The organism is Nocardia neocaledoniensis (genome assembly GCF_003182135.1).
In the GTDB taxonomy this organism is placed as follows: Bacteria; Actinomycetota; Actinomycetes; order Mycobacteriales; family Mycobacteriaceae; genus Nocardia; species Nocardia neocaledoniensis.
In genome coordinates, this window is record NZ_QGTL01000009.1 from 57672 (window position 1) to 115342 (window position 57671).

The 57671-nt window shown below is 71.1% G+C and carries 17 protein-coding genes (2 of these 17 cut by a window edge); 8 read left to right on the forward strand and 9 right to left on the reverse strand.

Annotation, left to right across the window (positions count from 1 at the left end; translation table 11 throughout):
- Both DFR69_RS22825 and DFR69_RS22830 read left to right on the forward strand, forming a co-directional pair.
- A protein-coding gene (locus tag DFR69_RS22825) for a non-ribosomal peptide synthase/polyketide synthase (RefSeq protein WP_110039670.1) crosses the window boundary here: on the forward strand, positions 1 to 42616 show its 3' portion. It extends 1460 nt beyond the left edge of the window; only the last 42616 of its 44076 coding nucleotides appear in the window; the start codon falls outside the window, past its left edge; the stop codon is at positions 42614 to 42616.
- Positions 42617 to 42745: 129 nt separating this feature from the next.
- Complete coding sequence (locus DFR69_RS22830; protein ID WP_110039671.1) at positions 42746 to 43324, forward strand: Uma2 family endonuclease; 579 nt, start codon at positions 42746 to 42748, stop codon at positions 43322 to 43324.
- On the opposite strand, the gene DFR69_RS22835 is transcribed toward DFR69_RS22830, so the two are convergent.
- On the reverse strand, positions 43321 to 43974 hold the full coding sequence (locus DFR69_RS22835; protein ID WP_110039672.1) for a TetR/AcrR family transcriptional regulator C-terminal domain-containing protein: 654 nt from the start codon (positions 43972 to 43974) through the stop codon (positions 43321 to 43323). The two genes, DFR69_RS22830 and DFR69_RS22835, sit on opposite strands and share 4 nt — an antisense overlap.
- Positions 43975 to 44065: 91 nt before the next feature.
- Here DFR69_RS22835 and DFR69_RS22840 point away from each other — a divergent pair, with 91 nt between their 5' ends.
- Positions 44066 to 45064: an NAD(P)-dependent alcohol dehydrogenase gene (locus DFR69_RS22840; RefSeq protein ID WP_244198410.1), complete on the forward strand. Its 999-nt coding sequence runs from the start codon at positions 44066 to 44068 to the stop codon at positions 45062 to 45064.
- Positions 45065 to 45070: 6 nt separating this feature from the next.
- On the opposite strand, the gene DFR69_RS22845 is transcribed toward DFR69_RS22840, so the two are convergent.
- Positions 45071 to 46207, reverse strand: coding sequence for a GDSL-type esterase/lipase family protein (locus tag DFR69_RS22845; protein ID WP_110039838.1), 1137 nt, complete (start codon positions 46205 to 46207; stop codon positions 45071 to 45073).
- Between the two features lie 107 nt (positions 46208 to 46314).
- On the opposite strand from DFR69_RS22845, the gene DFR69_RS22850 reads away from it, so the two are divergent.
- Positions 46315 to 46794, forward strand: coding sequence for a MarR family winged helix-turn-helix transcriptional regulator (locus DFR69_RS22850; protein ID WP_110039673.1), 480 nt, complete (start codon positions 46315 to 46317; stop codon positions 46792 to 46794).
- Between the two features lie 4 nt (positions 46795 to 46798).
- Here the strand turns inward: DFR69_RS22850 and DFR69_RS22855 are convergent, their stop codons facing one another.
- Positions 46799 to 47359, reverse strand: a complete 561-nt coding sequence (locus tag DFR69_RS22855; RefSeq protein WP_110039674.1) for a CGNR zinc finger domain-containing protein — start codon at positions 47357 to 47359, stop codon at positions 46799 to 46801.
- A 30-nt stretch (positions 47360 to 47389) separates the two neighbouring features.
- Here DFR69_RS22855 and DFR69_RS22860 point away from each other — a divergent pair, with 30 nt between their 5' ends.
- Entirely contained in the window at positions 47390 to 47791 is a 402-nt protein-coding gene (locus tag DFR69_RS22860; protein ID WP_110039675.1) for a RidA family protein, read from the forward strand.
- A 10-nt stretch (positions 47792 to 47801) separates the two neighbouring features.
- On the opposite strand, the gene DFR69_RS22865 is transcribed toward DFR69_RS22860, so the two are convergent.
- On the reverse strand, positions 47802 to 48746 hold the full coding sequence (locus DFR69_RS22865; protein ID WP_110039676.1) for a helix-turn-helix transcriptional regulator: 945 nt from the start codon (positions 48744 to 48746) through the stop codon (positions 47802 to 47804).
- 62 nt (positions 48747 to 48808) lie between these two features.
- Here DFR69_RS22865 and DFR69_RS22870 point away from each other — a divergent pair, with 62 nt between their 5' ends.
- Positions 48809 to 49963 (forward strand): epoxide hydrolase family protein, encoded by a 1155-nt coding sequence (locus tag DFR69_RS22870; RefSeq protein WP_110039840.1) that lies wholly within the window; start codon positions 48809 to 48811, stop codon positions 49961 to 49963.
- Here DFR69_RS22870 and DFR69_RS22875 read toward each other — a convergent pair whose 3' ends face one another.
- The 4 genes from DFR69_RS22875 to DFR69_RS22890 form a co-directional block, all read right to left on the reverse strand.
- Positions 49964 to 52144, reverse strand: a complete 2181-nt coding sequence (locus DFR69_RS22875) for a 5-oxoprolinase/urea amidolyase family protein (protein ID WP_261774398.1) — start codon at positions 52142 to 52144, stop codon at positions 49964 to 49966.
- Positions 52141 to 52761 (reverse strand): urea amidolyase associated protein UAAP2, encoded by a 621-nt coding sequence (locus DFR69_RS22880; RefSeq protein ID WP_110039677.1) that lies wholly within the window; start codon positions 52759 to 52761, stop codon positions 52141 to 52143. Before DFR69_RS22880 ends, DFR69_RS22875 begins: the two co-directional genes overlap by 4 nt.
- Entirely contained in the window at positions 52758 to 53504 is a 747-nt protein-coding gene (locus DFR69_RS22885; protein ID WP_110039841.1) for a DUF1989 domain-containing protein, read from the reverse strand. Before DFR69_RS22885 ends, DFR69_RS22880 begins: the two co-directional genes overlap by 4 nt.
- Before the next feature lie 179 nt (positions 53505 to 53683).
- Positions 53684 to 55219 (reverse strand): amino acid permease, encoded by a 1536-nt coding sequence (locus DFR69_RS22890; protein WP_110039842.1) that lies wholly within the window; start codon positions 55217 to 55219, stop codon positions 53684 to 53686.
- A 217-nt stretch (positions 55220 to 55436) separates the two neighbouring features.
- Between DFR69_RS22890 and DFR69_RS22895 the strand changes: the two genes are divergently transcribed.
- On the forward strand, positions 55437 to 56111 hold the full coding sequence (locus tag DFR69_RS22895) for a TetR/AcrR family transcriptional regulator (protein ID WP_110039678.1): 675 nt from the start codon (positions 55437 to 55439) through the stop codon (positions 56109 to 56111).
- 19 nt (positions 56112 to 56130) lie between these two features.
- Here the strand turns inward: DFR69_RS22895 and DFR69_RS22900 are convergent, their stop codons facing one another.
- On the reverse strand, positions 56131 to 56952 hold the full coding sequence (locus tag DFR69_RS22900) for an alpha/beta fold hydrolase (protein WP_110039679.1): 822 nt from the start codon (positions 56950 to 56952) through the stop codon (positions 56131 to 56133).
- Between the two features lie 122 nt (positions 56953 to 57074).
- Here DFR69_RS22900 and DFR69_RS22905 point away from each other — a divergent pair, with 122 nt between their 5' ends.
- Positions 57075 to 57671, forward strand: partial view of a GlxA family transcriptional regulator gene (locus tag DFR69_RS22905; protein WP_110039680.1) — the 5' portion only. 417 nt of this gene lie beyond the right edge of the window; 597 of the gene's 1014 nt are visible here — the first part of the coding sequence; its start codon is at positions 57075 to 57077; the stop codon falls past the right edge of the window.

The following is a 57671-nucleotide window of genomic DNA, read 5'->3' on the forward strand; positions in this document are numbered from 1 at the left end:
GGACGCCATCGCGCTCGACTTCGAGGGCGACACCCTCACCTACGCCGAGTTCGGCGCGAAGGTGAACCGGCTGGCCCGGTTCCTGATCGCCGACGGCGTCGGCCCGGAGTCGCTGGTCGCGCTCGGCATGCGCCGCTCGCTGGACCTGGTGATCGGCATGCACGCGGTGCTGAAGGCCGGCGGCGCGTACGTGCCGATCGACCCGGATCATCCGGCCGATCGCACGGCCTACATCCTCGAGTCCGCAGCACCGGTCTGCGTGCTCACCACCACCGGTGACGAGCTCGACCTGCCCGACACCGTCGCCAGGGTCGAGCTGGACACCCTCGACACCAGCGCGTTCGCCGACACCCCGATCACCGACGCCGAGCGCCTGGCGCCGCTGCGCCCGGACAACACGGCCTACGTGATCTACACCTCGGGCTCGACCGGCCGCCCCAAGGGCGTCGCGGTGACCCATCACGCGATCGTCAACCAAGAGCTGTGGATGCTCGACGAGTACCGGTTGACCGCCGACGACGTCTACCTGCAGAAGACGGCCACCACCTTCGACGTGTCGCTGTGGGGCTACTTCCTGCCGCTCATGGTCGGCGCGAAGCTGGTCATCGCCTCGCCGGACGGTCACCGCGATCCGCTCTACGTGGCGGACATGATCCAGCGGCACGGCGTCACCGTGACGGACTTCGTCCCGTCCATGCTGACGGTCTTCGTCGCGCACGCCACGCAGGCCCAATGCGCAACTCTGCGTGCGGTTTTCGTGATCGGTGAGGCACTGCCGCCGGAGACCGCCGCCGGTCTGCGGGCCATCTCCACCGCCGGTCTGCACAACCTGTACGGCCCGACCGAGGCCGCGGTCTCGGTCACCTACTGGGAGGCCACCGAGGCCGACACCGTGACGGTGCCGATCGGTATCCCCGAGTGGAATGTCGAAGTGTACGTGCTGGATTCGCGGCTGCGCCCGGCCGCGATCGGCGCACCGGGTGAGCTGTACCTGGCGGGCCGTCAGCTGGCCCGCTGCTACCGCGGCCGCCCCGACCTGACCTCGGATCGTTTCGTCGCCAACCCGGTCGGCGCGCCCGGCGAACGCATGTACCGCACCGGTGACCTGGTGCGCTGGAACGCCGACGGCGTCCTGGAGTACATCGGCCGCACCGACTTCCAGGTGAAGTTCCGCGGCCAGCGCATCGAGCTCGGCGAGATCGAGACCGACCTGCTCGCCCATCCCAGCCTGAGCCAGGCCGCGGTGCTGGTGGTCGACACCGCCACCGGTCAGCAGCTGGTGGCCTATGTGGTGCCCGCACCCGGCCAGTCCGCCGATCCGGCGACGCTGACCAGGTTCGTCGCCGAGAAGCTGCCCACCTACATGGTGCCCGCGTCGATCATGGTGCTCGACGCGTTCCCGCTCAACACCTCGGGCAAGCTGGACCGCAAGGCCCTGCCCGAGCCCGTGTTCACCGCCGCCGCGGGCGATTTCCGCGCGCCGCGGACCCCGGCCGAGCAGATCGTGGCCGGCATCTTCGCCGACGTGCTCTCCCAGGAGCGGGTCGGCGCCGACGACAACTTCTTCGAACTCGGCGGCAACTCGCTGGTCGCCACCCAGGTGGTGGCCCGCATCGGCGCCGCCTTCGCCATCCAGCTCGGCGTGCGCGCGCTGTTCGAGACCCCGACGGTCGCCGGGCTCGCCGCCCGCGCGGAAGCCGCTGCGCCGTCGGACGTTTCGACCCGGCCGCCGCTGGTGGCCCAGCCGCATCCCGAGCAGGTGCCGCTGTCGCTGGCGCAGCAGCGGATGTGGTTCATCAACCAGTTCGATCCCACCGCGCCCACCTACAACCTGCCGTTCGTGGTGCGGATGAAGGGCCGCGTCGATGTCGACGCGCTGATCGCCGCGCTCGACGATGTGGTCGTGCGCCAGGAGTCGCTGCGCACGGTGTTCCCCGACGCCGACGGCGGCTACCAGCAGGTCCTGGGCGCCGACGAGTTCGATCTCGGCATCACGGTGACCCCGATCGATCAGTCGCTGCTGCGCGACGAGCTGATCACCTTCGCCTCCACCGGTTTCGACGTCACCCTGGAACTGCCGATCCGCGTGCGGATCTACCAGGTCACCGGCGGAACCACGAACGGCACACCGGAATTCGCGGTCGCCTTCGTCGTCCACCACATCGCGGCCGACGGTTTCTCCTTCGGTCCGCTGGCCCGCGACGTCGCCACCGCCTACCTGGCCCGCTCGGCGGGCGAGGCGCCGGGCTGGGCGCCGCTGCCGGTGCAGTACCGCGACTACACGCTGTGGCAGCGCGAATTGCTCGGCGCCGAGAGCGATCCGGAGTCGATGGCCGCGCGCCAGCTCGACTACTGGCAGCGCGCGCTGGACGGACTGCCCGACCAGCTCGACCTGCCCAGCGACCGCCCGCGCCCGCAGCAGCAGAGCTTCCGCGGCGCCCGGGTGGGCTTCGAGATCGACACCGAGACCCACGAGCAGCTGGCGGCGCTGGCCCGCGCCAACGGCGTCACGCTGTTCATGGTCATGCACGCCTCGCTGGCCGTGCTGCTCGCGCGCCTGTCGGGCACCACCGACATCGCCGTCGGTACCCCGATCGCGGGTCGTGGCGAGCAGGCGCTCGACGACCTGATCGGCATGTTCGTCAACACCCTGGTGTTGCGCTCCGACGTCGACCCCACCCAGCCGTTCAGCGAATTCCTCGCGCGCACACGCGAAACGGATCTGAGCGCGTTCGCCAACGCCGATGTGCCGTTCGAGCGGCTCGTCGACGTGCTCAACCCCTCGCGCTCGCAGGCGCGGCACCCGCTGTTCCAGGTGGTGCTGTCGTTCCAGGAGATGTCGCACGGCACCCTGGAGCTTCCCGGCCTGTCGGTCGACGCCGACGAGGTCGAGGTCGACATGGCCAAGTTCGACCTGCAGTGGACGCTCACCGAGGAGCACACCGGCAGCGGCTCGCTGTCGGGCATGACCGGCGTGCTCACCTACGCCGTCGACCTGTTCGACCAGTCGACCGTCGAGGAACTGCTGCTGCGCTGGCGGCGCGTGCTCGACGCGATCCTGGCCGACCCGGCCGTCACGGTCGGCACCATCGACGTCCTCGACGACGCCGAGCGCACCGACCTGGTCAACCGCTACGGCGCCCCCGCCGCGGTCGCGCGCACCCTGCCGCAGCTGATGGCCCAGGCCGCCCGCGACACCGAGGCGACCGCCGTGGTGTTCGAGGGGGCAGCTGTCTCCTACGGCGAATTGGATCGCCGCTCGAACCAGTTGGCGCGCTTGCTGATCCAGCAGGGTCTCGGTGCGGAGGACTTCGTCGCGGTCGCGGTGCCGCGCTCGTTCGAGTCGGTGCTCGCGGTGTGGGCGGTGGCCAAGACCGGCGCCGCGTACGTGCCCGTCGACCCGAACTACCCGGCCGATCGCATCGCGCACATGATCACCGATGCCGGTGTGTCCGTGGGTATCACGGTGGCCGCCGAGGCCGCCGAGCTACCGACCACGGTGAGCTGGCTCGAGATCGACGACATCGACCTGGACCACCTCTCCGACGCCCCGCTGGCCCCGCGCGAGCTGGTGCGCCCGACCGATCCGGCCCAGCCCGCCTACCTGATCTACACCTCCGGTTCCACCGGTGTGCCCAAGGGCGTCGTGGTGACCCATGCCAGCGTCGCCAACTTCTGCGCCGAGCAGATCGACCTGTACTCCCTCGACTCCGACACCCGCGCACTGCATTTCGCCTCGCCGTCGTTCGACGCGTCGGTGCTCGAGATGCTGCTCGCGATCGGCCGCGGCGGCACCCTGGTCGTGGTTCCGCCCGGCGTGTACGGCGGTGAGGAACTGCGCGACATCCTCATCACCGAGGAGGTCACCCACGCCTTCGTCACCCCGGCCGCGCTGGCCACCTTCGACGCCCGCGGCCTCGATCACCTGCGGGTGCTCGCGGCCGGTGGCGAGGCGGTCCCGCCGGAGCTGGTGAGCAAGTGGGCGGTGCCCCTGCCCGACGGCTCGCGCCGCATGCTCGGCAACGTCTACGGCCCCACCGAGACCACCATCGCCTCCAACCTGTCCGAGGGCCTGATCCCCGGCGAGCGGGTCGTCATCGGCGGCCCGATCCGCGGCGTGCACACGCTGATCCTCGACGACCGCCTGCGCCCGGTACCGGTGGGCGTGGCCGGTGAGCTCTACATCGGCGGCATCGGCATGGCGCGCGGCTACCACGCGCGCCCCGCGCTCACCTCCGACCGCTTCGTGGCCAACCCGTACGCGCCCGGCCAGCGGATGTACCGCACCGGTGACGTGGTGCGCTGGACCGCCGACCGCAATGTCGAATACGTCGGCCGCTCCGACTTCCAGGTGAAGGTCCGCGGTTTCCGTATCGAGCTCGGCGAGATCGACTCCGCGCTGGCCTCGCACGAGACCGTCGATTTCGCGGTCAGCATCGGGCACAAGAACAAGGGCGGCAGCACCTCGCTGGTGTCCTACGTGGTGGCCGTGCCCGGCCGCTCGATCGACATCGCCGAACTGACCGACCATGTGGCGCAGCGCCTTCCGGCGTACATGGTGCCCTCGTCGATCATGGTGCTCGCCGCGGTCCCGCTGACCGTCAACGGCAAGCTCGACCGGCGCGCGCTGCCGGCGCCGGTGTTCGAGGTGCGCGAGTTCCGCGCCCCGACCACCCCGATCGAGCAGATCGTGGCCCAGGTCTTCGCCGACGTGCTCGAACTCTCGCGCGTCGGTGTCGAGGACGACTTCTTCGAGCTGGGCGGCAACTCGCTGATCGCCACCCAGGTCGCCTCCCGCATCGGCATCGCCCTGGACACCAGGGTCCCGGTGCGCATGCTGTTCGAGGCCCCGACCGTCGCGGCGCTGGCCGCGCGGGTGGAATCGCAGGCCGGTGACGGCGCCCGCAAGGCGCTGGTGGCCCGCGAGCGGCCCGAGCGGGTGCCGCTGTCGCTGGCCCAGCAGCGCATGTGGTTCCTGAACCGTTTCGACACGGCCTCCGCGGTCAACAACATCCCGGTCGCCATCCGCCTGTCCGGCGAGCTCGACGTGGCCGCGCTGCAGGTCGCCGTCATCGACGTGATCGATCGGCACGAGTCGCTGCGCACCGTGTTCCCCGAGTCGGGCAGCGGCCCGGTGCAGGTGGTGCTCGACGCCGCGCAGATCGTCCCCGACCTGACGCCGTACCGGGTCACCGAGGACAACCTCATCGACCACCTGATCGACCTGGCCTCGATGGCCTTCGACGTGACCAGCGAAGTGCCGCTGCACGCAAGGCTTTTCGAGATCAGCGAGACCGAGTACGTGCTCGGCATGGTGGTGCACCACATCTCCGCCGACGGCTGGTCGATGGCGCCGCTGTCGCGCGATGTCATCGTGGCCTACGCCGCGCGCACCTCGTGGGAGGCGCCGACCTGGGCCGAACTGCCGGTCCAGTACGCCGATTACGCGCTGTGGCAGCGCGAGGTGCTCGGCTCCGAGGACGACCCGCAGTCGCTGATCTCCTCCGAGATCGACTACTGGACACGCGAACTCGCCGATCTGCCCGACGAGCTGGTGCTGCCCGCCGATCACCCGCGCCCGCCGGTGGCGACCTACCGCGGCGGCACCTACAGCTTCGTCATCTCCGGCGAGACCCAGCGCGCCCTGGTGGAACTGGGCCGCCGCTACAACGCGTCGCTGTTCATGGTCATGCACAGCGCGCTGGCCGTGCTGCTCGCCAGGGCCAGCGGCACCAGCGACATCGCCATCGGCACCCCGGTGGCAGGCCGTGGCGACCAGGCGCTCGACGACCTGGTCGGCATGTTCGTCAACACCCTGGTGCTGCGTTCGCAGGTCGAGGGCGCCACGCCGTTCGCGACCCTGCTCGACCAGGCCCGCGAGACCGACCTGCAGGCGTTCGCGCACGCCGACGTGCCGTTCGAGCGGCTCGTCGAGGTGCTCAACCCGCCGCGGTCGCAGGCGCGTCATCCGCTGTTCCAGGTGATGCTGTCGTTCCAGAACAACAAGCAGGCCTCGCTGCAACTGCCGGGTCTGTCGGTGAGCGGCATCGACTACGACTCCCAGCTCGCCAAGTTCGATTTGCAGCTCACCCTCACCGAGGTGCAGGACACCGACGGCGAGGCCGGCGGCATGTCGGCCGAGTTCTCCTACGCGCGTGACCTTTTCGAGGAGTCCACGGTCGCCGCGTTCGCGCGCAGGCTGGACAACATCTTCGCCGCGATCGCCGCCGATCCCGAGGTGGCGGTCGGCGACATCGATCTGCTCGCGCCCGAGGAGCACGCCCAGGTCCTCGTCGACTGGAACGACACCGCGCGTGAGGTGCCCGCGGGCACCCTGGTCTCGCTGTTCGACGCGCAGGTCGAGCGGACCCCCGACGCCGTCGCGCTGGTCTTCGAGCAGGAGGAACTGACCTACCGCGATCTGCAGGAGCGGGCCAACCGCATCGCCCGCAAGCTCATCGCCGACGGCGTCGGCCCCGGCGACCATGTGGCGCTGGCGATCCGGCGTTCCACCGAACTGGTCGTCGCCATGTACGCGGTGCTGCAGACGGGCGCGGCGTACGTGCCGCTCGACCCGGACCAGCCCGCCGACCGCATCGGCCACATCCTCGAGACCGCCGCGCCGAGCCTGGTCCTCACCAGCCGCCGCGACGCGTTCGACGCCGACGGCGTGACCGTCGTCGCGGTCGAGAACATCGAGCTGCCCGCCGATTTCAGCGGCGCGCCGATCGCCGATGCCGACCGGGTCCGTCCGCTGCGGCCCGCCGACACCGCCTACGTGATCTTCACCTCGGGCTCGACCGGCCGCCCCAAGGGCGTGGCCGTCGATCACGCGGCGATCGTCAACCGCCTGCTGTGGATGCAGCACGAGTACCCGATCGACGCCGCCGACGCCGTGCTGCAGAAGACCCCCGCCACCTTCGATGTGTCGGTGTGGGAGTTCTTCTGGCCCTTGCAGACCGGCGCGCGCCTGGTCGTGGCCAAGCCCGACGGCCACCGCGATCCGGTGTACCTGGCGCAGATCATCGCCGAACGCCACATCACCACCGCGCACTTCGTGCCGTCGATGCTGTCGGTGTTCGTGTCCACCCTCGGCAACAACGGCAACGGCGACGCGGTGCGCCTGCGCCAGGTGTTCGCCTCCGGTGAGGCGCTGCCCGCGCCCACCGCGCAGCGCCTGCGCGAGCTCACCGGCGCGCGCCTGCACAACCTGTACGGCCCCACCGAGGCCGCGGTCGACGTCACCTATCACGAGGTCGTCGACACCGACGTGGAGTCGGTGCCGATCGGTCGCCCGGTGTGGAACACCAAGGTGTTCGTGCTGGATTCGCGCCTGCACCCGGTGGCACCCGGTGTCGCGGGTGAGCTGTACCTGGCGGGCGATCAGCTCGCCGTCGGCTACCTGAACCGGGCCGACCTCACCGCCGACCGTTTCGTCGCCAACCCGTACGGCGCCGCCGGTTCGCGGATGTACCGCACCGGCGACCTCGTCACCTGGACGCGCGACGGGGAACTGAACTACCTGGGCCGCACCGACTTCCAGGTGAAGCTGCGCGGTCTGCGCATCGAGCTCGGCGAGATCGAGGCGACGCTGCTGGCCCAGCCGGGCGTCGCGCAGTCGGTCGTCGTGGTGCGCGCCGACGCGCACGCCGGTGACCAGCTCGTCGGTTACCTGGTGCCCGAAGCGGATTCGAGCATCGACGTCACCGCGGTCAAGGCCGGGCTGGCCGACGAGCTGCCCGCCTACATGGTGCCCTCGGCGCTGGTGGTGCTCGACGAGTTCCCGCTCAACGCCTCCGGCAAGCTCGACCGCAAGGCGCTGCCCGCGCCGGTGTTCGAGGCCAAGGTGTTCCGGGCGCCCTCGACCCCGATCGAGGAGATCGTGGCCGAGATCTTCGCCGATCTGCTCGGCGCCGAGCGCGTGGGCGTGGACGACGACTTCTTCGCCCTCGGCGGCAACTCGCTGGTCGCCACCCAGGTCGCGGCCCGCCTGAGCAAGGCACTCGACGCCGAGGTGGGCGTGCGCACCCTGTTCGAGGCGCCCACCGTCGGCGCGCTCGCCGCGCGGGTGGAGTCGCACGCGGGCACCGGCGTGCGCGCCGAGCTCACCGCCCGACCGCGGCCGGAGCATCCGCCGCTGTCGCTGGCCCAGCAGCGGATGTGGTTCCTCAACCGCTTCGACCTGGGCGACAACGGTGACGCGGGCACCTACAACATCCCGGTCGCGGTCCGCCTGCAGGGCCTGCTCGACCTGCCCGCCCTGCGCGGCGCGGTCGCCGACGTGATCGCCAGGCACGAATCGCTGCGCACGGTCTACCCCTCGCACGACGGCACCGCCTACCAGAAGGTGCTGGCCGCTGCCGTTTCCATCCCCGAGCTCGAACTCGTCGAGGCCGACGAGACCGACATGGCGACCTCGCTGTACGAGTTCGCCCGCCGCGGTTTCGACGTCACCGCGCACGCGCCGGTGCGCCTGCGCGTCTACGAGCTGAGCGAGCGCGAGCACGTGCTGGTGATGGTGGTCCACCACATCGCCGCCGACGGCTTCTCGCTGCGCCCGCTGGTGCGCGACCTGATGACCGCCTACGTCGCCCGCACCGGCAACGCCGAGCCGGGCTGGCCGCCGCTGGCCATCCAGTACGTCGACTACGCGCTGTGGCAGCGCGAGACCCTCGGCGACGAGACCGATCCCACCTCGCTGATCTCCGAGCAGCTCGACTACTGGCGCGGTGCGCTGGCCGACCTGCCCGACGAGCTGCGCCTGGGCCACAAGTCGCGCCCGGCGCAGGCCACCTACCAGGCGGGTACGCACCGCTTCGAGGTGCCGGGCGAGCTGGTCGACGCGCTCAACCGGGTCGCCCACGAACACGGCACCACGCTGTTCATGGTGGTGCACAGCGCCTTCGCCGCGTTGCTGTCGCGGTTGTCGGGCACCGAGGACATCGCCGTCGGCATCCCGGTGGCCGGTCGTGGCGAGCAGGCGCTCGACGACCTGGTCGGCATGTTCGTCAACACCCTGGTGCTGCGCGCCCAGGTCGATCCGGCCGCCCGCTTCACCGAGCTGCTCGGCCAGGTCCGCGAGAACGATCTGGCGGCCTTCGCGCACGCCGACGTGCCGTTCGAGCGCCTCGTCGAGGTGCTCAACCCGGCGCGCTCGCAGTCGCGCCACCCGCTGTTCCAGGTGATGCTCTCGTTCCAGAACCTGGGCCGCACCACCCTGGAACTGCCCGGCCTGACCGTCTCCGAGCTGGGCATCGACCAGCACGTGGCCAAATTCGACCTGCAGCTCGCGCTCAGCGAGGTCCCGGCCGAGGGCGACAGCCACCTCGACGCCGAACTCGTCTACGCCACCGACCTTTTCGACGCAGGCTACGCCGCGTCGTTCGGCGCGCGCCTGCTGCGCGTGCTCGAGGGTGTCGTCGCCGATCCGACGGTCGCCGTCGGCGACATCGAACTGCTCGACGCCGCCGAGCGCACCCTGGTGCTCGACCGCTGGAACGACACCGAATTCGCCGTCGACGCCGCGCTGAGCACCCCCAGTGACGACGATCCGGCCACCCTCAACGCTCTCTTCGAGGCGCAGGTCGCGCGCACGCCCGACGCGACCGCGCTCACCTTCGAGGGGACGAGTCTGTCCTACGCCGAGTTCGCGGTCCGCGTGCGCAAGCTGGCGCGCTGGCTCAAGGACGCCGGCGTCGGACCGGAATCCTATGTGGCCCTCGGCATGCGGCGCTCGATCGACCTGCTGGTCGGCATGTACGCCGTGTCCGCCGCCGGTGGCGCGTACGTGCCGCTGGACCCCGATCACCCGGCCGAGCGCATCGAGCACATCCTCGACACCGCGCAGCCGGTGTGCGTGCTGACCGCGGGCGAGAGCCTGCCCGCCGCGGGCGGACGCGAGGTGCGCATCGACCAGCTCGACCTGTCCGGCCAGTCGGCCGAGCCGGTCACCGATGCCGACCGGCATCGCCCGCTGCGTTCGGACAACACCGCCTACGTCATCTTCACCTCCGGTTCGACCGGCCGCCCCAAGGGCGTCGCGGTGAGCCATGCCGCCATCGTCAACCGGCTGGTCTGGATGCACGCCGCCTACGGGCTGGCCGCCGACGATGTGGTGCTGCAGAAGACCCCGGCCACCTTCGACGTGTCGGTGTGGGAGTTCTTCTGGCCGCTGCAGGTCGGCGCGCGCCTGGTGGTCGCCAAGCCGGACGGGCATCGCGACCCGGCTTACCTGGCCCGCCTGATCGCGGCCGAGCAGGTCACCACCGTGCACTTCGTGCCGTCGATGATGGCCGTGTTCGTCACCGAACCCCTTGCCGCCGAGTGTGTCTCGCTGCGCAATGTGTTCGCCTCAGGTGAGGCGCTGCCCGCGCCGACCGCGCAGCGCCTGCGCGAGCTGACCGGCGCCGCGATGCACAACCTGTACGGCCCCACCGAGGCCGCTGTCGACGTGACCTATCACGAGGTCACCGACGCCGACACCGACACGGTGCCGATCGGCGCCCCCGTGTTCAACACCCGGCTCTACGTGCTGGACGCGCGCCTGCGGCCCGTTCCGGTGGGTGTCGCGGGTGAGCTGTATCTGGCGGGCGTGCAGCTGGCCCACGGTTACGTCGGCCGCGCCGACCTCACCATGGACCGCTTCGTGGCCGATCCGTTCGCGCCCGGCGAGCGTATGTACCGCACCGGTGACCTCGTCACCTGGACCGCCGACGGCGAGCTGGAATACCTGGGCCGCACCGACTTCCAGGTGAAGCTGCGCGGTCTGCGCATCGAGCTGGGCGAGATCGAGTCCGCGCTCACCGCGCAGCCGAGCATCGCGCAGTCGGTGGTCGTCGTGCGCGCCGACGAGCGCACCGGCGACCAGCTGGTCGCCTACGTCATCCCGGAGACCGGCGCCACCGTCGACACCGACGCGGTCAAGGCCGCGCTGAGCGCCGAACTGCCGGTGTACATGGTGCCCGCGGCGTTCATGGTGCTCAACGCCTTCCCGCTCAACGCCTCCGGCAAGCTCGACCGCAAGGCGCTGCCCGCGCCGGTGTTCGCCGCGCGCACCTTCCAGGCGCCGGTCACCCCGGTGCAGCAGATCGTGGCCGCCACCTTCGCCGAGGTCCTCGGCGCCGGTCAGGTGGGTCTCGACGACGATTTCTTCGAGCTCGGCGGCAACTCGCTCGTCGCCACCAGGGTCGCCGCGCGCCTGTCCGAGGCGCTCGACACCCAGGTGCCGCTGCGCGCGCTGTTCGAGGCCTCCACCGTGGCCGCGCTGGCCACCCGCGTGGAGACCGCCACCGGCCGCGGCGGGCGCGTCCCGCTCGAGCCGCGCCCGCGTCCCGAGCTGGTCCCGCTCTCGCAGGCCCAGCAGCGGATGTGGTTCCTCAACCGCTTCGACCACAACACCGCCGTCAACAACATCCCGGTCGCCATCCGGCTCACCGGTGAACTCGACACGGCCGCACTGGAATCCGCCGTCGCCGACGTGATGGCGCGGCACGAGTCGCTGCGCACCTTCTACCCCGAGATCGAGGGCGCCGGCTTCCAGCAGGTCATGCCGGTCGACGAGGTCCGCTTCGCGCTGCCCGCCCAGCCGGTCGCCGCGAGCGAGGTCACCGCACGGGTCATCGACCTGGCCACCGTGCACTTCGACGTCACCCGCGAGGTGCCCTTCCGCGCCACCCTGCTCCGCGTAGACGAGCGGACGCACGTCGCCGTGCTGGTCATGCACCACATCAGCGGTGACGGCTTCTCGCTGCGCCCGCTGCTGCGCGACGTGGTGGTGGCCTACACCGAGCGCGTGCGCGGCGAGGTGCCCGCCTGGGCGCCGCTCGAGGTGCAGTACGCCGACTACACGCTGTGGCAGCGCGAGGTGCTCGGCGACGAGGCCGATCCGGAGTCGGTGGCCGCGAGCCAGCTCGGCTACTGGACCGAACAGCTGCGCGATCTGCCCGATCAGCTCGAGCTGCCCGCCGACCGCCCGCGCCCCGAGATCGCCACCAATGCCGGTGACCTGTACCGCTTCTCGGTCGATGCCCAGCTGCACACCGCGCTGACCGAGATCGCCCGCGCGCGCGGCGTCACGCTGTTCATGGTGATGCACGCGGCGCTGGCCACCTGGGCGGCGCGCCTGTCCAACAGCACCGACATCGCCATCGGCACCCCGATCGCGGGCCGTGGCGAGCGTGCGCTCGACGACCTCGTCGGCATGTTCGTCAACACCCTGGTGCTGCGCAGCGAGGTCGATCTCGGCGCGAGCTTCGGGGAACTGCTCGACCAGGTCCGCAAGGTGGACCTGTCGGCCTTCGCCAATGCCGACGTGCCGTTCGAACGCCTCGTCGACGTGCTCAGCCCCACCCGGTCTCAGGCGCACCACCCGCTGTTCCAGGTGGCGCTCACCTTCGAGGCGGCCACCGCCGCCGACACCGGCACCGTCGCGCTGCCCGGTCTCGACCTCGATGTCGTCGACTTCGACCCGGGCACAGCGAAATTCGACATCCAGCTCACCGTGGGCGAGGCCGCCGACGGTTCGCTGGCCATGTCGTGGAACTATGCCACCGATCTGTTCGACGCCGAGACCGTCGCCGCCTTCGGCGACCGGCTGGTGCGCGTGCTGCGCGGCGTCGCCGAGAACCCGGACGTGATCGTCGGCGACATCGACCTGCTCGGCGAGGCCGAACAGCGCGATGTGGCGCAGCGCTGGGTGTCCTCCGGCGCCGACGCCATCGGGCTGCCGGTGATCCACGACGCCAGCACGCCCGCCGGCTACCGGCGCGGCCTGTTCGGCAACAAGCACACCACGCTGGTCGACCTGTTCGACGCGGCGGCCGCGGCCCACCCGGACCGCATCGCCGCCAAGTTCGGCATGGAATCGCTGACCTACGCCGAGCTCGACCGGCGCGCGAATGTGCTGGCGCGCAGGCTGATCGCCGACGGCGCCGGACCGGAATCACTGGTCGCGGTGATCCTGCCGCGCTCGCTCGACCTCGTCGTCGCGCTGCTCGCGGTCGTCAAGACCGGCGCGGGCTACGTGCCCGTCGACCCGACCTACCCGGCCGAGCGCATCGCCTACGTGCTCGAGGACTCCCGGCCGACCAGCGTCGTGCTGGATTCCACGGTGCAGGTGACGGTTCCGGCGCACCTGCCCTCGGTGGTGCTCGACGGCTTCGCCGTGGAGACCGGCAACGTCGAGGACGCCGACGACCTGCCGGTGACCGACGCCGACCGCCTGGCGCCGCTGTCGCCGGACAACGTCGCCTACGTCATCTACACCTCCGGTTCGACCGGCCGCCCCAAGGGCGTCGCGGTCGCGCACCGCAATGTGGTGCGCCTGTTCGCCAACACCGACCGCGACTTCGGCTTCGGCCCGCGCGATGTGTGGACGCTGTTCCACTCCTACGCGTTCGACTTCTCGGTGTGGGAGCTGTGGGGTCCGCTGCTGTTCGGCGGCTCGCTCGTGGTCGTCGACTACTACACCTCGCGCTCGCCGGAGCAGTTCCTGGAACTGCTGCGCGTCGAGCAGGTGACGGTGCTCAACCAGACGCCGTCGGCGTTCTACCAGCTCGCCGAGGCCGACCGGAACGCCGGACCTGGCCTGGCGCCGCTGGCGCTGCGCTACGTGGTCTTCGGCGGCGAGGCGCTCGAGCTGCGCCGCCTGTCGGACTGGGTGGCCCGCCACGGCGACAGCTCGCCGACGCTGGTCAACATGTACGGCATCACCGAGACCACGGTGCACGTGTCGTTCCGCGCGCTGGACGCGAAAACCATTGCCGCCGCGGCCGGTTCGGTCGTGGGCCGGGCGATCGCCGGTCTGGGCGTGTACGTGCTCGACAACCGGCTGCGGCCGGTGCCGGTCGGCGTCGCGGGCGAGATGTACGTCGCCGGACCGCAGTTGGCGCGCGGCTACCTCGGCCGCCCCGACCTGACGGCCACCCGCTTCGTCGCCAACCCGCTGGCAGGCCCGAACCAGGCCGGTTCGCGCCTGTACCGTTCCGGTGACCTCGCGCGCTGGAACCGTTTCGGGGAACTCGAATACCTCGGCCGCGCCGACGATCAGGTGAAGGTCCGCGGCTTCCGCATCGAACTCGGTGAGATCGAAGCGGCCGTGCTGGCCCAGCCCGGCATCGCCCAGGCCGCGGTCATCGTGCGCGAGGACCAGCCGGGCGATCAGCGCATCGTCGCCTACGTCGTGGCCGACGGCGACGCCCAGCCCGACCTCGAGGTCGTGCGCGCCGGCGCCGCCGAGCAGCTGCCCGCCTACATGGTCCCGGCCGCCCTGGTGCGCCTGGAATGGATCCCGCTGACCGTCAACGGCAAGCTGGACCGCAAGGCGCTGCCCGCGCCCGCGGTGCAGGCCAGGGCCTTCCGCGCACCGGTCACCCCGGTGCAGGAGGCCGTCGCCGCCGTCTTCGCCGACGTGCTCGGCCTGGACCGGGTCGGCGTCGACGACGACTTCTTCGATCTCGGCGGCAACTCGCTGATCGCCACCCGCGTGGTCGCCCGCATCGGCGCCGCGCTCGGCGCCACCGTGCCGGTGCGCGCCCTGTTCGAGGCGTCCTCGGTGGAGGCGCTCGCGGCCAGGGTGGAATCGCACACCGGCGGCACCGCGCGCGCGGCGCTGGTCGCCCGCGAGCGCACCGAGGGCGAGCTGGTCCCGCTGTCGTTCGCGCAGCAGCGGATGTGGTTCCTCAACAAGTACGACACCACCTCCGCCGCGTACAACCTGCCCGTCGCGATCCGCCTCACCGGCGACCTCGACACAGAGGCGCTCGCGCTCGCGCTGGCCGACCTGGTGCGCAGGCACGAGTCGCTGCGCACCCGCTACCCCGAGCACGGCGGCACCCCGGTGCAGCAGATCGTGGCCGCCGAGCGCATCTCGCTCGACCTGCGTCCGGTCGCCGTCGCCGCCGACGAGCTGTTCGAGACCGTCACCGAGTTCGTCTCCACCGGTTTCGATGTGGCCGAACAGGTTCCGTTGCGCGCCCGGCTCTTCCGCGTCGACGCGACCGAACACGTGCTCGTCGTCGTGGTGCACCACATCGCGGCCGACGGCTTCTCGATCGCGCCGCTGACTCGCGACGTCATGCGCGCCTACACCGCGCGGGCCCAGGGCACCGCGCCCGGCTGGGCGCCGCTGCCGGTGCAGTACGCCGACTTCGCAGTCTGGCAGCGCGCGGTGCTCGGCACCGAGGACGACGCGGACTCGGTGCTGTCGCGTCAGGTGGGCTACTGGCAGCAGCAGCTGGCCGGCGTCCCCGACGAGCTGACCCTGCCGTTCGACCGCCCCCGCCCGGCCGTCGCCTCGCATCGCGGGGCCACCGTGCACCGCGAACTCGCGCCGGAGCTGATCGCCCGGCTCGACGAGGTGGCGCGCCGTCAGGGTGCCTCGCTGTTCATGGTCATGCACACCGCGCTGTCGGTGCTGCTGTCGCGCCTGTCGGGTTCCGACGACATCGCCATCGGCACGCCCATCGCGGGCCGTGGTGAGCAGGCCCTCGACGACCTGGTCGGCATGTTCGTCAACACCCTGGTGCTGCGCACCGGCGTGCGCCCGGCCGAGTCCTTCACCGACCTGCTCGAGCAGACCCGCAAGGCCGACCTCGACGCCTACGGCAATGCCGACGTGCCGTTCGAGCGGCTGGTCGAGCTGCTCGCGCCCGAGCGCTCGCAGTCACGCAACCCGCTGTTCCAGGTGATGCTGGCCTTCCAGAACCTGGACCGCACCACGCTGGAACTGCCCGGCCTGGCCGTGTCGGCGCTCGATCTCGACGAGAGCGTCGCCCGCTTCGACCTGCAGTTCACCCTGTCCGAGCTGGGCGAACCCGGCAGCGGCGGGATGGCGCTTGCCCTGAACTACGCCACCGAACTGTTCGACGAGGCCACCGTCGACGCCATCGCCACCCGCTGGGAGCGGGTGCTCGAGGCCGTCGCCGCCGACGCCTCGGTGACCGTCGGCGCGATCGACGTCCTCGACGCCGACGAGCGCGCGGATCTGGTGCTGCGGGTCGGCGAGCCGCCGGTGCCCGCCCGCACCCTGCGCTCGCTGCTGGCCGAGGCCGTCGCCCAGAACCCGACCGGCGACGCCGTCGTGTTCCAGGGGACGGCTGTGTCTTACGCCGAGCTCGACGAGCGCTCGAACCGCTTGGCGCGCTTGCTGATCGCCGAGGGCATCGGCGCCGAGGACCTCGTCGCCGTCGGCGTGCCGCGCTCGGCCGACTCGGTGTTCGCCGCCTGGGCCGTCGCCAAGACCGGCGCCGCGTTCGTGCCGGTCGACCCGACCTACCCGGCCGACCGCATCGCGCACATGGTCACCGACTCCGGTTCGCCGCTCGGCCTGACCGTCGCCTCCGTGCGCGACGGACTGCCCGAATCGGCGCGCTGGCTGGTGCTCGAGGAGCTGGATCTGGACGCCTTCGACGGCGGTCCGATCGATGACTCGGAGCTGGTCCGGGCGACCACGCCCGAGCAGCCCGCCTACGTCATCTACACGTCCGGTTCCACCGGTGTGCCCAAGGGCGTCGTGGTCACCCACGCCGGTCTGGCCAACTTCGGCGAGGAGCAGGCGCAGCGCTACGCGCTCGATTCCGATACCCGCGCACTGCATTTCGCCTCGCCCTCGTTCGACGCCTCGATCCTCGAGCTGCTGCTGGCGCTGGCCCGCGGCGGCGCGCTCGTCGTGGTGCCGCCCGGCGTCTACGGCGGTGACGAACTGTCCGAGCTGATCCGCACCGAGCGGGTCACCCACGCGTTCATCACCCCCGCCGCCCTGGCCACCTTCGACCCGAGCGGCCTGGACTCGCTGCGGGTCCTGGTCGCCGGTGGTGAAGCGGTGCCCGCTGATCTGGTGAGCAAGTGGGCGGTTCCTTTGGAGGACGGCACCACTCGTGCCTTCCACAACGGTTACGGCCCGACCGAGACCACGATCATGACCAACATCAGCGCCGCGCTGGTGCCGGGCGAGCTGGTCACCATCGGTGGCCCGACCCGCGGCATGCGCTCGCTGATCCTGGACGCCCAGCTCCAGCCCGTTCCGGTGGGTGTCGCGGGTGAGCTGTATCTGTCGGGCATCCAGCTGGCGCGCGGCTACCACGCTCGCCCCGGGCTCACCGCCGACCGGTTCGTCGCCGACCCGTTCGTGCCGGGGGAGCGCATGTACCGCACCGGCGACGTGGTGCGCTGGACCGCCGAGCGGACCGTCGAATACGTCGGCCGCTCCGACTTCCAGGTGAAGATCCGCGGCTTCCGTATCGAACTGGGCGAGATCGACTCCGCCCTCGCCGCGCACGACACCGTCGACTTCGCCACCACCATCGGCCACAAGAGCGCCGCGGGCGCGGTCTCGCTGGTCGCGTATGTGGTTGCCGCGCCGGGCCGTTCGATCGACGTGGCGGAACTGACCGCGCACGTCGAGGACCGCCTGCCCGCCTACATGGTGCCCTCGTCGATCATGGTGATCGACCACGTGCCGCTGACCCCGGTCGGCAAGCTCGACCGCAAGGCGCTGCCGGAGCCGGTGTTCGCCACCGAGGTCACCTTCCGTGCCGCCCGCACCTCGCTGGAGCAGACCATCGCCGAGGTCTTCGCCGAGGTCCTCGGCGTCGAGCGGGTCGGCGTCGACGACTCGTTCTTCGCCCTCGGCGGCGACTCGATCGTCTCCATCCAGCTCGTCTCCAGGGCCAAGGCCCGCGGCGTGCTGTTCACCCCGCGCCACGTCTTCGAACAGCGCACCGTCGCCGGACTGGCCGCGGTCGCCGAAACCGCCGATGTGGCAGCGGCTTCCGCGGTGACGCTGGCCGAGCTGCCCGGCGGCGGCGTCGGCGAGATGCCGCTGACGCCGGTCGTCCGGTTCATGGCCGAGCGGCCCGGCTCGTTCGACCGGTTCAACCAGACGATGGCGCTGGAGTTGCCGGTCGGCATCGATCGCGCGGGCATCGCCGCGACGGTCGGCGCGGTCATCGACCGCCACGACATGCTGCGCTCGCGCCTGCGTCAGGTCGACGGCCGCTGGGTCGTCGACACGGCGCCCGTCGGCGCCGTCGACGCCGACGCGCTGATCGACCACAAAACCTTCGACGCCTCGGCCACCGACGACGAGCTGGTCGAGATCGCTTCCGCCGCACTGGATGCCAGTCTCGACCTGCTCGATCCGGCTGAGGGTGTCGTCGTCCGGTTCGTGTGGCTGGAGCCGGCAGCGAGTACAGCGGCGGGCGTGGTCTCGCCGTCCGCGACCGAGGACGGCGCCGCGCCGACGATCTCGCTGCCCGCGACCGGCGATGCCACCGGTTCGCCTGCCGGAGCGCTGCCGGGCACCGCCGCGGCGGCTCCGGCGAAGGCCACCCGCGCCGGGCGCCTGATCGTCGTCGCGCACCACCTCGTGGTCGACGGCGTCTCCTGGCGCATCCTGGTGCCCGACTTCGTCGCTGCCTGGGGTCAGCTGTCGGCTGGACAGCAGCCGGAACTGGTCGCCCCGGCCACCTCCATGCGGGCCTGGGCGCACGCGCTGGCCGACGAGGCCCGTGCCCCCGAACGCACCGCCGAGCTCGACTTCTGGCGTGAGGTCGTCGCGACCCCGGATCCGCTGCTCACCGAGCGGCCGATGGACCAGGCCGTCGACGTCTCCGGCGTCATCGAGAAGCTGCCGGTCGAGGTGTCCGCCGAGGTCACCAAGGCTCTGCTCACCACCGTTCCGGCGCTGTTCCACGGCGGCGTCAACGACGGTCTGCTGACCGCGCTGGCGCTGGCCGCGGCCAAGTGGCGCTCGACCCGCGTCGCGGGCGGGCATCGCGCGCGTCCGGACGACGACGCCCTGCTGGTGCGCCTGGAGGGCCACGGCCGCGAGGAAGAGGTCGCGCCCGGCGCCGATCTGTCCCGCACCGTCGGCTGGTTCACCGCGATCTTCCCGGTCCGCCTCGACCTGGCGGGCATCGACATCGACGCCGCGCTCGCCGGTGGTCCCGCCGTCGGCCAGGCGGTCAAGGCCGTCAAGGAGCAGCTGCTCGCGGTGCCCGACAAGGGCATCGGCTACGGCCTGCTGCGGTACATGAACGCCGACACCGCGGCCGAGCTGCCCGCGCAGCTGCCCGGTCAGATCAGCTTCAACTATCTGGGCCGGGTCGCCGACAGCGACGTGCCCGACGCCCTGCGCGGCTTCGGCTGGATCCCCGCGCCCGAGCTGGCCGCCCTCGGCGGCGCCTACGACGCGGACATGCCCGCCATGGCGCCGCTTGACGTCAACGCGATCGTCGTCGGCGACAAGCTCAGCGCCAACATCGGCTACCCGAGCACCCTGCTCGGCGCCGACGAGGTGCGCGAGTTCGCCGACCTGTGGGTCGCCGCGCTGGAAGCCGTCGCCCGGCATGCCAACTCGGCCGACGCGGGCGGGCACACCCCGTCCGACTTCGCTCTGGTGCGCGCGACCCAGCGCGACATCGACGGCTGGGAGCGGCGCTACCCCGAGCTGACCCAGGTGTGGCCGCTGGCCGCGCTGCAGGCCGGCCTGTTCTTCCACGCCCGCCTGGCCGCCAGCTCGGTCGACGTCTACACCGCGCAGGCGGTCCTGACGCTGACCGGTCACGTCGACGCCACCCGTCTGCGCGCCGCCGCCCAGGCCCTGCTCGACCGGCACGAGACCCTGCGCACCGCGTTCGTCACCGACGGCGACGGCAACGCCGTGCAGATCGTCCTCGACCACGCGCAGGTCGCGTGGACCGAGCACGACCGCACCGAGACCGGCGAGTTCGCCGACCTCGTCGAGGCCGACCGCAACGCCCGCTTCGACCTGGCCGCGCCGCCGCTGATCCGGTTCACGCTGATCCGCATCGCCGAGCACGAGTGGCGCTTCGCGGTGTCCAACCACCACATCCTGCTCGACGGCTGGTCGACCCCGCTGGTGATGCGCGACCTGCTCGCGCTCTACGCCCTGCACGGCGACGCGAGCGCGCTGCCCGCCGTCCGCTCGTACCGGCACTTCCTGGAATGGGTTGCCCAGCAGGATCATTCGGTGTCGGTCGCGGCGTGGTCCGACGCGCTGCGCGGCGTCACCGAGCCGACCCTGCTGGCCCGGCCCGACGCGAGCCGCGAGATCACGGCTCTGTCCGACGAGTACCTGTTCGACCTGGACGAGCCGACCACGGCGCGCCTGGTCGCGCTCGCCGCCGACCTCGGCGTCACCCCGAACACGGTGCTGCAGGTCGCCTGGTCGATCGTGCTCGGCCGGATGACCGGCCGCGACGACGTGCTGTTCGGCACCACCGTCTCCGGCCGCCCGGCTCAGCTGTCCGGCGTGGAATCCATGGTGGGCCTGTTCATCAACACGGTCCCGGTGCGCGTGCGCTTCGACGCCGCCGAGTCGGTGCGCGAGGTGCTCACCCGCACCCAGGGCGAGCAGGCCGACCTGCTCGACCACCACTACATCGGCCTGGCCGAGATCCAGTCGGCGGCAGGCATCGGCGGCCTGTTCGACTCGCTGGTGGTCTTCGAGTCCTACCCGGTCGACGCCGAGGGCATCAAGGCCCAGGCCGCCGACATCGACGGCATGGCCGTGACCGGCCTGGACGCCGCCGACGCCACGCACTACCCGCTGTCGCTGATCGCCCAGCTCGACACCCAGCTGCGCATCCGCGCCGGCTACCTGAGCGACCTGTTCGACGCCGCCACCGTGTACCGCATCGCCGAGCGCCTGATCCGGGTGCTCACCGCGATCACCGCCGAACCCGGTGTGGCCGTTGGCGATATCGAACTGCTCGACGCCGCCGAGCGCGCGCTCGTCGTGCGCGAGTGGAACGCGACCGCGCACGAGGTGGACCAGCGGGCCACCCTCGTCTCGATGTTCGAGGCGCAGGTGGCGAAGACCCCGCAGGCCACCGCCCTCACCTTCGAGGGGACGAGTCTGTCCTACGCCGAGTTCGCCCAACAGGTCTACCAGCTCGCGCGCTGGCTGATCGACCGCGGCGTCGGCCCGGAAACCTATGTGGCCCTGGGCATGCGCCGCTCGATCGACCTGGTGGTCGGCATGTACGCGGTGAGCGTGGCAGGCGGCGCCTACGTGCCGCTCGACCCCGATCATCCGGCCGAGCGCACGGAATACATTCTGGCGACGGCCGATCCGGTGTGTGTGCTCACCTCGGGCACCGACCTCGAGATCGACACCGCGCAGGTCCGCATCGACCTGCTCGACCTGGAGGGCTACGCCGACACCCGCGTCGCCGACGCGGACCGCACCACCCCGCTGCGTCCGTCGAACACCGCGTACGTGATCTTTACGTCGGGTTCGACGGGCCGCCCGAAGGGCGTGGCCGTGAGCCACGGCGCGATCGTCAACCGCCTGGTGTGGATGCAGGCGCAGTACGGTCTCACCGCGGACGATGTCGTGTTGCAGAAGACCCCGGCCACCTTCGACGTGTCGGTGTGGGAGTTCTTCTGGCCCTTGCAGATCGGTGCTCGCCTGGTGGTCGCCAAGCCGGACGGGCATCGCGATCCGGCCTACCTCGCGGAGATCATCCGCACCGAGGGCGTCACCGTCACCCACTTCGTGCCGTCGATGCTGGCGGTCTTCGTCGCCGACGCCGCGGCCGCGCACTGCGCGTCGCTGCGGATGGTGTTCGCCTCCGGTGAGGCGCTGCCGCCCAAGCCCGCGCACCGGTTGCGCGAGCTCACCGGCGCGGCGCTGCACAACCTGTACGGCCCCACCGAGGCCGCGGTCGACGTCACCTTCCACGAGGTCGTCGACACCGACACCGACACCGTCCCGATCGGCGCCCCGGTGTTCAACACCGAGGTCTACGTGCTGGATTCGCGGCTGCGGCCCGTTCCGGTGGGTGTCGCGGGTGAGCTGTACCTGGCGGGCACCCAGCTGGCGCGCGGTTACGTCGCCCGGCCCGACCTGACCGCCGACCGCTTCGTCGCCAACCCCTTCGAGGACGACGGCGCCCGCATGTACCGGACCGGTGACCTCGTCGCCTGGACCGAGCACGGCGAGCTGGAATACCTGGGCCGCACCGACTTCCAGGTGAAGCTGCGCGGCCTGCGCATCGAGCTCGGCGAGATCGAGTCGGCGCTGACCGGCCTCGACGAGGTCGCCCAGTCGGTGGTCGTGGTCCGCGGCGACCAGCACACCGGTGATCAGCTGGTGGCCTACGTGATCCCCGCGCCGGGCCGCACCGTCGACATCGAGGACGCGCGCGAGCAGCTCGGCGAGAACCTGCCCGCCTACATGGTGCCCGCGGTGCTCGTCGTGCTCGACGAGTTCCCGCTCAACGCCTCCGGCAAGCTCGACCGCAAGGCGCTGCCCGCGCCCGTGTTCGAGGCCGCGGTGTTCCGCGCGCCGACCACGCCGGTCGAGGAGATCGTCGCCGCCACCTTCGCCGAGGTGCTCGGCCTGGAGCGGGTCGGCCTCGACGACGACTTCTTCGCCCTCGGCGGCAACTCGCTGACCGCGACCAGGGTCGCGGCCCGCCTGTCGGCCGCGCTCGAGTCCGACATCGGGGTGCGCGAGCTGTTCGAGTCGGCCACCGTCGCCGCGCTGGCCGCGCGCGCCGAGACGCACTCCGGCGCCGATCGCCGGGCCCCGCTGGTCCCGCAGCAGCGCCCCGACCGGGTACCGCTGTCGCTGGCCCAGCAGCGCATGTGGTTCCTCAACCGCTTCGACCCGGAGTCCGCGGTCGACAACATCCCGGCCGCCGTGCGGCTGTCGGGCCTGCTCGACCGGCAGGCGCTGCAGGTGGCCGTGGCCGACGTGCTCGCCCGCCACGAGTCGCTGCGCACCTACTACCCCGAGGTCTCCGGTGCCGCGCACCAGGTGATCGTGCCGACCGGCAAGGTCATCCCCGACCTCGCGCCGATCGACACCACGGCCGCCGAACTGCCGCAACGGCTCTCGGATCTGGTCCGCACCGCGTTCGACGTCACCGCCGAGGTGCCGTTCCGGGCCGCGCTGTTCGAGCTGAGCCCGACCGAGCACGTGCTCGCCCTCGTGGTGCACCACATCTCGTCCGACGGCTTCTCCATGGGCCCGCTCACCCGCGACGTGATGACGGCCTACAGCGCCCGCGTCGAGGGCGCCGAGCCTGCCTGGCGTCCGCTCGAGGTGCAGTACGCCGACTTCGCCCTGTGGCAGCGCGCCGTGCTCGGCGACGAGGACGACGCCAAGTCCGTGATCTCCCAGCAGATCTCGTTCTGGTCCGAGCAGCTGCGCGGCCTGCCCGAGCAGCTGGACCTGCCCGCCGACCGGCCGCGTCCCGCGGTCGCCAGCGGTCGCGGCGCCACCCACACCTTCGAGATCGACGCCGAGACCCACGCGGCGCTGACGGAGCTGGCCCGCACCCGGGGCGCGACGCTGTTCATGGTCGCCCACGCGGCGCTGGCCGTGCTGCTGTCGCGGCTGTCCGGCGAGACCGACATCGCGATCGGCACCCCGATCGCGGGCCGTGGCGAGCGCGCGCTCGACGACCTGATCGGCATGTTCGTCAACACCCTGGTGCTGCGCACCGAGGTCGACGGCGACGCGAACTTCACCGAGCTGCTCGGCGAGGTCCGGGCCCGCGACATCGCCGCGTTCGGGCACGCCGACCTGCCGTTCGAGCGTCTGGTCGAGATCATCAACCCGGCCCGTTCGCAGGCGCGTCACCCGCTGTTCCAGGTGATGCTGTCGTTCCAGAACACCGGCCAGACCAGCCTGGAACTGCCCGGCCTCACGGTCAGCGGCGTCGACCTCGCGGTCGACGTGGCCAAGTTCGACCTGCAGGTGGTGCTCACCGAGAAGCCCGCCGATTCGCCCTCGGGCATCGTCGCCGAGCTGATCTACGCCACCGACCTGTTCGACGCGGCCACCATGGATCGCTTCGGCGCCCGGTTCGCCCGCCTGCTCGCCGAGCTCGCGGCCGACCCGCACCGCGCCGTCGGCGACATCGCACTGCTCGACGCCACCGAGACCGCCCTGGCCGTGCGCGGGTGGAACGACACCGCGCGCGAGCTGCCCGCCGCGGGCACCCTCGTCGAGGAGTTCGCGCGCCAGGCCGCGGCCACCCCGGACGCGGTCGCCCTCGTCGACCCCGGGACCGGCGCCACCCTGACCTACGCCGAATTCGCCTCGCGCGTACACCGTTTGGCGCACCGGCTGATCGAGGCGGGCGTCGGCCCGGAGCGGCTGGTCGCGCTCGGCCTGCGCCGCAGCATCGATCTGGTCGTCGCCGCGTACGCGGTGCAGGAAGCCGGCGGTGGCTACGTGCCGCTCGACCTCGACCAGCCCGCCGACCGCATCGCCTACGTGCTCGAGACGGCAGCGCCCGTGGTCGTGCTCACCACGGGCCGTGAGTCTTTCGACGCCGGTGAGCTGCCGACGCTGGCGATCGACACCCTCGAGGTGGCGGCCTACTCCGACGCGCCGGTGACCGATGCCGAGCGCCTCGCGCCGCTGCGCCCGCAGCACCCGGCCTACGTCATCTTCACCTCCGGTTCGACCGGCCGCCCCAAGGGCGTGGCCGTGCCGCACGCCGCCGTGGTGAACCAGATCCGCTGGATCACCGGGGAATACGGCATCGGCGCCGACGACGTCGTGTTGTTCAAGACCCCCGCCACGTTCGACGTGTCGGTGTGGGAGCTGTTCGGTCCGCTCAGCACGGGCGGCCGGATCGTCGTGGCGAGCCCCGACGGTCATCGCGATCCGCAGTACCTGGCCGATGTCATCGCCGCTCAGCGCGTCACGATGACCTCCTTCGTGCCGTCGATGCTGACCGTCTTCGCGGGCAGTGTGGATGCCGAGGGCGGAGCTCTGTCCTCGCTGCGCGCCCTGCTGATCGCCGGTGAGGCGTTCACCGGCGACGCGGTCGCCGCGTTCCGGCGGGTCAGCGACGCCGCGCTGTTCAACCTGTACGGCCCCACCGAGTTCACCGTGCACGCGACGCACGGCCCGGTCGCCGACCAGGTCGACGGCGCGGTCCCGATCGGCGCGCCGGTCTGGAATTCGGCTGCCTACGTGCTGGATTCGCGCCTGCACCCGGTCGCGGCCGGTGTCGCCGGTGAGCTCTACCTGGCCGGCGCGCAGCTGGCGCGTGGCTACTTCGGCCGTGCCGATCTCACCGCCGACCGTTTCGTCGCCGACCCGTTCGGCGCCGACGGCGCCCGCATGTACCGCACCGGTGACCTCGTGCGCCGCGACGCGGACGGCGTCATCACCTACCTGGGCCGCACCGACTTCCAGGTGAAGCTGCGCGGTCTGCGCATCGAGCTCGGCGAGATCGAGGCCGCGCTCACCGCGCACGAGACCGTCGCGCAGGCCGTGGTGGTCGTGCGCTCGGACGCCCGCACCGGCGACCAGCTCGTCGGCTACGTGGTGCCCTCCGCCGGTTCGACCGCCGAGATCGACACGCTGCGTACGCATCTGGCGGCCCAGCTGCCGAGCTACATGGTGCCCGCCGCGTTCGTCGCGCTCGACGAGATGCCGCTGAGCGCCAACGGCAAGCTGGATCGCCGCGCCCTGCCCGACCCGGTGTTCGAGGCGCGCGAGTTCCGCGCGCCGAGCACGCCGATCGAGGAGATCGTCGCCACCACCTTCGCCGAGGTGCTCGGCCTCTCGGGCGACCGCGCCGTCGGCCTCGACGACGACTTCTTCGACCTGGGCGGCAACTCGCTGATCGCCACCCAGGTGGTCGCGCGGCTCGGCGCCGCCCTGGACACCCGCGTCCCCGTGCGCGTGCTGTTCGAGGCGCCCTCGGTCGCCGCGCTGGCCGCCAAGGTGGAATCGCACGCGGGCAGCGGCAGCCGCCGCGAGCTCGTCGCCGGGCCGCGCCCGGAGCGGATCCCGCTCTCGCTGGCCCAGCAGCGCATGTGGTTCCTCAACCGCTTCGACAGCACGACCGCGGTCAACAACATCCCGCTGGCCGTGCGCCTGACCGGTGACCTCGATGTCGAGGCGCTGCGCCAGGCCGTGGCCGACGTGGTGGAGCGGCACGAGGTGCTGCGCACGGTCTACCCCGAGACCGCCGACGGCCAGGGCGTGCAGGTCGTGCTGCCCGCCAACCAGGCGCCGATCTCGCTGACCCCGATCACCGTCGACGAGAGCGAGCTGCACGCCCGCATCAGCGCCGAGGTGCTCACCGCCTTCGACGTCACCGCCGAGGTCCCGGTGCACGCCGCCCTGTTCCGCATCGCCGGTTCGATGGACGGCTCCCAGCCCGACACCCACGTGCTGGTGTTCGTGGTGCACCACATCTCCGGCGACGGCTGGTCGGTGCGCCCGCTGGCCCGCGACGTGATGATCGCCTACGCGGCGCGCTCGCGCGGTGAGGCGCCCGGCTGGGCGCCGCTGCCGGTGCAGTACGCCGACTTCGCGCTGTGGCAGCGCGAAACCCTTGGCGCCGAGGACGATTCGTCGTCGATGATCGCCCAGCAGGTCGCCTACTGGTCGGCGCATCTGGCCGGGCTGCCCGATCAGCTCGACCTGCCCGCCGACCGGCCGCGTCCCGCCGTGGCCTCCAACCGCGGTGGCGTGCACGAGTTCTCGATCGATCCGGCGCTCACCGCGAGCCTGAACGCGCTGGCCCGCGAGCACGGCGCCAGCCTGTTCATGGTGGTGCACGCCGCGTTCGCCGCGCTGCTCGGCCGCCTGTCCGGCACCGACGACATCGCCATCGGCACCGCCGTCGCGGGCCGCGGCGAGGCCGTGCTCGACGACGCGATCGGCATGTTCGTCAACACCCTCGTGCTGCGCAGCGCGATCGACCCGGCCCAGCCGTTCACCGACCTGCTCGCCCAGACCAGGGAGAACGACCTGGCCGCGTTCGGCCACGCCGACCTGCCGTTCGAGCGCCTGGTGGAGATCCTCAACCCGGCCCGTTCGCAGGCGCGGCACCCGCTCGTCCAGGTGATGCTGTCGTTCCAGAACACCGGTGAGGCTTCGTTCGAACTGCCCGGCCTCGAGGTCGCGGGTGTGCCGTTGGACGTGGTGACCGCCAAGTTCGATCTGCACCTGAACCTGACCGACCGCTACCGCGCCGACGGTTCCGCCGACGGCATGGCGGCCGAATTCGCCTACGCCACCGACATGTTCGACGCCGACACCATCGCCGCGCTCGCGCAGCGCCTGGTGCGGATGCTCACGGCGGTCGTGGCGGCGCCCGCCAAGGCGATCGGCGAGGTGGACCTGCTCGACCAGGCGGAGCGGCGCCGCGTGCTCACCGACTGGAACGCCACCGCGCACCCGGTCGACGAGACCGCGACGCTGGTGTCGATGTTCGAGGCACAGGCCGCGACCAGCCCGGACGCCATCGCCCTCACCTTCGAGGGGACGAGTCTGGCCCACCCGTCGCCCGACCACCACCCCTCATCGAGTCGCGCTGCGACGCTGACATACGCCGAGTTCACCGCGAAGGTGAACCGCCTGGCCCGCCACCTGATCGCCCAGGGCGTCGGCCCCGACACCATGGTGGCGCTCGGCATGCGCCGCTCGCTCGAGCTGGTGATCGGCATGTACGCCGTGAGCGTGGCCGGCGGCGCCTACGTGCCGCTGGACCCCGATCACCCGGCCGAGCGCACCCATTACGTGCTCGAGACCGCGGCGCCGGTCTGCGTGCTGACCACGGCGGGCGACGAGTTCGACGCGGGTACCACCACCGCGCTGCACATCGAGAGCCTCGACCTGTCCGGCTACGCCGCGACGCCGGTCACCGATGCCGAGCGCATCGCGCCGCTGCGTCCGTCGAACACCGCGTACGTGATCTTCACGTCGGGTTCGACGGGCCGCCCGAAGGGCGTGGCCGTGAGCCACGGCGCGATCGTCAACCGCCTGGTGTGGATGCAGCAGCAGTACGGCCTGACCGCCGACGACGTGGTGCTGCAGAAGACCCCCGCCACCTTCGACGTGTCGGTGTGGGAGTTCTTCTGGCCCTTGCAGATCGGTGCGCGCCTGGTCGTCGCCAAGCCGGACGGCCATCGCGACCCGGCCTACCTCGCCGAGATCATCGCGGCCGAGAGCGTCACCACGGCGCACTTCGTGCCGTCGATGATGTCGGTGTTCGTGGCCGAGCTGGCCGAATCCGCCGCCGACGCCGGCGCGCCCGGCAGCAGCCTGCGCCTGGTCTTCGCCTCCGGTGAGGCGCTGCCGGCGCCGACCGCCCAGCGCCTGCGCGCGCTCACCGGCGCGGCGCTGCACAACCTGTACGGCCCCACCGAGGCCGCGGTCGACGTCACCTTCCACGAGGTCACCGACGCCGACACCACCTCGGTCCCGATCGGCGCCCCGGTGTTCAACACCCAGGTGTACGTGCTGGATTCGCGCCTGCACCCGGTCCCCGTCGGTGTGCCCGGCGAGCTGTACCTGGCCGGTGTGCAGCTGGCGCGCGGCTATGTCGCCCGCCCCGATCTCACCGCCGACCGCTTCGTCGCCGACCCGTTCGGTGAGGACGGCGCCCGCATGTACCGCACCGGTGACCTCGTCACCTGGACCGCCGATGGTGAGCTGGAGTACCTGGGCCGCACCGACTTCCAGGTGAAGCTGCGTGGTCTGCGCATCGAGCTGGGTGAGATCGAGTCCGCGCTCACGGCTCTGCCGTCGATCGCGCAGTCGGTCGTGGTCGTTCGCTCCGACGAGCGGCTCGGCGACCAGCTGGTCGGCTACCTGATTCCGGCGGCCGGTGCGAGCGTCGACCTCGACGCCGTGCGCGCCGAACTCGGCGCCGAACTGCCGGGCTACATGGTGCCGACCGCGTTCGTTGTCCTGGACGCCTTCCCGCTCAACGCCTCCGGCAAGCTCGACCGCAAGGCGCTGCCCGCGCCGGTGTTCGAGGCCAAGGTGTTCCGCGCGCCCTCGACCCCGATCGAGGAGATCGTGGCGGGCACCTTCGGCGACGTGCTCGGGGTGACCCGCGTCGGCGCCGACGACGACTTCTTCGAACTCGGCGGCAACTCGCTGCTGGCCACCCAGGTCACCGCCCGCATCGGCGCGGCCCTGGACACCCAGCTCTCGGTGCGCGACCTGTTCGAGGCGTCCACGGTGTCGGCGCTGGCCGCCACCGTCGAGCGCAATGCCGGTTCCGGCCGGGCCCGCCCGCGCCTGACGGCGGGGGAGCGGCCCGCCCGCATCCCGCTCTCGCCGGCCCAGCAGCGGTACTGGTTCCTCAACCAGTTCGACACCTCCACCTCGGCGGTGGACAACATCCCGCTGGCCGTGCGCCTGACCGGCGAGCTCGACGTGCCCGCGCTCGAGCAGGCCATCGGTGACGTGTTCGCCCGGCACGAGATGCTGCGCACCACCTACCCGGCCTCGCCCGACGGCCCGCACCAGGTGATCCTGCCGATCGCGCAGAGCCGCGCGGTGGTGCACCACATCGCGGTCGACGAGGCCGAACTGCTCGGCGCCGTCATCGAATTCGCGATGACCACCTTCGACGTCACCCGCGAGGTGCCGCTCAAGGTGGCGCTGTTCGAGCTCAGCGAGACCGACCGGGTGCTCGCCTTCACCGTGCACCACGTCTCCGCCGACGGTTCCTCCATGGGCCCGCTGGCGCGCGACATCATGGCCGCCTACGTGGCCCGCGTGCAGGGCGAGGCGCCGCAGTGGGCGCCGCTGCCCGTGCAGTACGCCGACTACGCGCTGTGGCAGCGCGAGGTCCTCGGCGACGAGGCTGACCCGGCCTCGCTCGCGGCCAAGCAGGTCGCCTACTGGACCGAGGCGCTGGCCGGACTGCCCGACCAGCTCGAGCTGCCCGCCGACCGACCGCGCCCGCCCGCGCAGTCGTTCCAGGGCAAGGCGATCCGCTTCGAGATCGACCCGGCCCGCCACGCGGCCCTGCACGATCTGGCGCGCGCCAACAACGCCTCGCTGTTCATGGTCGTGCACGCCGCTCTCGCGGTGCTGCTGGCCCGCCTGTCCGGCACCGACGACATCGCGGTCGGCACGCCGATCGCGGGCCGTGGTGAGCGCGAACTCGACGATCTGATCGGCATGTTCGTCAACACCCTGGTGTTCCGCACGGCCATCGATCCGGCGGCCTCGTTCGCCGACCTGCTCGCCGACGTGCGCGAACGCGACCTGGAGGCCTTCGCCAACGCCGACGTGCCGTTCGAGCGCCTGGTGGAGGTGCTCAACCCGGTGCGCTCGACCGCGCGCAACCCGCTGTTCCAGGTGGGCCTGTCGTTCCAGAACCTGGCCGACACCACCTTCGAGCTGCCGGGCCTGACGGTCAGCGCGGTGGACTACGACTCGCAGCTGGCCAAGACCGACCTGCACGTCACCCTGTACGACCGCTACACCGACGACGGCGCGCCGGCCCAGCTGGTCACCGAATTCGGTTACGCCATCGACCTGTTCGACGAGTCGACGGTCCAGAGCTTCGCCGACCGCTTCCTGCTGGTGCTCGACGCGGTCGCCGCCGACGCGAGCGTCCCGGTGGGCGATATCGACCTGCTCACCGCGCCGGAGTCCGAGCGCATCGTCACCGCGTGGAACGACACCGCGCACGCGATCGACACCGACGCCACCCTGGTGTCGCTGCTCGACGCGACGGTCGCGGCGACGCCGGACGCCATCGCGCTGGTCGTCGACGAGGCGGGCACGGACACCGGTGCCCCCACCGGCCGCGCGTCCGAATCCGACGGCGCCGAGCCGGGTGCTCGCGGGGAGGCCGCGGAAATCAGCCGCCGCGAGCTCACCTACGCCGAGCTCGATGCCGAGGTCAACCGCCTCGCCCGGCACCTGATCTCGCTGGGCATCGGCACCGAGGACCGGGTGGCCCTGGCCATCCGCCGCTCCGCCGAATTGATCATCGCGATGTACGCGGTGGCGCGCACGGGCGCGGCCTACGTGCCGATCGACCCGGATCAGCCCGCCGAGCGCACCGACTACATCCTGGAGACGGCCGCGCCGGCAGTCGTGCTGACCACGGCGAACGCCGAGTTCAGCACGGCGGCGGCCGAGGTGGTCGTCCTCGACGAGCTCGACCTGAGCGCCGTGAGCCCGGCGGCGATCACCGAGCGTCGTGGTGAGCTGGTGCCCGCGAACACCGCGTACGTGATCTTCACGTCCGGCTCGACCGGCAAGCCCAAGGGCGTCGCGGTCCCGCACGGCGCGATCGTCAACCAGTTGCTCTGGGAGACCGCCGAATTCGGCATCGGCGCCGACGACGCGGTGCTGCTCAAGACCGCGGCCACCTTCGACCTCTCGGTCTGGGAGTTCTGGACCGCTGCCGTCGCCGGCGCCCGCCTGGTGGTCGCCACCGCCGACGGTCACCGCGATCCGGCGTACCTGAACGACCTGATGCGGGCCACCGGCGTCACCACCCTGCACGTGGTGCCGTCGATGCTCGACGCGCTGCTCACCGAGTCCGGCGCCGCGCTGCCGCGCACCCTGCGCCGGGTCCTCGCCATCGGCGAGGCGCTGCCTGCCTCCACCGCGCAGCGCTTCCGTGGCGCGAACACCGCGGCGCTGTTCAACTTGTACGGCCCGACCGAGGCCGCGGTCTCGATCACCAGCCACGCGGTCACCGACGCCGACCAGGTGTCGGTCTCGATCGGCGCGCCGGAGTGGAACAGCCGTGTCTACGTGCTCGATTCGCGCCTGCGCCCGGTGCCGGTGGGTGTCTCGGGTGAGCTGTACCTGGCGGGCGCGCAGCTGGCGCGCGGCTACTACGGCCGCGCCGATCTGACGGCCGACCGCTTCGTCGCCGACCCGTTCTCGGCGACCGGCGAGCGCATGTACCGCACCGGTGACCTGGTGGCCTGGAACGCCGAGGGCGAACTGGATTACCGGGGCCGCACCGACTTCCAGGTGAAGATCCGCGGCTTCCGCATCGAGCTGGGCGAGATCGAGGCCGCGCTGCTGCGGCAGCCGGGTATCACGTCGGCCGCCGTGCTCGCCCACACCGATCCGGTGGTCGGCGATCGCCTGGTCGCCTACGTCGTCGCGGGCGCGACCGATACCGCCGAGGGCGAGGCGACCGCGGGCTCCGCCGCCGAGCACGCCGGAATCGACAAGCTGGCGCTGCGCGCGGCCCTCGCCGCCGAACTGCCCTCCTACATGGTGCCGACCGTGTTCCTGCAGCTCGACGCGCTGCCGCTGAACGCCAACGGCAAGCTGGACCGCAAGGCGCTGCCGGAGCCGGAGGTCGAGAAGGCCGTATTCCGCGCGCCGGTGAGCCCGAGCGAACAGCTCGTCGCCGCCACCTTCGCCGAGGTCCTGCGCCTGGAGGCCGACAAGCGCTTCGGCCTCGACGACGACTTCTTCGCCTGGGGCGGTAACTCGCTGCTGGCCACGCAGGTCGCCGCGCGCCTGGGCGAGGCGCTCGACACCCGTATCCCCGTGCGCCTGCTGTTCGAGGCGTCGACCGTGTCGGCGCTGGCCCACCGCATCGAGCAGCACGCCGAGACCGGCGATCGCAAGGCGCTCACCGCGGGCCCGCGCCCGGAGCACATCCCGCTCTCGCTGGCCCAGCAGCGCATGTGGTTCCTCAACCGCTTCGACACCCAGTCGGCGGCCTACAACGTGCCCGTCGCGGTCCGCCTCACCGGTGACCTCGACGTGGCCGCGCTGCGCGCCGCGATCATCGACCTGGTGTCGCGGCACGAGATCCTGCGCACGGTCTACCCCCAGACCGAAGCCGGTGCGGCGCAGGTGATCCTGTCGCCCGCGCAGGCCGCGCCGGAACTGCTGGAACGCACCGTGGCCGCCGACGAGATGGAATCGGCTGTCGCGGAACTGATGTCGACCGTCTTCGACGTCACCGTCGAGGTGCCGCTGAAGATCGCGCTGTTCCGGGTCGAGAACACCGGCACCGAGGGCGCGGCCGCCGACGGCCGGTCCGCCGGAAGCATCGGCGCCGAACCGGCGGCGAACTCGGTCTTCGGGCCCGCCCGCACCATCTCCGGCGATTTCGTGCTCGCCATGGTCGTGCACCACATCTCCGGTGACGGATCCTCGGTCGCCCCGCTGACCCGCGACCTGATGACCGCCTACGCGGCCCGCTCGGCCGGTCAGGAGCCGGGCTGGTCGCCGCTGGCCGTCCAGTACGCGGACTACAGCATCTGGCAGCGCGAGCTGCTCGGCAGCGAGGACGATCCGGACTCGATGGCGGCCAAGCAGGTCGCGCACTGGAAGCGGGCGCTGGCCGATCTGCCCGATCAGCTCGACCTGCCCGCCGACCGGCCGCGTCCCGCGGTGCAGACCTTCGCGGGCAGCAAGGTCGACGTCCAGATCGACGCCGACACCCACCGCGCGCTGGTCGAACTGGCCCGCGCCGAGGGCGCGACGCTGTTCATGGTCGTGCACACGGCCCTGGCGGTGCTGCTGGCCCGCCTGTCGGGCACCGACGACATCGCCATCGGCACCCCGATGGCCGGCCGCGGCGAGGCCGTCCTCGACGACATGATCGGCATGTTCGTCAACACCCTGGTGTTCCGCACCAAGGTCGACGGCGGCGAGGCCTTCACCGAGCTGCTGGCCCGCCAGCGCGAGGACGACATCGCGGCCTTCGCCAACGCCGACGTGCCGTTCGAGCGCCTGGTCGAGGTGCTCAACCCGGTCCGTTCGACCGCGCGGCACCCGCTGTTCCAGGTGGGTCTGTCGTTCCAGAACCTCAGCCGCGCCACCCTGGAGCTGCCGGGTCTGCGGGTGTCCGGTCTCGACATCGACTCGCAGCTTTCGCAGTTCGACCTGCACCTCATCGCGACCGACCGTTACGGCGACGCCGGTGAGCCCGAAGGCATTTCGGGCATCTTCACCTACGCGACCGACCTGTTCGACCACGCCACGGTCGAAGGGTTCGTCGAGCGGTTCGTCCGTCTGCTCGGCGCGATCGTCGAGACCCCGCGCACCGCGGTCGGCGACATCGACCTGCTCGCGCAGGCCGAGCGCGCCCAGGTGCTGACGGCGCGCAACGCCACCGCGTACACGGTCGACACCGGGGCCACCCTGGTCTCGCTGCTCGACGCCTCCGTGGCGGCCGATCCCAAGTCGACCGCGCTGGTCACCGACGACGGCGCGCAGCTCACCTACGCCGAGCTCGACGCGCGGGTGAACCGCCTGGCCCGCCACCTGATCTCGCTGGGTGTCGGCCCGGAGGCCCGCGTCGCGCTGGCCCTGCGCCGCTCGGTGGACCTGATCGTCGCGATGTACGCGGTGGCCAAGTCCGGCGGCGCGTACGTGCCGGTCGACCCGGATCAGGCGGCCGAGCGCACCGGCTACATCCTCGAGACGGCGGCGCCGGTCTGCGTGCTGACCAACGCCGACGCCGAGTTCGCCACCGACGTCGCGCCCGTGGTGCGCATCGACGAACTCGGCCTCGAAGGCATCAGTGCCGCACCGATTTCCGACGCGGAGCGCACCGAGCCGCTGCGCCCAGCGCACACCGCGTACGTGATCTTCACCTCCGGCTCCACCGGTCGGCCGAAGGGCGTGGCGGTGCCGCACGGCGCCATCGCCAACCAGTTGCAGTGGAAGCTGGTCGAATTCGGCATGGACGCCGCCGACGCGGTGCTGCTCAAGACCGCCGCGACCTTCGACCTCTCGGTCTGGGAGTTCTGGTCGGCCGCCGTCTGCGGTGGCCGCCTGGTGATCGCCGCGGCCGACGGCCACCGCGATCCGGCGTACCTGAACGAGCTGATGTCGCGCGAGTGGGTCACCACCCTGCACGTGGTGCCGTCCATGCTCGACGCGCTGCTGGCCTCGGGGATGCCCGATTCGCTGTGGCGGGTGCTGGCCATCGGTGAGGCGCTGCCCGGTTCGCTGGCGCAGCGGTTCCGCACCGCGTTCCCGCGCACCGAGCTGTTCAACCTGTACGGCCCCACCGAGGCCGCGGTCTCGATCACCTCGCATCGGGTGAGCGCGGCCGACCAGGGTTCGGTCTCCATCGGTGCGCCCGAGTGGAACAGCCAGGTCTACGTGCTGGATTCGCGTCTGCATCCGGTGCCCGACGGTGTCGCCGGTGAGCTGTACCTGGCCGGCGCGCAGCTGGCGCGCGGCTACTTCGGCCGCGCCGATCTGACCGCCGACCGCTTCGTCGCCAACCCCTTCACCCCCGGCGCCCGCATGTACCGCACCGGTGACCTGGTGGCCTGGCACAAGGGCGAACTCGACTACCGGGGCCGCACCGACTTCCAGGTGAAGATCCGCGGCTTCCGCATCGAGCTCGGCGAGATCGAGGCCGCGCTGCTCGCGCTGCCCGAGATCGCGCAGGCCGCCGTCATCGCCAAGTCCGATCCGCGCACCGGCGATCGTCTGGTCGCCTACCTCGTCGGTGCGAACATCGATGTGGCACAGGTGAAGTCGACGCTGGCCGAGGGTCTGCCGTCGTACATGGTGCCGGCCGCGTTCGTCGTGCTCGACGCGCTGCCGCTCAATGTCAACGGCAAGCTCGACCGCAAGGCGCTGCCGGAGCCGGAGTTCGAGGCCCAGGCCTTCCGCGCGCCGTCCACCCCGATCGAGGAGATCGTGGCGGGCGTGTTCGCGGACGTGCTCGGCACCGACCGCGTCGGCGCCGACGACGACTTCTTCGCCCTCGGCGGCAACTCGCTGCTGGCCACCCAGGTCGCGGCCCGCCTCGGTGCCGCGCTCGACAGCCGGGTGCCCGTGCGCCTGCTGTTCGAGGCCTCGACCGTGGCCGGTCTCGCGGTGAAGGTCGAGCAGGGCGCGGGCGCCGGTGGGCGCCGCGCGCTGGTCGCCGGGCCGCGCCCGGAGCGGGTGCCGCTCTCGCTCGCGCAGCAGCGCATGTGGTTCCTGAACCAGTTCGACACCAGCTCGGCCGTCAACAACATCCCGGTCGCCGTCCGCCTGACGGGTGACCTGGATGTCGAGGCGCTGCAGCTGGCCGTCGCCGACGTGCTGGCCAGGCACGAGACCCTGCGCACGGTGTACCCGTCGACCGACGGCACCCCGCACCAGGTGATCCTGCCGGTCGAGGGCAACGTGCCCGACCTGACGCCGGAAACCGTCGCGCCCGATGCGGTCCCCGACCGGATCGCGGCGCTGATCTCCACCGGTTTCGACGTGCTCGACGAAGTTCCGTTGCGCGCGAAGCTGATGCGCATCGCGGACGGCGACCACGTCCTCGTCTTCGTGGCACACCACATCAGCGCCGACGGCTGGTCCATGGGCCCGCTGACGCGCGACGTGATGATCGCCTACGCCGCCCGTGCGGCCGGGGAAGCCCCCGGCTGGGCGCCGATGCCGGTGCAGTACGCCGACTTCAGCATCTGGCAGCGCGAGGTGCTCGGCGCCGAGACCGACGAGACCAGCCTGATCTCCCAGCAGGCCGACTACTGGAAGCGCGCGCTCGCCGGCGTGCCGGACGAGCTCAACCTGCCGCTGGACCGGCCGCGGCCGAGCACGCAGTCCTTCGCCGGTGGCCGGGTGCTGTTCCCGATCGACACCGAGATCCACGCCGGACTCTCGGTCATCGCCAGGGAACAGAACGCGACGCTGTTCATGATCGTGCACACCGCGCTGGCGGTGTTCCTGGCGCGCATGTCGGGCACCGAGGACATCGTCATCGGTACCCCGATCGCCGGTCGTGGCGAGGCCGAACTCGACGACGTGATCGGCATGTTCGTCAACACGCTGGCCCTGCGCACGCAGGTCGGCGCCCAGCTCGGCTTCACCGAGCTGCTGAACCAGGCCAAGGAAGCCGACCTGGCCGCCTTCGCCCACGCCGACATCCCGTTCGAGCGCCTGGTGGAACTGCTCAACCCCGAGCGCTCCACCGCGCGGCACCCGCTGTTCCAGGTGGCGCTGTCGTTCGAGAACCTGCCCGACGCCGGCTTCGAACTGCCCGGCCTGTCGGTCTCGGCCGTCGACTTCGACGTCGACACCGCCAAGTTCGACCTGCTCCTCACCGTCCGTGAGGCGCAGCCCGGCGACGACGCGGGCGCCTACGCCGAGTTCTCCTACGCCACCGACCTTTTCGACCGGTCCACGGTCGAGAAGTTCGCGCAGCGCTTCCAGCGCCTGCTCGCGGAGGTCGTCGCCGACACCACCACTCCGGTCGGTGATCTCGAACTCCTCGACACGGTCGAGCGGGCCGAGCTGCTCACCCGCACCGGCGGTCCCGCGGCCTCGACGAAGACCATGCCCGAGCTGCTGGCGCAGGCTGTCGCGACCAACCCGGACGGTCAGGCGATCGTCGCGCCGGGCGATTCGGCCGACACCGGACTGGTCGGCGCGCTCCTCGCGCTGGACGCCGACGAAGCGCAGCGTGCGGGCGAGTCCGGTGTGCTCGCGGCGCAGTCGGGTCGCTCGCTGACCTATGCCCAGCTCGACGCGGCCTCCTCGCGTCTGGCGCGGGTGCTGATCGCGCGCGGTGCGGCACCGGAGACGGTCGTCGCCATCGCCATGCAGCGTTCGCTGGAAACGACCCTGGCCATCTGGGCCGTGATCAAGTCGGGTGCCGCGTTCCTGCCGGTCGATCCGAAGTACCCGGCCGAGCGCATCGCGCACATGATGTCGGACTCGGGTGCGGCGCTGGGCATCACGGTGTCGTCCGAGGTCGGTCACCTGCCCGCGCCCGCCCTGGACGAGTGGCTGGTCCTCGACGACGCGGTGCTGCGCGCCGAGGTCGAACGCCAGTCCGCGGCGCCGATCACCGACGCGGACCGCCGTGGCGCCGTCCGCGCCGGGAACACGGCCTACATGATCTACACCTCGGGCTCGACCGGCCTGCCCAAGGGCGTCGTCGTCAGCCACACCGGTGTGGCCAACTTCGCCGCCGCCCAGGTGGCGCAGTTCGGGCTCGGCAAGGACGCGCGCACGCTGGCGTTCGCGTCGCCGTCGTTCGACGCGTCGATCCTCGAGTTCCTGCTCGCGGTCGGCTCGGCGGGCACGCTGGTCATCACGCCGGTCGGCGTGGTCGGCGGCGAGGAGCTGGCCGAGATCATCGTCGGCCAGGAACTCACCCACGTGTTCCTGACCCCGCTGGTCGCGGCGTCGATGGAGCCCGCGGCGCTGGCCGGGCTGGAAGCGCTGATCGTCGGTGGCGACAAGGCCCCCGTCGACCTGGTCGCCAACTGGCACAGCGTGGGCGCCGATCCGGCGCGGCACCGGTTCTACAACGCCTACGGCCCGACCGAGGCGACCATCGCCACCAACCTTTCCGACGCGCTGCTGCCCGGCGACACCATGAACATCGGTGGGCCGATCGCGGGCGCCACCGTCTACGTGCTCGACAACCGGCTGCGGCCGGTGCCCGAGGGCGTCGCCGGTGAGCTGTACCTGGGCGGTGTCGCCCTGGCCCGCGGTTACCACGCGCGCCACGGCCTGACCGCCGAGCGCTTCGTGGCCGACCCGTACGCCGACGGTGAGCGCCTGTACCGCACCGGTGACGTCGTCGCCTGGCGCACGGTCAACGGCAAGCCGGTCGTGGAGTACGTGGGCCGCAACGACTTCCAGGTGAAGATCCGCGGCTTCCGGATCGAGCTGGGCGAGATCGACGCGGTCCTCACCGCGCACGACGACGTCGAGTTCGCCGCCACGATCGGGCGCACCACCGACGCGGGCGCCACCATCCTGGTGTCCTACGTGCGGGCCACGCCGGGCGCGGCCGCCGACCCGGCCGCCCTGGTCGAGTACGCGGCGCAGCAGCTGCCCGCGCACATGGTGCCCGCCGCCGTCATGGTGCTCGACGAGATCCCGCTGACCCCCGCGGGCAAGCTGGACCGGCGCGCGCTGCCCGAGCCGGTGCTCGCCCCGCGCGAGTTCCGCACGCCGACAAGCGAAGTCGAGGCGATCATTGCCACCGTCTTCGCCGAGGTGCTCGGCGTGGACGCGGTCGGCCTGGACGATTCGTTCTTCGCCCTCGGCGGTGACTCGATCCTGTCCATCCAGCTGGTCTCCCGCGCCAAGGACCGCGGCGTGCTGTTCAAGCCGCGCGACGTGTTCGAGAAGCGCAGCGTGGCCGGCCTGGCCGAGATCGCCGTGCTCGCGGGCGATTCCGAGCAGGTCGTGCTCGAGGAGCTGCCCGGCGGCGGTGTCGGTGACATTCCGATGCTGCCGATCATGCGCCAGATCCTCAGCAGCGGCTCCACCTACGACCGGTTCTCCCAGTCGATGGTGCTGCGCCTGCCGGAGAACATCACCGACGACGTGCTGCACGCCACGATCGGCGCGGTCTTCGACCATCACGACGTGCTCCGTTCGCGGGTCGCCCGGGTCGCGGAGCGACCGGCGGGCGCGGAGGCGGTAGCGGAGCGTAACCACGCAGCGACCTCGGGAGCGGAGCAATTCGACACTGCCGGGGAGTGGGTCTTCGAGGCGCTCGCGCCGGGCGAGGTCGATGTGACCGCGCTGGTGCGGCGCGTCGAGGTGCCGGGCGAGGTCGGCGACGAGGAGCTGTCCAAGCTGGCCAGCGTCGAATACGACGAGGCCATGGGCCGACTCGATCCCGCGAACGCCGCCATGGTGCAGTTCGTCTGGTTCGCCTTCGGCGAGAACGCCGACGGCCCGCGTCGCCGCGACGCGCTGCTCATCGTGGGTCACCACTTCGTGATCGACGGTGTGTCCTGGCGCATCCTGATCCCGGACCTCGGCATGGCCTGGGGCCAGATCGCGGCCGGTCAGCCGGTGGCGCTGCCCGCCAACGGCACCTCGATGCGGCGCTGGGCGCACAGCCTGGTGGAGCAGGCGAGTGAGCGTCGTGCGGAACTGCCGTTCTGGCGCGAGGTCTCCACCACCGCCGATCCGCAGCTGGGCGCGCGGGCGTTCGACCCGAAGGTCGACACCTTCGCCACCGTCGACCGGGTGCAGGTCACCCTCTCGCCCGAGGTCACCGACGCGGTGCTCACGGCGATCCCCGGCCTGTACCACGGCGGCGTCAACGACGGCCTGCTCACCGCACTCGCCCTGGCCGTATCGCGGTGGCGCGGTGACGAATCCGGTACCGCGGCGTTGATCAAGCTGGAGGGCCACGGCCGCCAGGAGGAGATCGTCGCCGGTGCCGACCTGTCGCGCACCGTCGGCTGGTTCACCACCGCCTTCCCGGTCCGGCTCGACCTGGTCGGCGCCGATCTCGACGACGCCTTCGCCGGCGGCGCCGTGCTCGGTGACGTGATCAAGTCGGTCAAGGAACAGATGCTGGCCGTGCCCGACAAGGGCATCGGCTACGGCATGCTCAAGTACTTGACCGCCGAGGGCGCCGAACTGCCGAGCGTCGGCCAGATCAGCTTCAACTACCTCGGTCGCGCGACGGCGGGCGAGATCCCCACCGAACTCGCCGAACTCGGCTGGGTGCCGGTCGCGGACCTGGGCCAGCTCGACGCCGAGATGGACCTGGACATGCCCGCCAACGCGACGCTGGACATCAACGCCATCGTCAACGACGGCGAGGACGGCCCGCAGCTGGGCGCGAACATCGCGTTCCCGACCGGCCTGCTCACCGCCGAGCAGGCGCGCGAGTTCGCGGATCTGTTCGTGGCCGCGCTCACCGCGCTCGCCACGCACGCGCGCCGCGGCGACGCGGGCGGCTTCACCCCGTCCGACATGCCGCTGGTGCGGGTCGAGCAGTCCGACCTCGAGCTGTGGGAGACGAACTACCCGGCCATGGCCGAGGTGTGGCCGCTCTCGCCGCTGCAGGCGGGCCTGATGTTCCACGCCATGCTCAGCTCGGCGACCTTCGACGTCTACACCGTGCAGGCCGTGCTCGACCTGACCGGCACGCTCGACGTCGACCGGCTGCGTGGCGCGGCCCAGGCTGTGCTCGACCGGTACCCGAACCTGCGGACCGCGTTCGTCACCGATTCGGCCGGTCAGCCGGTGCAGGTGGTGCTGTCCGAGCTCGAGGTGCCGTGGCGCGAGGTCGACCTGACCGACCTCCCGGCCGACGAGCGGCTGCCGCGCATGCAGCAGCTGCTGCGCGCGGACCAGGCGAACCAGTTCGACATGGCGACCGCGCCGCTGATCCGCTTCGGCCTCTACAAGACCGAGGAGGAGAAGGCGCACCTGGCGATCACGGTGCACCACATCCTGCTCGACGGCTGGTCGATGCCGCTGCTCATGCGCGACCTGCTGGTGCTCTACGCGGTGCGCGGCGACCTCACCGCGCTGCCGCGGGTGGCCTCCTACCGCAACTTCCTGTCCTGGCTCTCGGGCTGGGATCGGGAGGAGTCGCTGCGGGCCTGGTCGGACGCGCTGGCCGGGGTCGAAGGCCCCACCCAGCTGGCGCCCGCGCCGCGCACCGAGGAGCGGTACGAACTCGACAAGATCATCGTCGAGATCGACAGCGACCGCACCAGGTCGCTGAGCAAGCACGCCGGTGAACTCGGCGTCACGGTGAACACGCTGCTGCAGACCGCGTGGGGCATCGTCGTCGGCCGCCTCACCGGCCGCGACGACGTGGTGTTCGGCGCGACCGTCTCCGGTCGCCCGGCCGAGCTGCCCGGCGTGGAGTCGATGGTCGGCCTGTTCATCAACACCCTGCCGGTGCGGATCCAGATCGACGACCGGATCAGCGCGGAGGAGCTGACCAAGCGGGTGCAGTCCGAGCAGGCCGAACTGCTCAGCCACCACTTCGTCGGCCTCTCCGACATCCAGCGGGTGGCCGGCGTCGGTTCGCAGTTCGACACGCTGCTGGTGTTCGAGTCCTACCCGATGGACAAGGACGCCGTCACCGCCGCGAGCTCGATCGACGGCATGCAGGTCACCGGTGTCGGCCTCGACGACGCGACCCACTACCCGCTCACGCTGGTGGTGATGGCCGAGTCGACCATCGAGATCACGATGAAGTACCTGACCAGTACCTTCACCGCCGACGAGATCCGCACGCTCTCGCAGCGCCTGCTGCGCGTGCTCGACGAACTGCTCGACAACCCGACCGGCCTGGTCGGTGACATCGACATCCTCGACGCGGGCGAACGCGCCCAGCTGCTCGCCGAGTCCGGCGTGACCGCGGCCGCCGCGGCGCCGATCGCGGCGAGCGGGGTCGGCGCGCAGACGGTGGCCAAGGTGCTCGGCGAGGTCGTCGAGGCCGATCCGCAGGCGCCCGCGCTGCTGCGCGGGGACAGCGAGATCGCCTACAGCGCACTGGATCGCAAGTCCTCGCAGCTGGCCCGCGTGCTGATCGCGCGCGGTGCGGGCCCGGGCGACGTGGTCGCGATCTCGCTGCCGCGCGGTGTGGATTCGGTGCTGGCCGCCTGGGCGGTGCACAAGGCAGGTGCCGCGGTGCTGTTCGCCGGTGCGCTCACCGGCGTCGAGATCGCCGCCGCGGGTGCCTCCTTCGGCATCAGCGACGCCGCCGTCGCCGGGGTCGCGGGCGAGTGGCTGGTGCTCGCCGACGTGGAAGCCGAGATCGCCGCCGCCGCGGCGCATCCCGTCTCCTACGCCGACCGCACCCGCCCGCTGTCCGAGGACGATCCGGCCTTCGTGACGGTCACCAGTGGCGAGACCACGACGCTCACCCAGAGCGCCGCGGTCGCCCTCGCCGAACGCCTGCGCGCCACCCACGGCGTCGACTACGAGTCCACCACCTACACCACCCACGCCTCCGGCCCGGCCGCCGTCCAGGAATTCCTGGTCGCGGCGACCGCGGGCGCCCTGTCGGTGCTGCCCGACGGCTCGGTCGAAGACGACCTGGCCGATGGCGAGGTCACCCACTGGTTCGTGGTCGCGGGTGATGCCACCGATGCCGCCGACGGCGAGGTCACGGTGATCGTGGCGGAGTAGTCCCGTCCGCTCGCCTACCTGGTCCGTCCCGGTAGGCGAGCGGAGCGTGCATCCTCCCGGCAGCGGTTAGACTCGACATGGCCGACGCGAGCGGCGCGCGGTGCGTTCGACGAGGTCGGAGGTGTGTGCATGGCGATGCCGTTGCCCCGTGCCGACCGCTGGACCGCCGCGGATCTCGATCGGATGCCCGATGACGGTCTGCGATACGAGGTGCTGAATGGTCAGCTTGTCGTGAACGCCGCGCCCAAGCCGAAGCATCAGTGGCTGATCAAGCGGTTGAGCCGCGTTCTCGATGCGGTCGTCCCCGACGGATACGTCGTTCTGGATGGTGTGGGCGTGCTCATCGGCGACGACGAGCCGATTCCCGACCTGATGGTGGCCAGGGGGCCCATCGACTGGGAAGGGCGCGGAGTTCCGGTCGACCAGGTCGAATTGGTCGTCGAGGTCGTCTCGAAGTCGACCACCCTGCAGGACCGCATGGTGAAACCTGTGCTCTACGCCCAGGCGCACATCCCGGCCTACTGGCGTTTCGAGATCAACCCCTTCAAGAGTCAGCTCGCCGCTGAACACCTGCCGGTGCTGTTCGCCTACGCGCTGGACACCGACGAGGATTACGCACTGACCCGCCGTGCGTCGGCGGGCGCCCCGGTCACCCTGCGCGCTCCGTTCGAGGTGACCTTCGACCCGGGTGAGCTGCTTCCGCGTTAGGGTTGTCCGTTTCGGCGGAGCAGGTCGGCGAGGCCGTCGAGGAGCAGGTCGAGGCCGAAGGTGAAATCGGCGGTGCCGGTGTGCGTTCCGGCGATCACCTGGGTGGCCAGTGTGTGCATGTGCGGGTGGGTCTCGTGGGGGATCAGGGGGAGGAATCGTGTTGCGGCCGAGACGTATTCGGCGGCTTCGAGGGGAAAGTTGATGGCCTGCAGGGTGAAGCCGTAGATGTGGGAGTCCAGGGCGTTCCAGGCGCGGTCGGCCTGTTCGTAGGTGAAGCCGGCGCTGACGAGGCAGCCGAGGGTGGCGTCGACGTAGCGGAGCATGGCCGGTCCGACGTTGACGCGCGAGCCGAGCAGGCCGGTGGCCCAGCGGTGACGGAGCAGGACCTCGTGGGCTGAGGTGGCGCGGCGGCGGAGCTCGGCCCGCCAGTCCCCGCCCGGCGCGGGGACGTAGATCTCGGACACGACCAGGTCGACGAGGCCGTCGAGCAGATCGTCCTTGTTGGCCACGTGGTTGTACAGCGACATCGCCTCCACGCCGACCGTTTTGGCCAGCTTGCGCATCGACAGCGCGTCGAGACCGTCCTCGTCGGCGAGCTCGACGGCGGCGCGCAGGACCCGGTCCCGGGTGAGTGGGGTGCGCGACGGCATGGCGGTTCCTCCCTTGACCTACTTACGGCGTAAGTGTACCGTCACGCGGTAGATACTTACGCTGTAAGTGCCTGGCTGACGAGGATCGCTCATGACCGACGTGCACACCACTTCGATGACCGCATGGACCGCACCCCGCTACGGCGGCAGCGAGGTGCTCCGCCCCGAGATCCGGCCGCGCCCCACCCCGGCGGAGCGGGAGGTGGTGGTGCGTGTGCGCGCGGCATCGCTGTGCAGCGGCGACCTGCACCTGCTCACCGGCACGCCGTATCTGCTGCGGCTCGGCTTCGGCCTGCGCAGGCCCAAGCGGCCGGTGATCGGCCAGAATCTCGCGGGAGAGATCGTGGATGTCGGCGCGGCGGTCACCGGATTCGCCGTCGGCGACCGTGTCTTCGGCGTGGTGCCCAGCGGCGCCTTCGCCGAATACGCCTGCGCGGCCACCGAATTCCTCGCCCGTGTCCCCGACGGTCTCGACCTGGACGTGGCCGCGTCCATCCCGGACTCGGGCATGACCGCGTTGCAGGGACTGCGCGATATCGGCGAAGTGACCGCGGGACAACGGGTGCTGATCAATGGCGCGTCAGGCGGCGTCGGCACCTTCGCCGTGCAGATCGCGAAAGTGCTCGGCGCCGAGGTGACTGCCGTCTGCGGCACCAGGCATGTCGACATGGTCCGCGGCATCGGCGCGGACACGGTGATCGACTACACCGTCGACGATTTCATCCGCGCCGCGCCGCGATACGACGTCGTGTTCGACCTCGCGGGCAACCGCACCCTCGGTGAGTGCCGCCGCGTTCTCACCGCCGACGGCGTCTTCATCTCCTCCGCCGCTGCCCCCGGTGACAACTGGTTCGGCCCTGTCCGCTGGCTCGGCGCGGTCGCGCTCACGAACCTGTTCGTCGGCCAGACCCTGAAAGCCCTGCTCATGCGACCGGCGGCCGCCGACCTCGACTACCTCGCGGGACTCGCGGCCGACGGGCGCCTGCGCCCGGTCATCGAACGTCGATTCGCTCTGTCCGACACCGCGGCAGCCGTCGCGGCCTTCGCGCGCGGACACGCCTCCGGAAAGACCGTCCTCACCGCGCCGTGAACCGGCTCAGCCGAAGAGCGCGGTGAGATCGACGGTGGCGGCCATGGCTGCGGCGCCGGCGTCGTTGAGGTGCATGCCGTCGCCGCTGTCGAATTCGGGGCGGATGTAGTCGGGGCGCCGCGGGTCGGCGACGGCGCGGTCGACGTCGAACACCGAGTCGAAAACCTCGGTGGTGCGCAGCCATTCGTTCACCGCGTGCCGGGTCGGCTGGGTTTCCAGCAGGGGCATGCCGGGGTAGACGCAGCCCGCGTACGGGCCGATGGTGGCGGCGTGGATGCGGAGTCCGGCCGCGTGCGCGCGGTCCGCGAGCTCGGTGAAGCCGGCGATCAGTTCCGCCGCGGTGGCCGAGGGCTGCCCGCCCATCGCGCCGAGGATCAGATCGTTGATGCCGAAGTTGACCAGGACATCGGTGACCCCGGGGACGCGCACGGCGTCGGAATCGAAACGGCCGAGCCCGGATTCGCCGATCTGCTCGGCGGTCAGGCGGTTGCCCGCGATGCCGTTGTTGACCACCCAGCCGCGGTTGAGCCGGGAGTTGAGCACATCGACCGAGCGCCGATTGGCGCTCAGTGTGGTGCCGACGCCCTCGAACCAGGAGTCGCCGAAGGCCACCGCGATCGGCGGCACGTCGGTGACCAGCACGTCGATCCCCGTGACGAAGAAGCGGTACGGAAGTTCTTGGGCCTCGAGGAGTTCCACGTCGGCGGTGCGCTCGCCGTCGACCAGATAGGCGATCTCGGCAGGCTGATGGGCGAAGGTCGCGAGCCCGGTCGCGGTGGGCAGGTACAGGCTGAGCAGCAGGTCCTCGCCCGCGGTGACCGCGAGGTCGATCGGATCGCTCACCAGTTCGGCGCCCGGATCGATGGTGAACGTGGCCGCGCCGCCCGCGGTGATCACGTGATCGGTGTCGGCGACGAGGGCCGAACCCTCCTTGCGCCGCGCGATCCGGGCGGACCCGATCCGCAGGGGAGCGGTGCCGTAGCGGTTGGTCAACCGCACGCGCAGCGCGTCACCACCGCCCGCCAGGTGGATGACGTGGCGCACGGTCTCGTCGCCGAACTCGCGCGATTCGGCGAGCTTGATCTGCTCGTTCGGGTCGATGACACCGGTCCGGAAGGCGGCGACCCACGTGTTGTCCTGCATGATCACTCCAGTATTTGCCGTGAGGAATATTGCGTATGCATAGATCTACTCCAAGGTATTCCTCGTGTCAACTATCCGCGTAGCAAATATCGGCTAGGGTGAGTGTCATGTCCGTGCACGAACTGTTCGACGACCACCGGCTGACGATCTCCGGCCTGCTCTTCGAGGCGCACAGCGGGCTGCTCGCCAAGCTCGAGCCCACGTGGAAGGCGCACGGGTTGTCCGGACTGGATCTGAACGCGCTGCTGCGGGTGAGTCGATCGCCGCAGCGCCGACTGCGCATGACCGACCTGGCCACGCAGACCGAACTCTCCACCAGTGGGGTGACCCGGCTGGTCGACCGGCTGGCCACGGCGGGTCTGGTGGAGCGCGTGCTCGACCCTGCCGACCGGCGCAGTTCCTACGCGGCGCTGACCGACGCGGGCGCCCAGCGGCTCGAAGAAGTGCTCCCCGACTATCTCGACGCGCTGGAGCGCTGGCTCACCGGACTGTTGACTCCCGAGCAGCTCGACGGCCTGGTCACCGGGCTCCGCGTCATCCGCGACGCCACCAATCCGTCGGCGACCGCGATCGCCGAGTCGTCCTGAGGCGCTAGGTCTCGCGGTACTTGCGGACCTTGGCGATATTGCCGCAGCGGTCCATCGAGCACCAGCGGCGACGGCCGGGCCTGGACGCGTCGACGAACAGGAGTCCGCAGGTCTCCGAAGCGCAGACGCGGATGCGGGCGGCCAGCGGACTCGCGAACAGGTCGATGGCGTCGCGGGCCAGGGTGGACAGGGCGCCCCCGGCCGTGGCGGCGGGATGGTCGCGCGTGCCGTCGGGATTGAGGCGGGGGATCAGGGGCGGTTCGGCCGCTGCCGCGTTGATCGCGTCGATATCGCTGGGCGCCAAGGGGATTCCAGCGGCCGCGCCGAAGGCCGCGCGGGAGAGCGCGTTGCGGAGGCGATGGAACGCGGCGAGGTCGGCGTCGTCGGCGGGCAGGTCGGGCAGCTCGAGGATGACGCCGAGCCAGTGCCCGAGGTCCTCGGCGGTGTGCACGATCTCCCAGACGGCGAGCTCGCCCTCGCCGCCGGTGTGGACGAGATCGAGCGAGACGCGTCCCGTCTGGAACCGTCGCCGTACGGCCGGGGGGAGAGATTTTCGCCCTTGCATGACACCAGTTTAACTGGTTACGGTAGGGCCATGGCAATCGCGACCTATCTCAATCCCGAATCCCTGCACACCAACCCGGCCTTCTCCCAGGTCGTCCGAGTCCCGGCCGGCGCCGACCTGGTCTACATCGGCGGTCAGAACGGTGTCGACGCCACCGGCCGTGTCGTCGGACCCGATCTCGCCTCGCAGGTGAAGCAGACCCTCGACAACCTGCGCGCCTGTCTCGCGGCCGCGGGCGCCGAACCCGGCGACGTGGTGAAGTGGAACCTCCTCATCAAGGAGGGCGAGAGCCTGCAGGAGGGCTTCGCCGCCTTCGGCGCGTCCTGGGGTCACATGCCCAACCCGCCCGCCATCACCTTCGCCTTCGTCTCGGGCCTCGCCGTCGAGGGGGCCCTCATCGAAATCGAGGCCGTCGCCGCCGTCGCCGGCTGACAACTGCGCCCTAGGTCGCCTCGGTGAACCTGGCGGCCAGTGCGCGCAGCCGGTCGACGAGTTCCGGTGGCTCCCGTACGCGGAACGGGATCTCGAAGGACGCCACGTAGATCGCCAGCTCGGTCAGATCGTGGGAACCCGTTCGGAGCAGGCAGGTTTCGTCGTCGATCGGCTCGATCACGCCGACGGTGGGGGCGATGCGGTCGGTGGCCACCGCGGCCGTCGCCGAGAGGACGATGGTCGCCTGGTAGCGATACGGCGCGGTGCTGACGCCATGGGTGACGAATCCGGCCAGATCCTCGGGATCCGCGCGCGGGGTGAAGCGTGGGCCGGTCGGCGTTCTCGGCGTCAATCGGTCGGCCCGGTACGTCCGCCAGTCGCCACGATCGACGTCCCAGGCCACCAGGTACCAGTGCCGCCCGGTGTGGACCAGCCGGTGCGGCTCCACGGTGCGTGCAGTCGTCGCGCCGCTGTGGGTTCGATAGTCGAAGCGGAGACGGTGACTGTCGCGGATGGCGGCGGCGACGGCGGTGAGCACATCGGGATCGACGGGTCCCGCCGCCGAGGGCACCGAGACCGTGGCCGCGTGCAGCAGGCTGATCCGGTGCCGCAGCCGGGACGGCAGCACCTGCTCCAGCTTCGTCAGCGCCCGCAGTGAACTGTCCTCGATCCCGGCCACGCTGCCACCGGCCGCCGTACGCAGGCCGATCGCCACCGCCACGGCCTCGTCGTCGTCGAGCAGCAGCGGCGGCAGTTTCGCGCCGGCGCCCAGGCGATAGCCCGCGACCCCGGGTGTCGCGTCGACCGGATAGCCGAGTGCCCGCAGCTTCTCGATGTCGCGGCGCACCGTGCGCGCGTCGACCTCGAGGCGCCGGGCCAGTTCGGCGCCGGTCCACTCGCGCGGTGTCTGCAGCAGCGAGAGCAGACGGAGCAGTCGAGCCGATGTTTCCAACATGCCGAAAGTCTGCCGCACAGCTAGGGCCGAAGCTGTCCTAAATGGTTCCTATCGTGGAATTCATGAGCGACGACATCCAGCGGTTCCGACTCGACATCCCGCAACAGCAGCTCGACGAGCTGCGCTATCGGCTCGACAACGCGCGCTGGCCCGCGCCGCTGCCCGGCGACGACTGGGACACCGGCGTGCCCACCGGCTATCTGCGTGAGCTGGTGGACTACTGGCGCACCGGCTACGACTGGCGCGCGCAGGAGGCGACACTCAACGCGCTCGGCCAGTTCACCACCGTCATCGACGGCCAGACCATCTACTTCCTGCATGTGCGCTCCGCCGAGCCGAACGCGGTGCCGTTGCTGCTCACCCACGGCTGGCCCGGTTCGGTGGTGGAGTTCCTCGACCTCATCGGCCCGCTGACCGATCCGGCCGCGCACGGCGGCGAGCCGGGGGACGCCTTCCACGTCGTGATTCCCGCCCTGCCCGGGTTCGGCTTCTCCGGTCCGGTCACCGAGACCGGCTGGACGGTGCGGCGGATCGCCGAGACGTGGGTGGAGCTGATGTCGCGGCTCGGGTACGAGCGGTTCGGCGTGCAGGGCGGTGACATCGGCGCGGCGGTGAGCCCGGAGGTCGGCCGGGTGGCGCCGGAGCGGGTGATCGGGGTGCACGTCAACGGTGGCGGCGGATCGTTTCCGCAGTTGCCGTTGCCCGCGGACGTGATGGCGAGTCTCACCGAGCTCGAGCGCGACCGCATCCGCCGGATCGAGGCGTTCATGAACGAGGAGTTCGGCTACATCGCGATCCAGTCGACCCGCCCGCAGACCCTCGCCTACGGGCTGGTCGACTCGCCGATCGGGCAGCTGGCGTGGATCCTGGACAAGTTCCGCGAGTGGACCCATCCCCGGTCGACCGTTCCGGACAAGATCGTCGACCGGGACCGGCTGCTCACCAACGCGATGATCTACTGGCTCACCGCGACACCGGGTTCGGCCGCCTACGTCGGCTACGCCCAGCCGGCGCAGTGGGGTGCGGTGGCCGCGAACTCGGGCGTGCCCACCGGGGTGATCGTGTTCGCCCACGATGTGGCGATCCGCCGGTTCGACGAGGCCGAGAACACCATCGTGCGGTGGACCGACGTCGACCGCGGTGGGCACTTCGCCGCGCTGGAAGAACCCGAACTGCTCACCGCCGACGTGCGCGAGTTCTTCCGCCCGCTGCGCTGATCAGTCCGCGAGTTCGCCTGCCGAGCGCCAGGATTGGCGTTCGGCGGCGAAGGCTTCGGCCTGGACGGCGCGGAAGTCCGCGATGGAGGTCGCGTTGTCGGTGAGGAAGCGGCGGTAGTCGGCGAGACGGAATTCGCCGTCCTCGGTCGTGACGTCGACCTTGCCCGCCGCGAAATCGGCGCGCAGGTCGAGGAGTTCGTCGGCCTCGACCGGGTGCCAGCGGATGCGGTCGAAATAGCGCAGCAGCCAGGGAGTTTCCGTGTCGGTGCCGAATCGGTCGACGCCGGGGCCCGCGGCGCCGGTCGGCCTGGCGCGGTGGTTCCACACCTGGGTGGTGCGGCCGACGAACTGGTAGCCGCCGGGGCCCTCCATGCCGTAGATACACAGGTAGGCGCCGCCGATGCCGACGGCGTTCTCCGGCGTCCAGGTGCGCGCGGGGTTGTACTTGGTGGTGACCAGGCGATGGCGGGGGTCGGTCGGCGTGGCGACGGGCGCGCCGAGATAGACGTCACCGAGGCCGAGCACCAGGTACTCGGCCTCGAAGACCGTGCGGTAGACGTCCTCGACGGCGTCCAGGCCGTTCATGCGGCGGATGAACTCGATGTTCCACGGGCACCACGGCGCGTCGGCGCGCACACCGTGCATGTAGCGCGTGATGGCCTCGCGAGTGGACGGGTCGTCCCAGGACAGCGGCAGGTGGACCGTGCGGCTCGGCACCACCAGCTGATCGGAATCCGGCAGTAGCGCTTCGGCTTCGGCGAGCAGATCGAGCAGCTGGGGGATCGGCAGGACGGCGGGGTCGACCCGGATCTGCAAGGACCGGATGCCCGGCGTGAGTTCGACGACGCCGCGCTGACCCAGGGCGATCAGGTGCTGGTGCAGCGCGTGCACGCGCGCCCGGAGGCCGAGATCCAAAGTGAGCGTGCCGTATTCGACCAGCACACCGTCATCGCCCTGCCTGCGGTAGGTGACGCCGGTTTCGTCGTCGACGGCGGTGCGGCGCAGGATGCCGTCGTCCGCGTCGCGGCCCGCGGACAGGACGGTGCCGAACGAGGCGCGTCGTCGTGGGCCGAGTTCGCTGGCGGGCGCGGCGTGTTCGGACCGGACGGGCACGAAGCGGACCTTGTCGCCGGGGGTGAGTTGTCCCAGCTTCCAGCGGTCGGCCGCGACCACCGTCACCGGGCACACGAATCCGCCGAGGCTGGGGCCGTCGGGTCCGAGCAGGATCGGGGTGTCGCCCGTGAAGTCGAGGGCGCCGATCGAATAGGCGTTGTCGTGGATGTTCGACGGGTGCAGACCTGCCTCGCCACCGTCGGTGCGCGCCCACTCCGGCTTCGGGCCGATCAGCCGGACGCCGGTGCGATCGGAATTGAAGTGGACCTCGTAGTCGGTGCCGATGATGGTGTCGAAGTCCTTGCGGGTGAAGAACTCCGGTGCGCCGTGTGGTCCCTCGGTGACCGCGAGTTCCCAGCGATGCCCGAAGGACGGGATGTCGCTCATCGGGACGGCGGCGGCGAGGCGAGTGGACGGCCCGCCGAGTGTGAGCGAGTCGCCCGCGCGCAGCGCCGCGCCGGTGCCGCCGCCGAACTTGCCCAGCGTGAAGGTCGCCGCGCTGCCGAGGAATCGTTCGACGTCGATGCCGCCGGACACGAGGACGTAGGTGCGCATCCCCGGCCCGCGGATCGCGCCGACATCGAGGAGGCCACCGGCCGGGACCGCCACGGTGCGCCACTGCTCGACCGGAACGCCGTCCACGCGGACGTCGGCGACCGCGCCGGTGACACACACCCACGTCGGCTCGCCGAACCGCAGCGCCGGGCCACCCAGCGTGCATTCGAGACCCGCGGCGCCCTCCGGGTTGCCGAGTATCCGGTTTCCCAGCCGGAAGGACAGATCGTCCATCGGGCCCGAGGGCGGAACGCCGATGTGCCAGTAGCCGATTCGGCCCGGCCAGTCCTGCACGGTCGTCTGCATTCCGGGGCGGATGACCTCCACGACGCGCGTGGGCTCGGTCGCTGCGCCGGTCGGCTCGGCCGCGGCTGAGGTCTCGGCGGTTGCGCCGGGACCCGGCCCGGCGATCGTGCGACCGACGCCGGGCGCGGGCTTCGGGATGACGGCTGTGGAATCCGATCGGACTTCCGGCCGCGCGGTCGCGGCGACCTGCGTGTCCACGAGGCTCATCGCGTCACCACCATGCGGACGGGCGTCGGCTCGAAACCGTTGCACGGGTTGTTGATCTGCGGGCAGTTGGAGACCAGCACGAGCGTGTCGATCTCGGCCCGCAGGGTGACCTTCTTGCCGGGCGCGGACAGCCCGTCGACGATGCCGAGCGTGCCGTCGGCCTCCACCGGCACGTTCATGAACCAGTTGATGTTCGACACGAGATCCCGCTTGCCCAAGCCCCATTCGAGCGCTGCGGTGAGGAAGTTCTCCACGCAGGCGTGCTGATGACGGGTGTGGTGGCCGTAGCGCAGGGTGTTGGATTCCTGCGAGCAGGCCCCGGCGATGGTGTCGTGATTGCCGACCTCGTCGGCGACGACCGTCATCAACGGGGTGCCCGCCTCGGTGCGCAACACACTGCCCGTGGTGAGGAAGATGTTGCGCTGGGCGGCGACGGTGGCCTGCGCGCTGTAGCGGTCGGTGTGGTCGGCGGCCGAGTAGAGCAGGCAGTCGACGGCCTGGTTGCCGTGCAGGTCGATGATCTCGAGCTGATCGCCCGCGCGCACGACAGCCGACCAGGGCGCGTTGGCGGGGACGGTCTCGTCGAGGACGACGGTACGGGTGGTCGCCGTGGTCATGCCAGAACCTCCGTGGTCTGCGCGGCCGCCCAGGCGGCTTCGGTGTTGTCCAGTGCGCGTAGGTATTCGGGATCGTCGTTGGCGGCGCGATCACCCGGCGCCGACCAGGCGAGCAGGTCGAGGTCGCCGGTGGGCCGGTCGTCGAGCGGATGCGCCGCGTTGGCGACCAGGAGCGTCACCGGCAGGTGGATCAGCAGGTCGACGGCGGCCCCGGCGGGGGCGTTGCCGGTGGGAGTGAGCGTGCCGTCCGGCTCCACCCTCACCCCGCGGAACAACCCGATGGACGGGCCGATATCGCGCGGCTCCATGCCCTGCTTGGCACCGGCCAGGTGCAGTTGCCGGCGACCGGCGGGCGTCGGCCCGCACAGCGTGTCGTGCCGCCCGGACGAATCGGCCACCACCGTCGCGAGAACCCGGCCCTGATCCGAGAGCAGCGGATGCCCGACGCCCAGGTACGCCTGCCACGGCACCTTCACGGTATCGGCGACATTCAGCCGCTCCCAGGGGGATTCGGCCCGGAGCAGGAACAGATGCGCGCCGCCGGCGCCGGTGGGGTCGGCCAGCCGCACCCGGGTGCCGCGTCCCAGCACCACATTCGCGTAGCCGCCCGCGGGAATCCGTTGCGCGAAAACGATCGCGGCCGGATCGATATCGGCAGGAGTGTCGGGGCGGGCGATCGTGGCGGCCGCGGCCTGGGCGCGCGCGTGGGCGCGGGCACCGTCGGTGGACTGGGTACTCGTCATCGGTATCTCCTCGGCGAGTGGTGGATCAGGGGCGGAACCCGGCTCGGTCGCGAGCTGGGTGTGGTCGCCGGGGTCGTCCGCGGGTGGCGCGTCGCGGTTCGTCTCGGCGACCGAGGGCTTGGTCGGGGTGGTCCTCGGAAGACCTGGCGGGGGCGCTCCGGTGCGCCCCCGCGGCGGCCTCACGCCGTGGCGGGCTCCAGGGCGGCCGGTTCGGTGACCGCGGGCCGGGCGACCACGAAGCGGTAGACGATCGCGCCGGCGGTCAGGATCACCGCGACCGACAGCGGGCCGGCCCACAGCTGCCACCAGCTCCCGCCGGCCGGGGTGTACACCTCGGGGCGCGGCCAGGCCAGATTGATCACCATCGCGATGCCCCACACCACGGCGAGGGCGTTGATCGGGATGCCCCAGCGACCGAGGGTGAACAGCGAGGCGTCCTCCGGCGCGGGCAGGCCCTTGACCCTGCGCACCAGCAGCGGCACGGTGACCAGCAGATAAGCCAGGTACAGGCTGACGATGCAGACGCTGGCCAGGGTGGCGAATATGGCCGGGTTGCCCAGGTTCAGTACGAGCAGTCCGATCCCGAGCGCGCCGATCACCACGGCGGGCCACACCGGGGTGCCGAAGCGGGGGTGCACGGTGGAGAGCGCCTTCGCGAACGGCAGCTTGCCGTCGCGGGCCATCGAGAACATCAGGCGCGAGCCCGCGGTCTGGATGGCCAGCGTGCACACGATCACCGCCACCGCGACGCAGCCGAGCAGCACCGACCCGGCGGGGCTGTTCAGCTTCGCCATGATCACGTATGCCAGTCCACCCGAGGCCAATTCGCCGTCGGACAGGCTGGGCGCGGCCATCAGCGCGCCGATCAGCATGAGCCCGCCGCCCAGCGCCGACACCGACAGCGCCAGCAGGATGGTGCGCGGCGCCACCCGGCGCGGGTTCTTGGTCTCCTCGGAAAGCTCACCGGCGGAATCGAATCCGACCATCACGTACGCGGCCATCAGGCCGGAGACCAGGAACGCCGCCCAGTACGGGCCTGGCGTGGCCTGCTCGGTGTTCAGTACCACGTCGGGGCCGCGTTCGGCGCCGGTGAAGAACAGCGCGATGATCGCCAGCACGCCGATGATCTCGATGGTGACGCCGATCGAGTTGATCCGCGCCATCAGGTCGATGCCGATCACATTGATCGTGGTGGTCACGACCAGCAGCAGGCTGCCGAGCAGGACCGCGTTCATCGCGCCGTCACGGGAGGTGAGCGCGGTGTCGGTGCCGATGACCTGGAATCCGCTCCAGATCGTCGGCAGCACCACCTGCAGGGCGATGGCCGCCGCGGCGGCGGTGACGATCTGCGCGATCACCATCATCCACCCGGCGAACCAGCCGACCAGCCCGCCCGCCAGGCGCCGTGACCACTGGTAGATACAGCCGGAGATCGGGTACCGGGCGGCCAGTTCCGCGAAGTTCAGCGCGACGAGGAACTGTCCGGCGAAGACCAGCGGCCAGGTCCAGAAGAACGCGGCGCCGCCGAACGAATAGCCGAAGCCGAAGAACTGGAAGATCGTGGTGAGGATGGAGACGAACGAGAAGCCCGCCGCGAACGAGGCATAGCGGCCCAGTTTGCGATGCAAGACCGGCTGGTAGCCGAAGGCGGCCAGATCGGCGCTGTCGCGGGCGGTTTCGGGGGGAGCAGCGGGGGAGTCGAGAGTCGCGGCCATGTCGGTGTCCTTCGGCGGTGCGGCCAAATATCTATCAGTCGATAGTTTTGCGCTCGCGATCGCTCGAACGGTGTCCTGCGTGTATCGAGTGTGGGGCCCGCGGTAACTTCTGCGTTGCCGACGTTTCTATCAAGTGACAGGAATGCGACCGCGCGGCATCCGCGCTGGTGAGCCGCCCGCTTCCGGCCTGGCCGGCGTCCGATGACAGAATCGGGGCGTGGCAAACCTCGGGCCCGGGCGTCCCCGGCTGACACAGCGGCGCAGGCAGGGGACCACGCCGCGCGCGGAGATCCTCGACGCGGCGGCGGAGCTGTTCACCACCAAGGGCTACGCCAACACCTCCACCCGCGCGGTGGCCGACGCGGTCGGCATCCGGCAGGCCTCGCTGTATCACCACTTCGCCGCCAAGGACGACATCCTCGACGCGCTGCTCGCCCAGACCATCGCGGGCCCGGCCGCCCTGGCGCAGCGCATGACCGGCGAGCCCGAGGCCGCCGTCACCAAGCTCTACGCCCTGGCCCTGTTCGACGTCCGCCAGCTCCGCGCCGCCCGCTGGAACCTCGGCGCGCTCTACCTGCTGCCCGAGCTGCGCACCGAACGCTTCGCCGCCTTCCGTCGCCACCGCGACGAGCTGCGCGAGCACTACGAACGCCTCGCCGCCGAATCCGCCACGGCGGCAGGGCGACCCGATGATGCGAAGATCCTGCCGTTCCGGCTGGTCGAGACGGTGATCGGCATCCGCTCCGACGCGGGCTCCGCCGACCCCGACACCGAGCACCTGATCCCGGACGCGATCCTGCGCATCGTCGGCCACCCCGGTGACCTCGGCGCGGTCCGCGCCGAGGCCGAGGCACTGCTCACCCGGCTGGGAGAACTCCCCGAGTCCGCGTGAGCAGTGCCGTCGTGCTCGCTCAGTCCGCGATGAACGCGAGGATGTCGGCGATGAGTTCCTGCTGGTAGGCGCCGAAGATGCCGTGCGGGGCGCCCGGATACACCTTGAGGGTCCCGTCCTTGACGAGCTCGATCGCCTTCAGCGCCGAATCCGCGATGGGCACGATCTGGTCGTCGTCGCCGTGGGCGATGAAGATCGGCACCTCGAGCGCCCGCAGATCCTCGGTGAAGTCGGTCGCCGAGAACGCGGCGACGCACTCGTAGGCGGCCTGGATGCCCGCGAGCATGCCCTGACGCCAGAAGTCGTCCTGCGCGCCCTTCGAGACCGCCGCGCCCTCACGGTTGAAGCCGAAGAACGAGGGGGCGAGCTCCTGGTAGAAGTTCGAGCGGTCGGCCAGCACGCCGGCGCGGATGTTGTCGAACACCTCCATCGGCAGCCCGTCCGGGTTGGCCTCGGTGGCGACCATGATCGGCGGCACCGCGCCGATGGTGACGACCTTGGCGACCCGGTCCTTGCCGTGCTGAGCGGCGTAGCGAACGACCTCGCCGCCGCCGGTCGAGTGGCCGATCACGACGACATCGCGCAGGTCGAGCGCTTCGATGAGCTCGGCGAGGTCACGCGCGTAGGTGTCCATGTCGTTGCCCTGCCACGGCTGCGACGAGCGCCCGTGCCCGCGGCGGTCGTGGGCGATGACGCGGTAGCCGGCGTCGGCGAGGGTCTTGCGCTCGAGCGCCCAGGCGTCGGAGCTGAGCGGCCAGCCGTGGCTGAAGACGACAGGCCGGCCGGTGCCCCAGTCGGAGTAGTAGATCTCGGTGCCGTCGGAGGTGGTGAAGAAGGACATGGCGCTCCTGTCGAAAAGCGGCGAACGGATAGGTTGCCCATAGTTGTCGGGTACGCGCTCGTTGTCGCCTACCGCAACGGCCGCGCATCCCGCCATTTCGGACAAGCAGTAGATTCGAGGGCATGTCTGCCGCCCCGGATCGTTTCCGCCACACCGCATCCAGTGCGACACGGCGTATCGGGTTTCTCCTGTTCGACGGGGTCAAAGCGCTCGACTACGTGGGTCCGGCGGAGGTCTTCATCGAAGCCAACCAATTCGCCGACGCCTACGAGGTGATGCTGTTGTCACCGACCGGTTCGCCCGTCCAGAGCTCGGTGGGCCCCGGGGTTGCCGTGACTGCGGCCGCGGCCGACGCGCCCCCGTTGGACACGCTCGTCGTGCCGGGCAGCGAGGTGTGTCCCAGCGACTTCGTCCAGCCGGATCTGGTCGAGTCCGCGCGCCTGCTCGCGGCCCGCAGTCGGCGGGTCGTGTCGATCTGCAGCGGTGCCTTCGTACTCGCCGAGCTGGGCCTGCTGGACGGTCGCAGTGCGACCACGCACTGGAAGTTCGCGCCCGAGCTCGCCCGCCGGTACCCGCGCGTCGACGTGCAGGCCGACCGGATCTTCGTGCGGGACAGTGCTGTCGCGACGTCCGCGGGTGTGGCCGCGGGGATCGATCTCGCGCTCGCGTTGGTGGCCGAGGATCTGGGCAGTTCCATCGCGCGTCAGGTCGCCCAGGGC

Coding starts and splice junctions, on each gene's coding strand:
- DFR69_RS22830 (WP_110039671.1), top strand. CDS start 42,746: ATGGCGATGCCGTTGCCCCGTGCCGACCGCTGGACCGCCGCGGATCTC.
- DFR69_RS22835 (WP_110039672.1), bottom strand. CDS start 43,974: ATGCCGTCGCGCACCCCACTCACCCGGGACCGGGTCCTGCGCGCCGCC.
- DFR69_RS22840 (WP_244198410.1), top strand. CDS start 44,066: ATGACCGACGTGCACACCACTTCGATGACCGCATGGACCGCACCCCGC.
- DFR69_RS22845 (WP_110039838.1), bottom strand. CDS start 46,207: ATGCAGGACAACACGTGGGTCGCCGCCTTCCGGACCGGTGTCATCGAC.
- DFR69_RS22850 (WP_110039673.1), top strand. CDS start 46,315: ATGTCCGTGCACGAACTGTTCGACGACCACCGGCTGACGATCTCCGGC.
- DFR69_RS22855 (WP_110039674.1), bottom strand. CDS start 47,359: ATGCAAGGGCGAAAATCTCTCCCCCCGGCCGTACGGCGACGGTTCCAG.
- DFR69_RS22860 (WP_110039675.1), top strand. CDS start 47,390: ATGGCAATCGCGACCTATCTCAATCCCGAATCCCTGCACACCAACCCG.
- DFR69_RS22865 (WP_110039676.1), bottom strand. CDS start 48,746: ATGTTGGAAACATCGGCTCGACTGCTCCGTCTGCTCTCGCTGCTGCAG.
- DFR69_RS22870 (WP_110039840.1), top strand. CDS start 48,809: ATGAGCGACGACATCCAGCGGTTCCGACTCGACATCCCGCAACAGCAG.
- DFR69_RS22875 (WP_261774398.1), bottom strand. CDS start 52,144: ATGAGCCTCGTGGACACGCAGGTCGCCGCGACCGCGCGGCCGGAAGTC.
- DFR69_RS22880 (WP_110039677.1), bottom strand. CDS start 52,761: ATGACCACGGCGACCACCCGTACCGTCGTCCTCGACGAGACCGTCCCC.
- DFR69_RS22885 (WP_110039841.1), bottom strand. CDS start 53,504: ATGACGAGTACCCAGTCCACCGACGGTGCCCGCGCCCACGCGCGCGCC.
- DFR69_RS22890 (WP_110039842.1), bottom strand. CDS start 55,219: ATGGCCGCGACTCTCGACTCCCCCGCTGCTCCCCCCGAAACCGCCCGC.
- DFR69_RS22900 (WP_110039679.1), bottom strand. CDS start 56,952: ATGTCCTTCTTCACCACCTCCGACGGCACCGAGATCTACTACTCCGAC.